The organism is Flavobacterium sp. ASV13, assembly GCF_000745775.1.
In the GTDB taxonomy this organism is placed as follows: domain Bacteria; phylum Bacteroidota; class Bacteroidia; order Flavobacteriales; family Flavobacteriaceae; genus Flavobacterium.
The window spans coordinates 807,403-865,073 of record NZ_JQJY01000001.1; the positions used below are offsets into that span (position 1 = coordinate 807,403).

55 protein-coding genes (2 of these 55 only partly in view) are annotated in these 57,671 nt (G+C 33.0%); 21 read left to right on the forward strand and 34 right to left on the reverse strand.

Features of this window, described 5'->3' with window-relative positions:
- The 4 genes from GQ47_RS03430 to aspA form a co-directional block, all read right to left on the reverse strand.
- Positions 1 to 27: the beginning of a sensor histidine kinase gene (locus GQ47_RS03430; protein WP_035645204.1), read on the reverse strand. It extends 1,377 nt beyond the left edge of the window; only the first 27 of its 1,404 coding nucleotides appear in the window; its start codon is at positions 25 to 27; its stop codon lies beyond the left edge, outside the window.
- Position 28: 1 nt separating this feature from the next.
- Positions 29 to 703 (reverse strand): response regulator transcription factor, encoded by a 675-nt coding sequence (locus GQ47_RS03435; protein ID WP_035644811.1) that lies wholly within the window; start codon positions 701 to 703, stop codon positions 29 to 31.
- Positions 704 to 960: 257 nt separating this feature from the next.
- Positions 961 to 2,232 carry a BamA/TamA family outer membrane protein gene (locus tag GQ47_RS03440; protein WP_035644814.1) on the reverse strand — a complete coding sequence of 424 codons (1,272 nt, stop codon included), beginning with the start codon at positions 2,230 to 2,232 and terminating at the stop codon, positions 961 to 963.
- A 149-nt stretch (positions 2,233 to 2,381) separates the two neighbouring features.
- The gene (gene aspA / locus GQ47_RS03445; RefSeq protein ID WP_035644817.1) at positions 2,382 to 3,791 is read right to left on the reverse strand and encodes an aspartate ammonia-lyase; all 1,410 of its coding nucleotides are present in this window, start codon (positions 3,789 to 3,791) and stop codon (positions 2,382 to 2,384) included.
- Positions 3,792 to 3,949: 158 nt separating this feature from the next.
- Between aspA and GQ47_RS03450 the strand changes: the two genes are divergently transcribed.
- Positions 3,950 to 4,528: a pentapeptide repeat-containing protein gene (locus GQ47_RS03450; RefSeq protein WP_035645207.1), complete on the forward strand. Its 579-nt coding sequence runs from the start codon at positions 3,950 to 3,952 to the stop codon at positions 4,526 to 4,528.
- A gap of 142 nt (positions 4,529 to 4,670) precedes the next feature.
- Here GQ47_RS03450 and GQ47_RS03455 read toward each other — a convergent pair whose 3' ends face one another.
- The 4 genes from GQ47_RS03455 to glyA all read right to left on the reverse strand — a co-directional run bounded on the left by GQ47_RS03455 (position 4,671) and on the right by glyA (position 8,454).
- Positions 4,671 to 5,168 (reverse strand): GNAT family N-acetyltransferase, encoded by a 498-nt coding sequence (locus GQ47_RS03455; protein WP_035644820.1) that lies wholly within the window; start codon positions 5,166 to 5,168, stop codon positions 4,671 to 4,673.
- Positions 5,169 to 5,170: 2 nt separating this feature from the next.
- A complete protein-coding gene (locus tag GQ47_RS03460) occupies positions 5,171 to 6,211 on the reverse strand; it encodes a GMP reductase (RefSeq protein WP_035644823.1) in 1,041 nt (346 codons plus the stop codon).
- Positions 6,212 to 6,447: 236 nt separating this feature from the next.
- The gene (locus tag GQ47_RS03465) at positions 6,448 to 7,041 is read right to left on the reverse strand and encodes a MiaE family protein (RefSeq protein WP_035644826.1); all 594 of its coding nucleotides are present in this window, start codon (positions 7,039 to 7,041) and stop codon (positions 6,448 to 6,450) included.
- A gap of 138 nt (positions 7,042 to 7,179) precedes the next feature.
- Complete coding sequence (glyA, locus tag GQ47_RS03470; RefSeq protein WP_035645209.1) at positions 7,180 to 8,454, reverse strand: serine hydroxymethyltransferase; 1,275 nt, start codon at positions 8,452 to 8,454, stop codon at positions 7,180 to 7,182.
- Between the two features lie 109 nt (positions 8,455 to 8,563).
- Between glyA and fahA the strand changes: the two genes are divergently transcribed.
- Positions 8,564 to 9,847, forward strand: a complete 1,284-nt coding sequence (gene fahA, locus GQ47_RS03475) for a fumarylacetoacetase (RefSeq protein ID WP_035644828.1) — start codon at positions 8,564 to 8,566, stop codon at positions 9,845 to 9,847.
- A 107-nt stretch (positions 9,848 to 9,954) separates the two neighbouring features.
- Here the strand turns inward: fahA and GQ47_RS03480 are convergent, their stop codons facing one another.
- On the reverse strand, positions 9,955 to 10,995 hold the full coding sequence (locus GQ47_RS03480; RefSeq protein WP_035644830.1) for an agmatine deiminase family protein: 1,041 nt from the start codon (positions 10,993 to 10,995) through the stop codon (positions 9,955 to 9,957).
- A gap of 187 nt (positions 10,996 to 11,182) precedes the next feature.
- On the opposite strand from GQ47_RS03480, the gene GQ47_RS03485 reads away from it, so the two are divergent.
- Together GQ47_RS03485 and GQ47_RS03490 are read left to right on the forward strand one after the other, a co-directional pair.
- Positions 11,183 to 12,700 (forward strand): choice-of-anchor I family protein, encoded by a 1,518-nt coding sequence (locus GQ47_RS03485; protein WP_035644832.1) that lies wholly within the window; start codon positions 11,183 to 11,185, stop codon positions 12,698 to 12,700.
- 202 nt (positions 12,701 to 12,902) lie between these two features.
- A complete protein-coding gene (locus tag GQ47_RS03490; RefSeq protein WP_035644833.1) occupies positions 12,903 to 14,168 on the forward strand; it encodes an OmpA family protein in 1,266 nt (421 codons plus the stop codon).
- Between the two features lie 121 nt (positions 14,169 to 14,289).
- Here the strand turns inward: GQ47_RS03490 and GQ47_RS03495 are convergent, their stop codons facing one another.
- The 4 genes from GQ47_RS03495 to clpB form a co-directional block, all read right to left on the reverse strand.
- The gene (locus GQ47_RS03495; RefSeq protein WP_035644835.1) at positions 14,290 to 15,180 is read right to left on the reverse strand and encodes a carbon-nitrogen hydrolase; all 891 of its coding nucleotides are present in this window, start codon (positions 15,178 to 15,180) and stop codon (positions 14,290 to 14,292) included.
- A gap of 182 nt (positions 15,181 to 15,362) precedes the next feature.
- Positions 15,363 to 15,776 (reverse strand): hypothetical protein, encoded by a 414-nt coding sequence (locus GQ47_RS03500; protein WP_035644837.1) that lies wholly within the window; start codon positions 15,774 to 15,776, stop codon positions 15,363 to 15,365.
- Positions 15,777 to 16,111: 335 nt separating this feature from the next.
- Complete coding sequence (locus GQ47_RS03510) at positions 16,112 to 17,002, reverse strand: DUF808 domain-containing protein (protein WP_035644841.1); 891 nt, start codon at positions 17,000 to 17,002, stop codon at positions 16,112 to 16,114.
- A gap of 347 nt (positions 17,003 to 17,349) precedes the next feature.
- The gene (gene clpB / locus GQ47_RS03520) at positions 17,350 to 19,953 is read right to left on the reverse strand and encodes an ATP-dependent chaperone ClpB (protein ID WP_035644845.1); all 2,604 of its coding nucleotides are present in this window, start codon (positions 19,951 to 19,953) and stop codon (positions 17,350 to 17,352) included.
- Between the two features lie 206 nt (positions 19,954 to 20,159).
- Between clpB and ytxJ the strand changes: the two genes are divergently transcribed.
- Positions 20,160 to 20,549, forward strand: a complete 390-nt coding sequence (gene ytxJ, locus GQ47_RS03525; RefSeq protein ID WP_035644847.1) for a bacillithiol system redox-active protein YtxJ — start codon at positions 20,160 to 20,162, stop codon at positions 20,547 to 20,549.
- A gap of 190 nt (positions 20,550 to 20,739) precedes the next feature.
- Here ytxJ and GQ47_RS03530 read toward each other — a convergent pair whose 3' ends face one another.
- The gene (locus GQ47_RS03530) at positions 20,740 to 21,903 is read right to left on the reverse strand and encodes a hypothetical protein (protein ID WP_035644849.1); all 1,164 of its coding nucleotides are present in this window, start codon (positions 21,901 to 21,903) and stop codon (positions 20,740 to 20,742) included.
- A complete protein-coding gene (locus GQ47_RS03535; RefSeq protein ID WP_035644852.1) occupies positions 21,900 to 22,901 on the reverse strand; it encodes a DUF2157 domain-containing protein in 1,002 nt (333 codons plus the stop codon). Before GQ47_RS03535 ends, GQ47_RS03530 begins: the two co-directional genes overlap by 4 nt.
- A 249-nt stretch (positions 22,902 to 23,150) precedes the next feature.
- Between GQ47_RS03535 and GQ47_RS03540 the strand changes: the two genes are divergently transcribed.
- On the forward strand, positions 23,151 to 24,464 hold the full coding sequence (locus GQ47_RS03540; protein ID WP_035645210.1) for a pectate lyase family protein: 1,314 nt from the start codon (positions 23,151 to 23,153) through the stop codon (positions 24,462 to 24,464).
- Positions 24,465 to 24,539: 75 nt separating this feature from the next.
- On the opposite strand, the gene argH is transcribed toward GQ47_RS03540, so the two are convergent.
- From argH to GQ47_RS03595, 11 genes are all read right to left on the reverse strand, one after another.
- Positions 24,540 to 25,820 (reverse strand): argininosuccinate lyase, encoded by a 1,281-nt coding sequence (gene argH / locus GQ47_RS03545; protein WP_035644854.1) that lies wholly within the window; start codon positions 25,818 to 25,820, stop codon positions 24,540 to 24,542.
- Between the two features lie 142 nt (positions 25,821 to 25,962).
- Positions 25,963 to 27,033 carry a M20 family metallo-hydrolase gene (locus GQ47_RS03550; RefSeq protein WP_035644856.1) on the reverse strand — a complete coding sequence of 357 codons (1,071 nt, stop codon included), beginning with the start codon at positions 27,031 to 27,033 and terminating at the stop codon, positions 25,963 to 25,965.
- A 272-nt stretch (positions 27,034 to 27,305) separates the two neighbouring features.
- Complete coding sequence (argB, locus tag GQ47_RS03555; RefSeq protein ID WP_035644859.1) at positions 27,306 to 28,079, reverse strand: acetylglutamate kinase; 774 nt, start codon at positions 28,077 to 28,079, stop codon at positions 27,306 to 27,308.
- Positions 28,080 to 28,177: 98 nt separating this feature from the next.
- Positions 28,178 to 29,125 (reverse strand): N-acetylornithine carbamoyltransferase, encoded by a 948-nt coding sequence (locus GQ47_RS03560; protein ID WP_035644862.1) that lies wholly within the window; start codon positions 29,123 to 29,125, stop codon positions 28,178 to 28,180.
- 87 nt (positions 29,126 to 29,212) lie between these two features.
- Complete coding sequence (gene proB, locus GQ47_RS03565) at positions 29,213 to 29,974, reverse strand: glutamate 5-kinase (RefSeq protein WP_035644865.1); 762 nt, start codon at positions 29,972 to 29,974, stop codon at positions 29,213 to 29,215.
- A 98-nt stretch (positions 29,975 to 30,072) separates the two neighbouring features.
- Complete coding sequence (locus tag GQ47_RS03570) at positions 30,073 to 31,266, reverse strand: glutamate-5-semialdehyde dehydrogenase (RefSeq protein ID WP_035644868.1); 1,194 nt, start codon at positions 31,264 to 31,266, stop codon at positions 30,073 to 30,075.
- 85 nt (positions 31,267 to 31,351) lie between these two features.
- Positions 31,352 to 32,491 carry an aspartate aminotransferase family protein gene (locus tag GQ47_RS03575; protein ID WP_035644871.1) on the reverse strand — a complete coding sequence of 380 codons (1,140 nt, stop codon included), beginning with the start codon at positions 32,489 to 32,491 and terminating at the stop codon, positions 31,352 to 31,354.
- A 78-nt stretch (positions 32,492 to 32,569) separates the two neighbouring features.
- Positions 32,570 to 33,547, reverse strand: coding sequence for an N-acetyl-gamma-glutamyl-phosphate reductase (gene argC / locus GQ47_RS03580; protein ID WP_035644874.1), 978 nt, complete (start codon positions 33,545 to 33,547; stop codon positions 32,570 to 32,572).
- The gene (locus tag GQ47_RS03585) at positions 33,540 to 34,733 is read right to left on the reverse strand and encodes an argininosuccinate synthase (RefSeq protein ID WP_035644876.1); all 1,194 of its coding nucleotides are present in this window, start codon (positions 34,731 to 34,733) and stop codon (positions 33,540 to 33,542) included. The genes argC and GQ47_RS03585 overlap by 8 nt, the downstream gene beginning before the upstream one ends.
- Positions 34,734 to 34,787: 54 nt before the next feature.
- On the reverse strand, positions 34,788 to 35,435 hold the full coding sequence (locus GQ47_RS03590) for a GNAT family N-acetyltransferase (protein ID WP_035644879.1): 648 nt from the start codon (positions 35,433 to 35,435) through the stop codon (positions 34,788 to 34,790).
- A gap of 479 nt (positions 35,436 to 35,914) precedes the next feature.
- Complete coding sequence (locus GQ47_RS03595) at positions 35,915 to 38,182, reverse strand: M1 family metallopeptidase (protein WP_035644882.1); 2,268 nt, start codon at positions 38,180 to 38,182, stop codon at positions 35,915 to 35,917.
- 186 nt (positions 38,183 to 38,368) lie between these two features.
- On the opposite strand from GQ47_RS03595, the gene GQ47_RS03600 reads away from it, so the two are divergent.
- The 3 genes from GQ47_RS03600 (at position 38,369) to GQ47_RS03610 (ending at position 40,463) form a co-directional block, all read left to right on the forward strand.
- On the forward strand, positions 38,369 to 39,220 hold the full coding sequence (locus GQ47_RS03600) for an aldose 1-epimerase family protein (RefSeq protein WP_035644884.1): 852 nt from the start codon (positions 38,369 to 38,371) through the stop codon (positions 39,218 to 39,220).
- A 5-nt stretch (positions 39,221 to 39,225) separates the two neighbouring features.
- Positions 39,226 to 39,774, forward strand: coding sequence for a GNAT family N-acetyltransferase (locus GQ47_RS03605; RefSeq protein WP_035644887.1), 549 nt, complete (start codon positions 39,226 to 39,228; stop codon positions 39,772 to 39,774).
- A 128-nt stretch (positions 39,775 to 39,902) separates the two neighbouring features.
- Positions 39,903 to 40,463: a DUF3575 domain-containing protein gene (locus GQ47_RS03610; protein WP_035644889.1), complete on the forward strand. Its 561-nt coding sequence runs from the start codon at positions 39,903 to 39,905 to the stop codon at positions 40,461 to 40,463.
- Here the strand turns inward: GQ47_RS03610 and GQ47_RS03615 are convergent.
- Both GQ47_RS03615 and GQ47_RS03620 read right to left on the reverse strand, forming a co-directional pair.
- Entirely contained in the window at positions 40,458 to 40,688 is a 231-nt protein-coding gene (locus tag GQ47_RS03615; protein WP_035644891.1) for a VF530 family protein, read from the reverse strand. The genes GQ47_RS03610 and GQ47_RS03615 overlap by 6 nt on opposite strands.
- A 108-nt stretch (positions 40,689 to 40,796) precedes the next feature.
- On the reverse strand, positions 40,797 to 41,453 hold the full coding sequence (locus GQ47_RS03620) for a porin family protein (RefSeq protein WP_035644894.1): 657 nt from the start codon (positions 41,451 to 41,453) through the stop codon (positions 40,797 to 40,799).
- A 140-nt stretch (positions 41,454 to 41,593) separates the two neighbouring features.
- On the opposite strand from GQ47_RS03620, the gene smpB reads away from it, so the two are divergent.
- The 3 genes from smpB to GQ47_RS03635 all read left to right on the forward strand — a co-directional run bounded on the left by smpB (position 41,594) and on the right by GQ47_RS03635 (position 43,860).
- Positions 41,594 to 42,049: an SsrA-binding protein SmpB gene (gene smpB, locus GQ47_RS03625; RefSeq protein ID WP_035644897.1), complete on the forward strand. Its 456-nt coding sequence runs from the start codon at positions 41,594 to 41,596 to the stop codon at positions 42,047 to 42,049.
- Positions 42,050 to 42,128: 79 nt separating this feature from the next.
- The gene (locus tag GQ47_RS03630) at positions 42,129 to 42,767 is read left to right on the forward strand and encodes a hypothetical protein (protein WP_035644899.1); all 639 of its coding nucleotides are present in this window, start codon (positions 42,129 to 42,131) and stop codon (positions 42,765 to 42,767) included.
- Between the two features lie 85 nt (positions 42,768 to 42,852).
- Positions 42,853 to 43,860, forward strand: coding sequence for a helix-turn-helix domain-containing protein (locus GQ47_RS03635; RefSeq protein WP_035644901.1), 1,008 nt, complete (start codon positions 42,853 to 42,855; stop codon positions 43,858 to 43,860).
- Between the two features lie 34 nt (positions 43,861 to 43,894).
- Here the strand turns inward: GQ47_RS03635 and GQ47_RS03640 are convergent, their stop codons facing one another.
- A complete protein-coding gene (locus tag GQ47_RS03640; protein WP_035644903.1) occupies positions 43,895 to 44,536 on the reverse strand; it encodes a protein-L-isoaspartate(D-aspartate) O-methyltransferase in 642 nt (213 codons plus the stop codon).
- Positions 44,537 to 44,726: 190 nt separating this feature from the next.
- On the opposite strand from GQ47_RS03640, the gene GQ47_RS03645 reads away from it, so the two are divergent.
- The 9 genes from GQ47_RS03645 (at position 44,727) to GQ47_RS03685 (ending at position 52,837) form a co-directional block, all read left to right on the forward strand.
- Positions 44,727 to 45,692, forward strand: a complete 966-nt coding sequence (locus tag GQ47_RS03645; RefSeq protein ID WP_035644905.1) for a Gfo/Idh/MocA family protein — start codon at positions 44,727 to 44,729, stop codon at positions 45,690 to 45,692.
- 91 nt (positions 45,693 to 45,783) lie between these two features.
- Positions 45,784 to 46,671, forward strand: a complete 888-nt coding sequence (locus tag GQ47_RS03650) for a 3-hydroxyacyl-CoA dehydrogenase family protein (protein WP_035644908.1) — start codon at positions 45,784 to 45,786, stop codon at positions 46,669 to 46,671.
- Between the two features lie 12 nt (positions 46,672 to 46,683).
- Entirely contained in the window at positions 46,684 to 47,343 is a 660-nt protein-coding gene (locus GQ47_RS03655; RefSeq protein ID WP_035644910.1) for a YggS family pyridoxal phosphate-dependent enzyme, read from the forward strand.
- Between the two features lie 60 nt (positions 47,344 to 47,403).
- Positions 47,404 to 48,765, forward strand: coding sequence for an exonuclease domain-containing protein (locus tag GQ47_RS03660; RefSeq protein WP_035644912.1), 1,362 nt, complete (start codon positions 47,404 to 47,406; stop codon positions 48,763 to 48,765).
- Positions 48,766 to 48,795: 30 nt separating this feature from the next.
- Positions 48,796 to 49,635, forward strand: a complete 840-nt coding sequence (locus tag GQ47_RS03665; protein WP_035644914.1) for an ion transporter — start codon at positions 48,796 to 48,798, stop codon at positions 49,633 to 49,635.
- A 153-nt stretch (positions 49,636 to 49,788) separates the two neighbouring features.
- Positions 49,789 to 50,712: a tRNA (adenosine(37)-N6)-dimethylallyltransferase MiaA gene (gene miaA, locus GQ47_RS03670; RefSeq protein ID WP_035644917.1), complete on the forward strand. Its 924-nt coding sequence runs from the start codon at positions 49,789 to 49,791 to the stop codon at positions 50,710 to 50,712.
- Positions 50,713 to 50,762: 50 nt separating this feature from the next.
- A complete protein-coding gene (locus GQ47_RS03675; protein WP_035644920.1) occupies positions 50,763 to 51,452 on the forward strand; it encodes a peptidase associated/transthyretin-like domain-containing protein in 690 nt (229 codons plus the stop codon).
- A gap of 2 nt (positions 51,453 to 51,454) precedes the next feature.
- A complete protein-coding gene (locus tag GQ47_RS03680) occupies positions 51,455 to 52,048 on the forward strand; it encodes a porin family protein (RefSeq protein ID WP_035644923.1) in 594 nt (197 codons plus the stop codon).
- Between the two features lie 42 nt (positions 52,049 to 52,090).
- Positions 52,091 to 52,837, forward strand: coding sequence for an acyl-[acyl-carrier-protein] thioesterase (locus GQ47_RS03685; RefSeq protein ID WP_035644926.1), 747 nt, complete (start codon positions 52,091 to 52,093; stop codon positions 52,835 to 52,837).
- Between the two features lie 76 nt (positions 52,838 to 52,913).
- On the opposite strand, the gene GQ47_RS03690 is transcribed toward GQ47_RS03685, so the two are convergent.
- The 5 genes from GQ47_RS03690 to GQ47_RS03710 form a co-directional block, all read right to left on the reverse strand.
- The gene (locus tag GQ47_RS03690) at positions 52,914 to 53,438 is read right to left on the reverse strand and encodes a tetratricopeptide repeat protein (RefSeq protein WP_035644929.1); all 525 of its coding nucleotides are present in this window, start codon (positions 53,436 to 53,438) and stop codon (positions 52,914 to 52,916) included.
- A complete protein-coding gene (prfH, locus tag GQ47_RS03695) occupies positions 53,425 to 54,114 on the reverse strand; it encodes a peptide chain release factor H (protein ID WP_035644932.1) in 690 nt (229 codons plus the stop codon). Before prfH ends, GQ47_RS03690 begins: the two co-directional genes overlap by 14 nt.
- Positions 54,115 to 54,127: 13 nt before the next feature.
- On the reverse strand, positions 54,128 to 55,519 hold the full coding sequence (locus GQ47_RS03700; RefSeq protein ID WP_035644934.1) for an RtcB family protein: 1,392 nt from the start codon (positions 55,517 to 55,519) through the stop codon (positions 54,128 to 54,130).
- Between the two features lie 544 nt (positions 55,520 to 56,063).
- A complete protein-coding gene (locus tag GQ47_RS03705) occupies positions 56,064 to 56,780 on the reverse strand; it encodes a response regulator transcription factor (protein ID WP_035644935.1) in 717 nt (238 codons plus the stop codon).
- A gap of 3 nt (positions 56,781 to 56,783) precedes the next feature.
- Positions 56,784 to 57,671 carry the 3' portion of a sensor histidine kinase gene (locus GQ47_RS03710; protein ID WP_035644937.1) on the reverse strand. It continues 699 nt past the right edge of the window, so only the last 888 of its 1,587 coding nucleotides appear in the window; its start codon lies beyond the right edge, outside the window — the gene reads right to left on this strand; the stop codon is at positions 56,784 to 56,786.

A 57,671-nucleotide genomic window follows, 5' to 3' on the forward strand; every position in this document is an offset into this window, starting at 1 on the left:
GAACGTAATTTTTTTTCTTATATCCATTTTATAGCTGTATAACATAACCTAAACCTTTCATAGTATGAATCAGTTTGATTTTATAAGGTTTATCAATTTTCTTTCGTAAATAATTGATATAAACATCTACAACATTTGTGTTCATATCAAAATTAATATCCCAGACATTATCCAGAATTTGATCACGAGAAACAATTCTGCCGGCATTTCTGGCTAAATAATACAATAATTTAAACTCTTTAGCAGTCAAAACAATTGCTTCTCCATCTCTTTTTACAGATTTGGCTTTTCCGTCAATTTCTAAATCACCAATTATGATTTTATCGATTCTTTCTGTATCCTGATTTGCTCTTCTATGCAAAGCATTTACTCGGGCATCGAGTTCACCAAATTTAAAAGGCTTTACAAGATAATCATCTGCACCTGCATTTAGTCCTGTAACAATGTTTTCTGAAGTTCCTAAGGCCGTCAAAAGCAAAATTGGCACAAAATTTTTGCTGGCACGAAGTCTTCTGCAAATTTCGATTCCGTTAATATCCGGAAGCATTACATCTAAAACGATAACATCGAAATGGTAATTGTGAATCATTTCGATAGCCGTTTTGCCATCGAGTGCCACACTTACTTCGTTATTGTTTTCCGCAAATCCTTTTCGTAAAATCGATAAAAGATTTGGTTCGTCTTCGACTATTAGTAACTTCATTTAAATTTGGATATACAACAAAAATAGGGATTGACATTAAAAATGTAAATCAGAATAGTTAAAAATTATGATTTATTTATGAACAGGAACTTTATGCTTTTACTTGAACTGCTTTGGAAAATGGGACACAGATGACACAGATTTAAACCGATGGAAACGGATTCTTATATTGATACCAGTGAAAATCTGTCCAATCCGCGTCATCTGTGTGCTTTATAAAGTTATTGGCCCTCAAAGCCTGACAGTCCAGAAAATTACTAGAAAGTTTCGCCTGCATTCAAATAAAAGCCTTTTGAATTGTTTCCCCAAGCCAAATCAGCAATAAGATTGGTTCTTGTTGCTTTGTCAATTAAAATTCGAAGTCCGAAACCAAAAGCGGGCTGTACGTATTCAAAAAGCTTGGTATTGGTATCCGGATTGCTTGTTGTTACGAAGTTTGTAAAAACAGTGCCGCTGAACATTTGATTACAAGTAATCGGAAACCTAAATTCGGTTGCCAGATAAACCAAATTTGTTCCTCTAAATAATCCCTGCGTATACCCTTCTCCGCTTCGGCTGCGCTGATCCCAGCCAATTGCAGGTAAATTCAAATACGGAACTTTTCCTTTCGTAACAAATTGTCCATATGTCCAAAGTGCCAAAATGTATCTTTTATCTTTTTGAGATACCGGAATAAAGTTTCGATACTCAGCATACAAAACATTACTTACTTCCTGATTATCAAACAAAACAGGATTAAAACGGTAATTGATATTAGCAAACCATCCATGACTTGCATTTACCTGATTATCTCTTGAATCATAAACCAAATTAAGACTCATTCCGTTCAAAAAATATTCTTTATCATTAAATCCGTATTGTTGGCTGTAATTATAGTGATAAGTCAAATTTCCATTTGCAACATCAAGATTTTTATCAACAATACTAGAATACCAATCGATATTAATACCGCCACCAACATAAAAATTTGGTCGAACCTGAAAAGAAACGGATTGATGAAATTTGAAATAATTATAATCCATTGGTTGTGCAATAGAATCTATGCTGAAACCCGATTCCTGATTTCGTCGAGGCGGAATAATATTGGTTCCTAAACCATAATTGGGCTGCGAAAATATATATAACCGATAATCGCCACTCAAGAATATCTTGTTGTTTTTCAGCAAAATATTGTTTTTGACATTTACCAGCCATTGTTTTTTTGTGGTATACGTTATTCCAACATTTGCGATAGAATATTTATCTGCTTTTTCTTTCCCTTTAAAAGTATATTGTGCCACCGCGCCATAAAAAAATCCCGTTGCAGGCTGAGAACCAATTGCCGGAATGACTAGAAAAAAACTGTTTTTTATAGGTTTAACAACATAAACTGAATCCTTTTTTTTGAAGATTTCTAATATTGTTTTGGGAGGACAAATCTTTGAACTGTCGATTTTAGTTTGAGCATTCAAATTAAATTGAATGAAAAAGAGCAACCATAAGATTTTAAATTTATTCTGAAAATAATTATTTTTTAAAAATTTTACCATGTGAAAGTTTTAATTTTTTGAAGCAATAATCAATTCATATGTAAATATATAGCTTATTTTCAACATTTTAAGATAATATATCAACAAAAATAAAATAAAAAAAGCCATCAGATAAATGACGGCTTGTGATGATATTTTTTATAACAAATCTATTTTGTGATAAATTTTGGATGGATCAAATTTTCTAGCGAATAGATTTCATCCCACTTTTCCTGTGTAATCAGCTTTCTTTCTAAAACAGCAATTTGATGTACACTTTTATTTGTTTTTAAAGCTTCTCCGGCAATACTAGCACTTTCTTCGTAACCTATAATTGGATTTAATTGCGTTACAATTCCGATGCTATTCATTACCATATTATAACAATGATCCACGTTTGCAGTAATTCCGTTTATACATTTATCGATTAAAGTCTGGATTGCATTTGAAAGATAGTCAAGCGAAGTAAACATTGCAAAAGCAATAACTGGTTCCATAACATTCAATTGTAATTGTCCCGCTTCTGCCGCCATAGTAACCGTTAAATCCTGACCAATTACATAAAAACAAGTCTGATTTACAACTTCTGGAATTACAGGATTCACTTTTCCTGGCATAATCGATGAACCTGGCTGGCGTGCTGGAAGATTGATTTCATTTAAACCAGTTCTTGGTCCAGAACTCAATAATCTTAAGTCGTTACAAATTTTCGAAATCTTAACCGCAGAACGCTTTAAAGTTCCCATAATTTGAACATAAGCGCCTGTATCAACTGTAGCTTCAATTAAATCAGGTGAAAGCGTTAACGGAATTCCTACTTCCTCTGCCAAATATTTTACACAAATTTCAGGATAACCTTCAGGAGCATTTACTTTTGTTCCAATGGCAGTTGCGCCCATATTGATTTCCAAAAGTAATTCCTGAGCATTTTTCAAGCGTTGAATATCTTCGCCAATTGTCGTCGCATAAGCTTTGAACTCCTGTCCTAAAGTCATCGGAACAGCATCTTGTAATTGCGTTCTTCCCATTTTTAAAACTTCTTTGAACTCCTCGCCTTTTTTGGCAAAAGCAACTTCTAAACCCGCAAGAGTTTTAATAAAGGTTTCCATTTTTAAATACAACGCGATTCTAAAAGCTGATGGATAAGCATCGTTCGTTGACTGAGAACAATTTACATGATTATTTGGATGAAGGAAATTATATTCTCCTTTTTTGTGACCTAAATATTCCAATCCGATGTTTGCTATTACTTCATTGGCATTCATATTTACAGAAGTTCCTGCTCCGCCTTGAATTAAATCGCTTACAAATTCTTTATCAAATTTACCCGAAATTACCTGATCACTTCCGTAGCAAATCGCTTCGGCAATTTTAGAGTCAATTGCATTACAGTCCTTGTTTGCCAATGCCGCAGCTTTTTTTACATAACCCAAAGCTTTTATAAACAAAGGTTCTTTTGAGATTGGAATTCCGGTAATATTGAAATTTTCTACCGCTCTAAAAGTTTGGATTCCGTAGTATAAATGATTAGGAATTTCTAATTCTCCTAAAAAATCATGCTCTTTTCTTGTTGCTTCCATATAATAAAATTGATATGTTTTATCTTAAAAAAATAAGTGTAAAGCTACATTATTTTTACGCGAAAGCAGATAGGTTTTTAAAATGTTTTATGATTTTAAACCGAATATTTTGCCACAAATTATTACCTTTTCAGCCTCAAATAATTATCGAAAAAGAGTTGAAAAAAGAAAGCGAATATTTTCTTGACAAAGAATACAATACGATTATTTACGCCAAAGATGATCTCAATTTCAAGGATTTTGAATGTTGCGTTTTTAATAATTGTAATTTTTCGGCTTGTACTTTTTTAGCGGTTACTTTTATTGATTGTGTTTTTAACGACTGCATTTTCAGCGAAGCCAAGATAAATTATGTTGCTTTCAGAACAGCAAGATTTAACCGTTGCGAAATTAAGGAAGTAAATTTTGCGATGTGTGACAAATTAATTTTTGAAATCGAATTTAATGATTGCATTTTGGATTTTTCGAAATTTTACACTTTAAAACTAAAAGGAACATTTTTTACCAATTGTAGTTTGATAGCCGTAGATTTTATGGCCGCAGATCTTACGAATGTAGTTTTCTACAATTGTGATTTATACCGCTCAGAATTCGACAAAGCCATCGCCAACAAAACTGATTTCAAAACGAGTTATAATTATACTATTGATCCTTCTAAAACGAAACTAAAGAAAGCTGTTTTTTCTTTGAATGAAGTAAAAGGTTTATTGTTTAAACATGATTTGATTGTGAATTAACAGAGAAAATACGTATAGTTTGTCATTCCGAGGAACGAGGAATCTCTACAAGTAGCTCCGCATGGAATGTCATCAATCTTTGTCAAGTTACTTGTGGAGATTCCTCGTTCCTCGGAATGACAAAAATACTTAAAAATTACTTTTAAAGTTTCTTCCCCATCACAAAATCTTGCATCAAATACCCATTCCCGATTTCAATATCAACCGTTTCCTTAATCTCAAAACCTAATTTTTTATAGAAATTTAAAGCTGTATTAAAACGGTTTACGTTTAGTAAAAGTTCATTGGAATGGTTTTCTGCAGCCATTTTTGCAATTTCTTCAAACACTATTTTACCATAACCTTTTCCTTGCGTTTCTGGCAAAAGATAGATTTTATGTATTTTAGTTATAGCTTCGTTTTTATAATTGTGTTCAATTCCGATAAATCCAATTACAGATTCTGAATCTGAAATTAAATAAAACAGCTGTTCTTTATTCTGGATTTGTCTTGATAACGCTTCATCAGAATAAATTAGATCTAACATATAATCTAATTGTTCTGCGGTTAGAATTTCGCCATAAGTAATTGGCCATGTTATGTGTGCGATTTCTTGAATTTTAGCAATATCTTCAACAAATGCTTCGGTAATCTTAATCATATTTATTTTTTAAAAACTTGATTTTCTTGTTCGTTTACGCGAATGAAAGTCGTTCGTTTAGTCAATTCTTTTAATCTTGAGGCTCCTACATAAGTACAAGTACTTCTAATGCCACCTAAAATATCTAAAACAGTGTGAATCACGTCTCCTTTAAACGGAACTTGCACTGTTTTTCCTTCACTGGCTCGATATTCTGCAACACCGCCAGAATGTTTATCCATCGCGGTTTTGGAACTCATTCCGTAAAATTGTTTGAATTTTTCGCCTTTTACTTCAATTAGTTCACCTCCGCTTTCTGAGTGACCTGCAAGCATTCCGCCCAACATCACGAAATCAGCGCCAGCACCAAAAGCTTTGGCCACATCGCCCGGAGTCGTACAGCCTCCATCGCTGATAATATGACCACCTAAACCGTGTGCTGCATCGGCGCACTCAATAATTGCGGATAATTGCGGATAACCTACGCCTGTTTTTACACGAGTTGTACAAACAGAGCCAGGACCAATTCCGACTTTTACAATATCTGCGCCAGCTAATAGAAGTTCTTCTGTCATTTCTCCTGTAACTACATTTCCGGCAATAATGATTTTATCGGGATATTGTTTTCTGGTTTTCTTTAAAAACTGAACGAAATGCTCTGAGTAACCATTTGCAACATCTATGCAGATAAATTTTAATAACGGATTTGCCGAAATAATTTGGCCAATTTTCTCAAAATCTTCTTTTCCTGTTCCTGTACTAACTGCAATATAATCGTAGAAATCTGGAGTTGCATTTTGCAGAAAACTATTCCATTCTTCTAAAGTATAATGTTTATGAATGGCCGTAAAAAGCTTTTCCTTAGCCAAAACCTGAGCCATTTCAAAAGTCCCAACCGTATCCATATTGGCACCCATAATTGGAATTCCTGTCCAAGAAGCCGTGCTGTGCAAAAATTTAAAGTTTTGTTCTAGAGAAACTTCCGATCTGCTTTTGAGCGTTGATCGTTTTGGTCTAAACATTACATCTTTAAACCCTAATTTTAAGTCCATTTCTATTCTCATCGTTCGAGATTTTGGTTACTCTCAAAGATAGGAATTTTAGATTGCTGATTTTAGATTTTAGATTAACAAAGACATGAACTTGTGAACAATTATAGTATTGATTCTCTTTCGCGAAAGCCCTCCTCAAAATTGCTTTTTTTAGTTTCACAAAGTTTCTAATTGGAACGCGTTTCGACTTCGCTCAACGTGACAAACTTGAAACCTGAAACCTGAAACAAAACAAACAAAGTCAAAAACTATCCGTGAATCGTTTCTCCTTTTCCGTAATTGGTAATGATAGATTCTTCAAATTCTAACCATTCTCTCCAGCGTTTTTCAACATCGATTCCTTTGCCGTATTTTCTAGCGTAAGTAATGAATGTTGTATAATGTCCAGCTTCACTTTCCATTAATTCTCTGTAGAAAACCGCCAATTCTTCATCTTTAATGTTTTCAGAAAGAACCTTAAAACGTTCACAGCTTCTTGCTTCAATCATTGCTGAAAACAATAATCTTTCTACAAGACCAGAAACACGGCTTCCGTCACCGCTTTTCTTCATGTATTGATATAGTTCGTTTACATAATCATCTTTACGCTCACGGCCTAATTTTAATCCGCGTTTGATGATGATATTGTGAACTTGCTCAAAATGATCGATTTCTTCTTTGGCTAAAGCCAATAAATCTTTCACTAAATCCTGATGTTCAGAATTGTTTGTAATAATTGTAATCGCATTTGTTGCTGCTTTCTGCTCGCACCAAGCGTGATCTGTCAAGATTTCTTCGATGTTTTTCTCAACAATATTTACCCATCTTGGGTCGGTTGGCAATTGTAATCTTAGTACGCCCATATTCTTTTGTTTATTTTGTTTCAGGTTTCAGGTTTAAGGTTTAAGGTTCTTTTAGGAACGAAAAAAGTTTAAAGTTCTAAACTGTCTTTTGAACGGTCCAAAACTTTAAACTTGAAACTTTAAACTTGAAACTATTTTTTAGTAAGCAAAAATCGGTCTTTCGCTCATTAATTCGTTTACTTCTTCAGCAACTTCTTCAATAACGTCCTCATTTGTATGATCTGTAAGAACTTTATCAATTAAAGCTACGATAGTTTCCATATCTTTTTCAACTAAACCACGAGTTGTGATTGCAGCTGTTCCAACACGAATTCCAGACGTGATAAATGGTGATTTATCGTCAAAAGGAACCATGTTTTTGTTTACAGTAATTTCAGCTTTTACTAATGCATTTTCAGCTTCTTTACCAGAAATATTTTTATTTCTTAAGTCAATAAGCATCATGTGGTTGTCAGTTCCGCCAGAGATAATGTTGTAACCTCTTTTTACGAAAGCATCAGCCATTGCAGTTGCATTTTTTTGTAATTGCATTGCATAAGTAAAGAACTCATCTTTAAGCGCTTCACCAAAAGCTACTGCTTTAGCTGCAATAATGTGCATTAATGGTCCACCTTGATTTCCTGGGAAAACAGCTAAATCTAATAATGAAGACATCATTCTGATTTCTCCTTTTGGAGTTTTTAAACCTTGTGGGTTTTCGAAATCTTTACCCATTAAGATCAAACCTCCACGTGGTCCTCTTAATGTTTTGTGCGTTGTTGTAGAAACAATATGACAATGTGGAATTGGATCATTCAATAAACCTTTTGCAATAAGACCAGCCGGGTGAGAAATATCAGCAAATAAGATTGCTCCTACACTATCAGCAATTTGTCTGAAACGCTCAAAATCCATATCACGAGAATAAGCAGAAGCTCCAGCAATGATTAATTTTGGTTGTTCTTTAGTTGCAATTTCCTGAATTTTATCATAATCTAAACGTCCAGTTTCAGCATCTACACCGTAAAAAACTGGACGGTATAAACGTCCTGAAAAGTTTACAGGAGAACCGTGTGTCAAGTGACCACCGTGAGATAAATCAAAACCTAAAATAGTATCACCAGGATTCAAACAAGCGTGGTAAACAGCTGTATTTGCCTGAGAACCTGAGTGAGGCTGTACGTTTGCATACTCAGCACCAAATAATTCTTTAGCTCTGTCAATTGCAATTTGCTCAATAACGTCAACTACTTCGCAGCCTCCGTAATATCTTTTGCCAGGATAACCTTCAGCATATTTATTCGTTAAAACAGAACCTGCTGCCTGCATTACTTCATCACTTACAAAGTTTTCAGAAGCGATAAGCTCTAGTCCGTGAATTTGTCTTTCTTTTTCCTCTTGGATAAGATCAAAAATTTGTTCGTCGCGTTGCATTTTTTCGTTTTTCGTTAATTTGATGCAAAAATACAAAAAAACGTTTGTCATACAGTTAGATTATGATATATTTGACATGTAATTTTTCAACAAATAATTAACATCTAACATGCCAATAACCGCCAACGATACCAAAAGAAAATCATGGTTAGAAGTACCAGATAATAGCGACTTCCCTATTCAAAATATTCCTTTCGGTGTATTTCTTACTAAAGAAAATGTCGTTACAGTAGGAACAAGAATTGGTGATTTTGCTATAGATTTAGGGGCTTTACAACAGTTAAACTATTTTGAGGGAATAGATTTAACCGATGATATGTTTATGCAGGACACGCTAAATGATTTTATTTCTGACGGAAAAAAAACATGGCGTTTGGTTCGAAATCGTATCGCTGATATTTTCGACGAAACCAATCCACAGCTTAGAGATTCAACAAAAGATCGCGATATTGTTATTTTTAATATCGACGATGTCGAGATGCAATTGCCAGTTTTGATTGGTGATTATACCGATTTTTATTCAAGCAAAGAACACGCTACAAACGTAGGTAAAATGTTCCGCGATCCAGAAAATGCTTTACTACCTAACTGGCTTCATATACCAGTTGGATATCATGGAAGAAGTTCTACAATTGTTCCGTCTGGAATTCCGGTTCACCGACCAATGGGACAAACAATGCCCGCTGGCGGCGATTATCCTGTTTTTGGGCCTTCTCGTTTGGTAGATTTTGAGCTTGAAACCGCTTTTATTACTACTGATGTAAATATTATGGGAGAAAATATCCCAACGTATGAAGCAGAAGATTATATTTTCGGAATGGTTTTACTAAATGACTGGAGTGCGCGTGATATTCAGAAATGGGAATATGTGCCACTTGGACCATTTTTAGCTAAAAACTTTGCAACTTCAATTTCTCCGTGGATTGTAACGATGGATGCTTTGGAGCCTTTTAGAACTAAAGGACCAAAACAAGATCCTTCTCCGCTTCCTTATTTACAGACAAAAGGAAAAAAAGCTTTTGATATTCATTTAGAAGTTTCGATAAAACCTGAAGAGGCTGAAGAAACTATTGTTTCGCAATCCAATTTCAAATATCTATACTGGTCAATGGCACAGCAATTAGCACATCATACTTCAAACGGATGTCGTGTAAATTCTGGTGACATGATGGGCTCAGGAACTATTTCAGGGCCAACTCCTGATAGTTTTGGCTCTATGTTAGAATTGACTTGGGGAGGAAAAAATCCGCTTACATTAAAAGATGGAAGTGAACGCAAATTTATTGAAGATAATGATACGGTAATCATAAGAGGTTTCTGTGAAAATGCTGAAGTAAGAATTGGTTTTGGAGAAGTTTCAAGTCAATTATTACCTCCATTTATCAGACAATGAAGAGAAGATAAATCTGAAGAGATATAGAAAAATAAAAACCTTGGCTTTCACCAAGGTTTTTTTTATATTCATTTTTGTATGAATCTTGCAAAGTCAAAGAGTTATTTTTAAGCTGGAATCTGTTGGCTTAAACAATGTAAAGTTCCGAAGCCCCAGATGAAATCAATACAACTTATTCCGATTACTTCTCTGTCTGGAAAACATTCTGACAAAATATTTAAGGCAACTCTATCATTACTGTCGTTGAATGTTGGTACTAAAACACAATTATTCAAAATTAAGAAATTCGCATAACTTGCCGGTAATCTTAAATCTTCAAAATCAACACGTTTTGGCATTGGCAATGCTACAATTACTGGAGATTTTCCGTTTTCTAATTTTGCGTTTTGAAGACGTTTCAAATTATCTTGCAAAGGCTTGTAATTTGAATCATTTTTATCCGTTTCTACAATGGTTACGATTGTATCTTCATTTACAAATCGGCATAAATCGTCAATATGACCATGTGTATCATCACCTTCTATTCCATCTCCAAGCCAGATTACGTTTGTAACTCCAAGATATTCTTTAAAAACAGCTTCGTAGTCTTCTTTTGTAAAACCTTGGTTTCTAACCTGAATTGTCGGGTGCATTAAACACTCTTCTGAAGTTAGCAAAGTTCCTTTTCCGTTTACATCAATTGCGCCGCCTTCAACAATTACAGGTTTTCCTTTATACATTACCTGTGTTAACGGAACATCAATAAAATCTGCAATTTTTCCGGGAACAAATTTATCTAACTGATAGTTTTTATATTTTGCCCAACCATTGAAATTGAAATTAAGCGCTTCTCTTTTAGAACCATTTTTTACAACAATTGGCCCTGAATCACGCATCCAGCTTCTGTTTGTTTTATGAATAATAAAAGAAATGTTTTTGATGTTAACACGAGCTCTTTCAAGCATATCGGCAACTTTTTCTTTCAGTTTTTCATCGGCTACGACCAAAAAAACGGTTTCAAAAGTGGCTACTTTTTTTATAAATTCTACAAAAGCCCATTGAACAGCTTCATATTTTCCTGGCCAATCGTTGCCATTATGCGGAAAACACAATACTATTCCTTGCTGTTTTTCCCATTCTGCTGGAAATCTTCTATTATTTGTTGACATAAAAAAGGTTCTAATTTAGAAAATGCAAAGATAAGCATTCGTTAGGACTATAAAACATTTGATTGAAATTCGTGCTTAATTTCACAAATAATATCCTGCAAAAATTAAGTTAAAGATTAAATAATGAAGGCTTAATATTTGGCAGAAATCATGGAATTACATTTGCGAAACTAAAAACTAATAAAAAATGAAAAAATTAACTATCTCATTATTAACAGCAATGCTTATTATGACAAGCTGTAATAATGATGAAAATTCTAACAACGAACCAGAAGTTGTTGTAAACGAAAATCCGGGAACTTTTAAAGAAATTGGTTCTATTACTATTGGAGGTGAAGCTGCGGCCGAAATTTCAGCTTATTGCGAAAAAACAAAAAGACTTTTCACTGTAAACAACAGTGGTACAAATCAAATTGATGTTATCGATATTTCTGATCCTACAAAACCAGTAAAAATTGGAAAAATTGATTTGACCGCTTACGAAGGTGCTTCAAATAGCGTTTCCGTTTTTGATGGAAAACTTGCTGTTGCTCTAGAATCAACTGTAAACAAACAAGGAAATGGAAAAGTTGTTGTTTTCAATACATCAGATTATAGTTTAATCAAACAAGTTACTGTTGGTACTTTGCCCGATATGATTACTTTTTCTCCTGACGGAAAATATATCATGACAGCTAATGAAGGCGAACCAAATACAGATTATTCGCAAGATCCTAACGGAACAATTTCTATCATAGAAACAAGCACATATAATGTTACAACACTTGATTTTGCTTCATTTGCTGGTCAAGCGGCAACATTAGCAAAAGACGGGTTCAGAATTTCAAAATTTGCAAAAAGTTTTGCTCAGGATATTGAACCAGAATACATTACAATTTCAGATGATTCTAAAACGGCTTGGGTAACTTTACAAGAAAATAATGGTGTTGCTAAAGTTGATTTAACTTCTAAAACAATTACAGCAATTTATCCTTTAGGTTTAAAAGATTACAATACAGCTGAAAATGCTATTGATGTTAGTGATCTTGATGATAAAATCGCTTTTAATCCGTGGAAAGTAAAAGGAATGTATATGCCAGATGCTATTAGTCATTTCTCTGCTAACAATGTACCTTATTTTGTCACTGCAAATGAAGGAGATGCAAGAGAATATACAGCTAATACTGACATCAAACGTATGAAAAGCTTAAAACTTGATGCTACAGTTTTCCCTGATGCAGCTACTTTAAAACTAGATGCGAATTTAGGAAGATTAAATCTTGTTGCTGATATGGGCGATACAGATGGCGATGGAGATTTAGACGAAATGGTAAGTTTTGGCGCAAGATCATTCTCAATCTGGAATGGAAACACTGGAAAAATTGTTTTTGACAGTAAAAATGATGTGGACAAAAAAACCAACGAATTAGGAACGTACGACGATAAAAGAAGTGACGATAAAGGTTCTGAACCAGAAGCTGTTGTTGCAGCAAAAATGGGAAATCAAAACATTTTATTTGTTGGCCTAGAAAGATCTGATGCTTTTATGGTTTATGACGCTACAAACCCAACATCTCCGCAATATTTGCAAACTGTCAAAACTGGAGATGCACCAGAAGGAATTCTTTTTATTCCGGCTTCAAAAAGCCCAACCAAAAGAAGCTTACTAGTAGTGAGCAGTGAAGGCGATGGAACTGTAAAAATATACCAACCAGACTTAAAATAAATCTTTTTTATATAAAGCATCAAAAGGGCAAAATATAAATTCTGTCCTTTTTTTATACCCTAAATTTCGATTTTATTAACGATTTTACATAATGAAAAGCCAAAAAGTGGAAATTATGTAAGACCAAATAGAACACATTCTAAAGCTGAGCCTATAATTTTGTCATGAGTTTAAAACAAAAACCAAACTAAAATTGAATATCATGAAAAAGAAATTATGCTCTCTGTCCTTTTTAATATTAGCGTTTTCTGCAAGCGCACAAAATATGACGACCACTACTACTCCAACTGTTGATCAATCACAATACAACAAATGGTCTATAGAATTAAATGGCGGGGTAAACAAACCTATGCGAGCAATGACTCCAGGTTACTCTACTGCAACTTTAAATCCGTTTCACGCTGATTTAGGAGTTAGATACATGTTTAGTCCAAAGTTTGGGGTGAAATTAGACGTTGGATACGATCAATTTAAAGAACGAGATAACACGCCAGATTTTGAAAGCCGTTATGTAAGAGCCAGCGTACAAGGTGTTGTAAACATTGGACGAGCTTTAAATTTTGAAACCTGGACAAATACAATTGGTATTTTAGCACACGGAGGTTTTGGAGTTTCGCAAATTAGTACGGAAACTGGATTTGGAGGTCAAGATTATATGGGACACGGAATTCTAGGTTTAACAGGGCAAATCAAATTAAGCAATAGAGTGGCGCTGACTGGTGACCTTACCGGAATTGTAAACGGAAGACAAAACTGGAACTTTGACGGAATGGGGACTGCTAAACCAGCTACATTAGATGGTGTTTTATTAAATGCCTCTGTAGGTCTAACATTTTACTTAGGTAAAAATGAAAAGCATGCTGACTGGGTTGGAGAAGAAGACAGAATCAGCGAATTGGAAAAAAGAGTTGATTTAGTAGAAACTGGACTTTTAGATACTGATAAAGATGGCGTTGCTGATTTATACGATTTAGAACCAAATAGTATTGCAGGAGTTGCAGTAAACACAAAAGGTCAATCTATTGATACCAATCAAAACGGTGTACCTGATGAGCTAGAAAGTTATTTAGACAAAACTTACGAAAAGAAAGGCGCTGGAAGTGGAAGTCTTACGAACAATACAGTTGAAGAATTAATTAACGGAGGTTACGTAAATGTTTATTTCGACTTCAATTCTTCTAAACCTACAAATGCTTCTTTGTCTGGGGTTGATTTCTTAGTGAAATATTTGAAAAACAATCCAGGAAAATCAGCTGATATTATAGGTTATGCTGACGAAATTGGAAGCTCAAACTACAATACTGAATTATCAAGAAAAAGAGCTGAAGCTGTGAAAAAAGTAGCTATAAATGCTGGAATCGATGCTTCAAGATTGAATGTAGTTGCTAACGGAGAAGATACTTCAGTTAACAAAAACTCTAAAGAAGCGAGACAAATAGTTAGAAGAGTTACTTTCCAAGTGAAATAAATCTTAGTTATATATTTTTCAAAAAGCGGTTTCAATTATGAAACCGCTTTTTTTATTCTCTTAAACAAAAAAAAGGACAAAATATAAATTTTGTCCTTTTCATATATCAAGATAAATCTAATTATTTATCAATTGCTCTTTTTGTAATATCTCCAAAAGCATCAATTCTTCTGTCTCTAAAGAATGGCCAGTTTTGGCGAACATTTTCCTGTAAATCCAAATCAACTTCTGCAATTAAGATTTCTTCTTTATCGTGTGAAGCCTGAGCTAAAATTTCACCTTGTGGTCCAGCAATAAATGATGCTCCCCAAAATTGAATTCCTTCAGTTCCTTCAAGATATTTTTCAAGACCAATTCGGTTGGCTGCTGCTACGAAAACTCCGTTTGCTACTGCATGACCTTTCATTACGTTCATCCAAGCGCCGTATTGATTTTCGCCGTATTGCTCTTTTTCTTTTGGATGCCATCCAATTGCTGTTGGATAAAATAAAACTTCTGCACCTTTTAATGCTGTAATACGCGCCGCTTCCGGGTACCATTGATCCCAACAGATTAAAGTTCCAACAGTTCCTTTTTTAGTTTCTATTGCCTGAAAACCTAAATCACCTGGCGTAAAATAGAATTTTTCATAAAAATGAGGATCATCTGGAATATGCATTTTACGGTATAAACCTGCTTCTGTACCATCTGTATCAATGATATAAGCACTATTATGGTAAATTCCAGCCATTCTTTTTTCGAAGAAAGGAACAATGATTACAACTCCTAATTCTTTTGCCAATTCACTGAAAGCAATAAATGAAGTACTGTAAAGTGGTTCAGCTAATGCAAAATTATCGACATCTTCGCTTTGGCAGAAATAATGACTGCTATATAATTCAGGAAGTAGGATTACCTCTGCACCTTGACTTGCAGCATCTCTTACCCAGCTGATACATTTTTTAAGATTATTTTCAGCAACATCATTCAGATTCAACTGAATTACTGATATTTTATATTTTCTTTTCGGCATGACATAAAATTTAGAGTGCAAAAATAATACTTTTTAAAGGATTGGCAAAGTCTATAACTTTTATATAACATATAAGAAAGCAATGCAATGAATCAAAAACAAAAAACCATTTCACATCAGTTTCAAACAAAAACATCTGCAAAATGGCTTTCAACCTAAAAAAATATCAACTAAGAAAGTTGTTATTCGATTACGACTTTTTGAGTCAGGAATTCAGTTTCTGATTTTCTGAATTTGATTTCGATAGTTCCTTTTGCAGTTGCTTTGATTTTATAAACTGTCTTTTTAGGATCTGGAACCTGCTGCGTACAAACTCCATCTACTGGATATTTTGCCACAACTTGTAATCCTTTTGCTTCACCAATTGTAGTTTCAGCAATTTTATCGAATTCTCCGCAAGCATTATCTACTAAATAAGTAACATCATAACTCAATTCGTCGTTTACTTTTCCTGTTGCCGGACCTTCAATTTTAGTTACAAATGCTGTTTTTGTTTTAACTGCTGCCTCTGCGTTGTCATCGTCGTTGCTGCATGAAATTAATGCAGTTGATAAAAATAATACTACTAAAACTGATTTTAATCTAAACCTTTTCATATAAAATAATAATTAATTGTTAATTACTATGAAGATGCGGCATAACTGCAAAGGTTGCTTTGAGAAAATGTTAAATAGTTTAATTAAAAATTCAAATCATTATAAATCAGAAGTTTATTTTTTAATATTTTTTTTCAAAATGCCGATATTTCCTATGAAAATAAAAACTTCTCGTCTAGCCCCGATCGAAGCGGCATCCTTTTTCCTGCTTCTTTAGCAGGGAAAAGATATAGCGGAGAGCGGGACTAAATTTGAACTGAAAACTGATATTTCTGCTTCAAAAAAAAACACCAGCCTTTTGACTAGTGTTTTTTGTTATTTTTAAAATCAGTATTTTAAACTACTGGTTCTTTCTTTTTAAATATTTTTTTGAAAAGATTTACGATTAGCAGGACAATAAATCCAAAAACAAGCCCCACTACAAATTCTTTAATAATTGATGGAATCTTTATTTCTTCCGCTAAATGATGAATGTATGGGATATAATGCACAAACAAACCTCCGGCTACTAAAATAAGAGCAATTGTGCCAATAACAGTTAATGCTTTGATCACTTTTGGAAGTGCCTGAACCAAAATATTTCCGATAAATTTTAAAAGGCTTTTTTCTTTTTTACTGCGTTGAATCATTTTGAAACCAACTTCGTCCATACGAACGATAAGCGCTACAATTCCGTAAACTCCAATTGTTGCTATTAGCGCAATGATTGAAACTGTGATAATTTGTGACATTAAAGGCTTACCAATTACAGTTCCTAAAGCGATAATTACGATTTCTACAGAAAGAATAAAATCAGTAACAATGGCCGATTTTACTTTGTCTTTTTCGATTATTAAAATCTCTTCCTCAGTAAGTACTTCATCTGTAATTCCTTCAGATTCTTCATGCGCATGAGGAACTATAAATTCATAGATTTTTTCGGCTCCTTCATAAGCTAAAAACAATCCTCCCAAAACCAAAACTACCATGATAGCAACTGGAAAAAATGCACTTAATAAAAATGCAATTGGAAGAATAATGATTTTATTCAATAAAGAACCTTTGCTGATTGCCCATAAAACCGGAAGCTCTCTAGATGATGCGAAACCTGAAGCTTTTTCGGCGTTTACAGCCAAATCGTCTCCTAAAATTCCAGCTGTTTTTTTTGCTGCAACTTTACTCATTACTGCAACATCATCCATAATTGCTGCGATATCATCCAATAGAGCGAAAAAACCTGAACCCATTTTTTAATTAATTTTTAGTTGTGCGAATCTACCACTTTTATCCTAATTTCTTAACTGAATATTGGATTTAATTCCTAACTGCACTGTCCTAATAAAAGCCAGATAATTACAAAAACTAATATAGTTCCGAAACATCCTCCACCTAATTTTTTGGCGCCATATCCTGCGATCAATCCTCTAAATATATTATTCATAATGTATGTTTTTAAGTTATTGTAAATTTGAGAATTATACCTAAAACATCATTTATAATACTTTCAAAAAATGTTTCAATATTTAAACAAAAAAAAAACACCAAATCATTTCTGATTTGATGTTTTTTGAGAACATTAAAGTATTAAAAAAAATTATTCTACTGTTGATGTTTGATTTCTAAAAACCAATTTTCCGTCAAACGCATCAATTAAAATAATACTGTCTGTAGTAATATTTCCAGCTAGAATTTCTTTTGACAACTGATTTAAAACCTCTCTCTGAACCACACGTTTTACAGGTCTTGCTCCAAACTGAGGATCAAATCCTTTTTCAGATAAATAAGCGATTGCTTCTGGAGTTGCATCCATTGTAATACCTTGCAGAGCCAGCATTTTGGTAACACTCTTCAATTGTAAACTTACAATTCTTGAAATATTATCGACTGTAAGTGGGGTAAACATAACGATTTCATCGATACGGTTTATGAATTCAGGTCGTACTGTTTGTTTCAATAATCCTAAAACTTCTGTTTTTGCTGCTTCTGTAGCCGCTTCCACTCCACCTTTCAGATTTTCAAATTTCTCTTGTATAATCTGGCTTCCCATGTTGGAAGTCATGATGATAATCGTGTTTTTGAAATCAGCCAAGCGTCCTTTATTGTCTGTTAATCGGCCTTCATCTAAAACCTGCAATAAAATATTGAAAGTATCCGGATGCGCTTTTTCGATCTCGTCTAACAAAATTACAGAATAAGGTTTTCTACGAACAGCTTCTGTCAATTGACCACCTTCATCATAACCTACATATCCTGGAGGCGCACCAACCAAACGGCTCACACTATGACGTTCCTGATACTCACTCATATCGATACGTGTCATGGCATTTTCATCATCAAAAAGATATTCGGCCAAGGCTTTTGCTAATTCTGTTTTACCAACTCCGGTTGTTCCCAAGAATAAGAAAGTTCCAACTGGTTTTTTCATATCCTGTAAACCGGCACGGCTTCTGCGAACAGCATCGCTCACGGCTTCTATCGCTTCTTCCTGACCTACTACACGCTTATGCAATTCGTCTTCAAGATGCAATAGCTTTTCTCTTTCCGTTTGAAGCATTTTCATTACTGGAATTCCTGTCCATTTTGCTACTACTTCTGCAATATCTTCTCTGGTAACTTCTTCTTTAATTAATGAAGTTCCCGATTGAAATTCCTGTAATTGTTTTTGCAAATTTTCTTGGCGTTCCTGCGCTTCTTTTATTTTTCCGTAACGAATTTCGGCTACTTTTCCGTAATCACCATCACGTTCTGCGCGTTCTGCTTCATATTTAAAGTCTTCAATTTCTAGTTTTACAGCCTGAATTCCGTCAACAATATCTTTTTCCTGTTTCCATTTTGCAAAAATTTCATTTCGCTCTTCTTTTAGATTGGCCAATTCCATACCTAAAATCTTAAGTTTGCTTTCTTCTTTCTCTCGTTTAATGGCTTCAATTTCGATTTCCAACTGCATGATTTTACGATCCAAAACATCTAATTCTTCTGGTTTTGAATTGATTTCCATACGCAACTTAGAAGCAGCCTCGTCCATCAAATCGATTGCTTTATCTGGCAAGAAACGATTTGTAATATATCTTTGTGAAAGTTCTACAGCCGCAATAATAGCTTCGTCTTTAATTTGAACTTTATGATGCGTCTCATATTTTTCTTTAATTCCACGAAGAATTGAAATGGCACTTTCAGTATCTGGTTCATCAATTAAAACCTTTTGGAAACGTCTTTCAAGCGCTTTATCTTTTTCAAAATATTTTTGATATTCATCTAAAGTCGTAGCACCGATTGCTCTAAGTTCTCCACGCGCTAAAGCTGGTTTCAGGATATTAGCCGCATCCATTGCACCTTCACCTCCACCCGCGCCTACAAGCGTATGAATTTCATCAATAAACAAAACGATATCTCCTTCTGCCGAAGTAACTTCTTTTACAACCGATTTTAGACGTTCTTCAAATTCTCCTTTGTACTTTGCTCCAGCAATTAGAGCTCCCATATCTAATGAGAAAACAATTTTTTCTTTTAGATTTTCAGGAACGTCGCCATCCACAATTCTATGGGCCAACCCTTCTGCAATGGCGGTTTTACCAACTCCAGGTTCTCCAATTAACATTGGGTTGTTTTTTGTTCTACGCGTCAGAATCTGCAAGACACGACGTATTTCTTCATCACGACCAATAACTGGATCTAGTTTTCCTGTCCTCGCTAATTCGTTTAAATTTTTTGCGTATTTATTTAACGAATTATAAGTTTCTTCTGCCGAAGCTGATGTTACCCTTTCTCCTTTTCTCAATTCTTCGATAGCCGCTTTTAAACCTTTTCCGGTAACTCCCTGATCTTTTAAAATCTGAGAAACTTTACTTTTGGAATCAAAAATAGCTAGAATTAAATGCTCGATCGAAACGTATTCGTCGTTCATTTTTTGTGCAATAATTTCAGCTTCATTCAAAGCTTTATTGGCGTCTCTTGAAAGCATAATTTCACCTCCGGAAACTTTTGGAAAACTCTGAATTGTACTGTCTAAAATTTGTAAAAACAGAGGCACATTTACATTTAGTTTTTTCAAAATAAATGGCGCTACGTTTTCATCAACTTCAAAAATAGCTTTGAAAATGTGTTCATTTTCAATTTGCTGCTGGCCATTTCGTTGCGCTAATTGCTGTGACAACTGAATGGCTTCCTGCGATTTAATAGTAAACTTGTTAATATTCATATTTTTATGATTTGACTGATTTTTAATTTTCTGATATTCAATAACATTAAAGTTACGATTTATAGAGATACATTTTTAATTCAAATAATCTAACTTTGTATTCGAATAGACAAATTATATTCCACAGTAAAAATAAAGACAAAATGACATTGAAAACATGATTTCTATCATTTTAAAATGTCAAAAAGTCATAAAACAAGCCAAATATGAGTTTTTTTAATTCAATCTTCGGAAGTTCTGAAAACTCAGAAACTCCAAAAAGTAAAGTAAACTGGACAGAATTAACCGATATTCTTCAATTAATGGAGATTGAAGCAATATCAAACGAAAAGCCAGTTGTAATTTTTAAACACAGCACAAGATGCAGCATCAGCCGAATGGCGTTGAAACAATTTGAAAGAGAGTTTGATCTTGAAGATGTTGTTGATGCTTATTTCCTTGATTTGATTGCGCATCGTGATATCTCAAATGAAATCGCAAATAGATTTGGCGTTTATCATGAATCACCACAATTGATATTAATCAAAAACGGAAAAGCTGTTTACGATGTTTCGCATAGCGATATTGATGCCGATGCATTGAAAAGCAAGATCTAAACTAGTAGTTATAAATTATGAGTTATGAGTTATGATTTGTGAGTTATTACTCAACTCTTAGACTACAACAAAATTAAAAGCCTGAAATTATTTGTATAATTTCAGGCTTTTAATTTTGTTACGTCAAATCTAATTTTAATTCAAATTAGCGTTCAACTCATAATTCACAACTCATAATTCATAATTAAACTTAAAAGCTTCCTCCAGAACCACCTCCGCTAAAGCCTCCATCTCCAAATTCCATCGGAGAATCTACCTTAACTTCTGGTTTCATTCCGAAAGTTGAAGCTACAACTAAAGCTTCGGCGTTTAAGAAATTATCTGAATGATTGATTCGGTCTGGTTTAAAAGTCAAACCACTTTCTTTTTCTCTTAATTTTTTAATTGAAAAAAAAGCAATTGCAAATAAAACTACTCCGCCAAGTGTAAGTGCAACTTCAATTGGCAAAACGGAATAATAAAATCGGATAGTGTAAATTGAAAATGCAATTGCCAAAAAACTGATCCATAGCATTATTCTGTCTTTTCCTTTTAAAGCTTGAATCAAATAAATTATTGGGACAATAATCGTAAATGCATAAAAGAAAAATGCAAACGGAATGTCTGTTCCTGGTTTTATTTCATTCTCTAATAATTCTGCTGAAAGTTCTCTAACTACTAAATAGTTGCAAGAAAGATAAAACAATATCAAGCAAAAACTATTGGCTAATAAAAGTCCGTTGTAATAATAACTTTCTTTTAGATTGAAGATTATTTTTTTAGTTACAAAATATAAAATTGCTGCAGAAATCATTGCTACAAAAGGCAAAATTGTTTTCCCTATCTCACCAAATTCAAACATTTCAAAAAACAAAAATCCCGATACCGCTATACAGAAAACTAACATTGATACTAAATGAAGATATCGTAAAAACATAAAAAGTGCTGCAATTGCAACAAAAAAAGCGATTACAGCTTCATAACCTTCTGTTGTGACCGCAATTGCAATTCCGATATTTAAAAGCGCACCTAAAATAAATGCATCATCTAAACCATGATTATGATAATTTTGTGTAGCCAATAATTCTGCTCCGACAAATCCAACTACAGCAAAAATATAGCAGCAAATTTGAAAAAAAACACGTTCGCCACTTAAACCAAATAAAGAAATTGCTCCACAAATTGAAAGATATAATAAACAACCCAGCAAAAAAAATCCAATTCTAACCAGAATATTGCTTTGACTTTTTAAAACCGGCAATTCCTTTTCTATAAATTTCTTTTGATCCTTGCTTATAAAACCTCCATTATATAAAGTATCTGCTTCATTAACTAAAGCTCCATTATCTAACATTTTTTTATCGTACACTATCATGCTTTAATTTCTTTGTTGAATTTTTTAATCAGTTTTATAAATAACACTATTGAGCCAATAAAATAAGCCGGTAAAAGAAATACAAATAGTTCCCATATATCAGAAAAATCAACATTCTCAAATATTCTGAACAAAATTATATTTCCGCCAATATAGCCGTACACAATCATAAAAACATATAAAGACATTGCTTTATTCTCATGACTAACTTTATAGAAATAAAATGTAGAGGCCACTAAAACAATAGCAAACAACATCCAATTAAGCGCATCATAGCTGGTTAAATTACTAATTGAAGCTATACTTATGATATGCAAAGCAAAAGTCAGAAAAATTAAACTAAAGTGTGTTTTTAAAGAAATTCTACGGCTATAAATCGTCCATAAAATTAATAAGACACCAAGCATTACAGCTGAATAACTCAAATTTTGACTTGCATACAAATTATTACTGTCATTAAAAATATCTTGTGGTGTTACCGAAAGTCCGATGTAAGCTGCCAAACCAGTAATTGCAATTGTCAAAACGCTTTTATTATCAAAATAATAAGCGCAAAAGAAACTCACTATTGTTGGGATTAAAGTTGCTAATCCGTAATGTTCGCCAAAGGGTTTGTACTGAAACTGCAGATAACCAATAAAAATACAGGTCAGAATATTGGCCGCAAGCACCAAATATTCTAAAACCGGATGCTCAAAAACGGTTTCTGATTTTTGGAAACCTTTTGAATTTTTAAAACAATAATAAAAACAAACTACAATGACTATAAGTAAAATGGAAAGAATGGCAATGTGACCAATTGTATCAATATTTTCATAAATCAAGATTCCAATTCCCGAAGTAAAAAGTAAAACAGACAAATACAAAAACAGTTTTAATTCTGCATTTAATGAAAAAATTCCCAAATTACGATAAGCTACAATTTCCTTGTATTGATTTTCTGTAATTAGATTTTTATCCCGAAGCGATTCTGTAAACTTATCATCGAACTTATTCATATTTTGTATTTATATAGTACAATCAAAAATAGTTTTTTTTTAATGCAATTGATTTTTATTTGTAAATAAATTCGGCTTTATTCTTGTAAAACAGAACTTAGTACAGTTTTGAAATCCAAATTCTTTATAAAAACAAAGTACTAGAATGCAAAAAAATCATAAATATTATTGACTTTAAAATTAATTAATTACATTCGTGTAATCGATTACATTAAATTGATATCAAAACCACTTAAACCAAATATTAAAATGAAAAAGAATTTGTTTTTACTTCTTTTCCTCTTGAGTCTGTCTGTTTCTGCACAAAATTATGTGATGACGTCTCCAGAAGGATTTGGCGCATCTGCTACTGGAGGTGGCACCACAACTCCCGTTACCGTTACCACTTATGCCGATTTAACAGCGAAACTAAAACTGACAACGCCACAAGTTATTTTAGTTTCCGGAACAATCAACTGCAGTTACACTAGTTTGCTGGTCACAAACAAAACTGTTATTGGACTTCCGGGAGCACGATTAGTAAACACTGATCAAACTGCGGCGGGTTCAGGAATTTTAAGCTTAAAATCTGGATCAGACAATATTATTATCCGAAATCTAATTTTTGAAGGTCCTGGCGCTTATGATGTAGACGGACATGATAATCTTACTTCTGAAGCTACAAATGTTTGGGTAGATCATTGTGAATTTCAGGATGGAATGGATGGTAATTTTGATAATAAAGGAGCCGCAGACAATGTGACCATTTCATGGACAAAGTTTACATACTTAAAAACACCAAAAGCCGGTGGTTCTGGCGGGGCCGATGATCATCGATTTACCAATCTTGTAGGTTCAAATAAAAGTGATGCTCCTGTTGATGGTCACTTTAGCATTACTTTTAAAAACTGTTATTGGGCAGATGGATGCAAGGAAAGAATGCCAAGAGGTAGAAATACTGAACTACATATTTTGAATTGCTATTACAATACGTCAGTTTCAGGTTCTTTGGCAATTGGTTTAGGCGGAGGCGATAAAAATTCGACTTGTTATGTTGAAGGAACAGATTTTGCTAAAATTGGGACTGCTTTTAAAAATTACATCAGTACAGATGGCGGAACTGTTGGAATTACATTTTCTAACTGCCTAAAAGCCGGAGCAGATTATGGCGACCCAGTTTCAAAACCTTCATACAACTATACGGCTCTTGCAATAAATGATGTTGCTGGATATATAACTAATGCTTCGTGTGGTGCAGGTGCAACACTTCAAGTTTCTACTGATGGAAAAATAGCATCAAGTTGCAACGGTCTAGGTATAAAAGAAAACAAAAATGATTTAGAACTTAAATATTATCCAACCAAAATCAATCGCCTTTTAAACATTGAGTTTTCAGGAATTGACAACGGATTAGCTTATGTTAATTTGTTTTCTTCCAGTGGCGCTAAAGTATATTCGGAATCAAAAAATATTGTTTCTGATGAAAAACTAGAACTGAATGTTGGAAATCTTGCAAAAGGTATTTACATCTGTAAAGTTCAGATTGAAAACCGAAGTAAAACTTTTAAACTTTTGAAAATTTAAATTATTTCTATAAAAAAGGTCATTGAAATAAATCAATGACCTTTTTACATTTTATTTTTTACATCTTTCCAGAAATTAAAAAGCAGCTTTCATTTTATCTTTAATTGCATCTAAACATAAATTATTTATACTGCCTTCGTGCGTATGTTTTGTTTCTTTTGGAGATTTATATGTTCCTGCTTCCAATTGTTCTGCAACAGCTTTGTATGCATCTCTAAACGGCATTCCTTCCACAACCATTTCATTTAAAGTATCCACTGTAAACAAATAATCGTATTTTTTATCTTCTAAAATATGATCTTTAACTGTAATATCTTTTATTGAAAATATTGCAATATCTAAACAAGATTTTAAAGTCTGAATTGCTGGAAATAAACCTTCCTTCAAAAGCTGTAAATCTCTATGATATCCACTTGGAAGATTATTTGTAATCAAAGTGATTTCGTATGGAAGCGCCTGAATCTTATTGCATTTTCCTCTGATTAATTCGAAAACATCCGGATTCTTTTTATGAGGCATAATACTTGAACCTGTTGTAAGATGCGCAGGTAAACCAATAAAATCAAAGTTCTGGCTCATATACAAACAAACGTCCATGGCAAATTTTGATAACGTTCCTGCAACACTTGTCATCGCAAAAGCAACAGTTTTTTCTGCTTTTCCACGGCTCATTTGTGCAGCAACGGCATTGTATTTTAAGGTTTCGAAACCTAATTCTTTTGTGGTAAATGTTCTGTTGATTGGAAATGAACTTCCGTAACCTGCAGCTGATCCTAACGGATTTTGATCTACAATTTTTGAAGCTGCGTTCAACATTGTAACATCATCGATTAAACTTTCGGCGTAAGCAGAAAACCACATTCCGAATGACGATGGCATGGCGATTTGTAAATGTGTATAACCTGGTAATAATACATTTTGATGCTTTTCAGCCGATTCCATTAACAAGTCAAACAATGTTTTTACTTGTTCTTTTATCGCTTTTAATTCGTCTTTTAAATACAAATGAACATCTACCAAAACCTGATCGTTACGAGAACGTGCGGTGTGGATTTTTTTTCCAGCATCGCCTAGTTTTATGGTTAGAAGATATTCGATTTTTGAATGTACGTCTTCGAAACTATCTTCGATTTCGAAATTTCCAACTACGATATCAGCAATGATTTCTTTTAAGGCATCAACTAAAGAAGTTGTTTCTTCTGAAGTTAATAAACCAATCTGTCCCAACATTTTAGCGTGAGCGATTGAACCTAAAGCATCGTATTTTGCTAAAACTAAATCTAGTTCACGATCGTTTCCAACGGTGAATTGCTCGATTTGTTTATCTGTTGGTATTCCTTTTTCCCAAAGTTTCATAGGTCATGTTTTTTTTCGCCACGAATTCACGAATTATTTTTTCAAATCTTTGCGATTATTTTTTTTTCGAATTAAATCGAATTAATATTTCGTTTAGTATAGTAAAAAAATAATTCGTGAATTCGTGGCGGTTTTTCTTTTCTTATAATTTAAAGAAATCAGTTAGTATTTTGATATACAGGTCGACTCCTTCTTCAATTTCATTTACAAAAATAAATTCGTCTGCTGAATGCGAACGCAACGTTTCTCCTGGCCCAAGTTTCAAAGACTGACAGCTTAAAACGGATTGATCTGAAAGCGTTGGCGAGCCATAGGTTGTTCTTCCTAAAGCAATTCCGGCCTGCACCAAACCATGTGCAACTGGAATAGACGATGCGTTTAAATGCATTGATCTTGGTGTTACTTCGGCATTTACATTGGCTTTCACTACTTCCAAAATTTCAGCATTTGTATAACGGTCTGTTACCCGAATGTCTACAACTAAATCACATTCTGAAGGCACAACATTATGTTGTTTTCCTGCATTAATCTGCGTCACGGTCATTTTTACAGGACCTAAAACATCAGAGATTTTGTCGAATTTATAGTTTTTAAACCATTCCATTACCGGAATTGATTTGTATAATGCATTATCGTCGTTTTGATGTGCAGCGTGGCTTGCGGTTCCTTTTACTTTTACGTCCAAAACTAATAAACCTTTTTCTGCAACTGCTAATTGCATCAAAGTTGGTTCTCCAACAATGGCGCAATCTAATTCTGGCAGGCTTTTTAAAACGCTGTTTAAACCATTTTTCCCGCTGCTTTCTTCTTCGGCGGAAGCCACAATAACGATATTATGCGATAGGTTTTGATTTTCGTAAAAATGAACAAATGTTGCCAATAACGAAACCAGACATCCGCCTGCGTCATTACTTCCTAAACCAAATAATTTACCGTCTTTTTCAATCGCTTTAAAAGGATCGTTTGTATACGCCTGATTAGGTCTTACGGTATCATGATGTGAGTTTAGTAAAAGTGTTGGTTTGTTTTCGTCGAAATATTTGTTGAAAGCCCACACATTGTTATTTTCTCTCTTGAAAGGAATTTCATTTTGATTGAACCAATTTTCGATTAAAAGAGCCGTTTGGTCTTCTTCACTTGAAAATGAAGGGGTTTCGATTAGGCTTTTTAATAAACTAATTGCTTCTTGGGTAAGCGTATCTATATTTTTCATTTTTGCTAGGTTCTGAGGTGCTAAGATTCTGAGATTCTAAGTTTTTAAATAATGACTTTATCAAATCTTAACCAGAAAATTAATTTGCGCAAATTTCTTAAATTAATATTTAAAAGCACTGCGCAGTTCTGTTTTTTTGCCACTAATTACACGTATTTTCACAAATTATTTTTTTATCACAGATTTAAAATCAAAATAAACTTTTTAATACACGTCTAAAATTATTTTCTCTTTTAACAGAGAAAGTTAGTGTCAATTCGTGGCAACATTTTTTATAATGTAATCGTTGTATGCGGAATATCTGGATTTTGAAGCATTTTATGATGTCCAATTTTGATTTTCTGAACGCCTCTTGATAAACTATTGAAACAGTTATCCAATTTTGGAATCATTCCGGAATGGATTACTTTTTCTTCTTTTAGTTGATTGTATAAGGTTTCGTTGATTTCTGTTATCACCGATGAATCGTCTTCTGAATCTTGTAAAACGCCTTGTTTTTCAAAGCAATATGTTAGCGTAACATCAAAAACTTCCGATAATGCAATTGATAATTCGCTCGCAATTGTATCAGCATTTGTGTTTAACAATTGTCCGTTTTTGTCGTGCGTAATCGCGCAGAAAACAGGAACAACTCCTGCTTCTAATAAAGTTGCCAGTAATTTGGTGTTGACTTGCTTTACATCGCCTACAAATCCGTAATCGATTGTTGGGTGATTTCTTTTTGTTGACTGAATTAAATTTCCGTCAGCTCCTGAAAAACCAATTGCATTATTATCTTTTGCCTGCAATTGCGCTACAATATGTTTGTTGATTTGTCCTGCGTAGATCATTACTACAACGTCAAGCATTGGAGCATCTGTGATTCGTCGTCCGTCAATCATTTGCGGAACTAAACCAATACTCTGCGCCATTTTTGTAGCCGATTTTCCTCCGCCGTGAACTAAAACTTTATAGCCTTCAATTTTAGAAAAATCGGTTAAGAATTGTTCTAATTCTGCTGGATTGTCAATGATGTTTCCACCTATTTTTATTACTGATACTTGCATAAGATTCTAAGGTTCTGAGATTCTAAGATACTAAGTTTTTTTCTGCGCAAAGTTTCTTAGCATCTTAGTAGCTTAGAATCTTAGCAACTTTAAAAAAATTATATTTTTTTAAGAATCTTTTGTAAAACTAGTTGTGCTGAATACGTTCTGTTATTCGCTTGTTCGATTACGATTGAATTTTCTCCGTCAAGAACTTCGTCGCTTACAATTACGTTACGACGAACTGGAAGACAGTGCATAAATTTTCCGTTGTTGGTTAAAGCCATTTTTTCAGCAGTAACAGTCCAGTTTGGATCGCTGTTGGTTACTTTTCCGTAATCGTTGAAATTGCTCCAGTTTTTTACATAAACGAAATCGGCGTTTTCGAAAGCTTTATTTTGATCGTATTCGATTTTGCAGTCTTTTGTGATTTCTGGACTTAATTCATAACCTTCTGGATGTGTGATTACAAAATCCATATCTTTTTGCATCTGCATCATTTCTACGAATGAATTTGCAACTGCCTGAGGCAAAGCTTTTGGGTGCGGCGCCCAAGAAAGAACTACTTTTGGTTTGTGTTTTGTTTTGAATTCTTCCATCGTAATGGCATCTGCAAGAGATTGTAATGGGTGACGAACCGCACTTTCCATGTTTACGATTGGCACTGTAGCGTATTTCAGAAATCCTGAAATCACAGTTTCCTGATAATCTTTTTCTTTGTCTACCAAACCTGCAAAAGCACGAATTGCAATGATATCACAATATTGAGAAACTACTTCTGCCGCTTCTTTGATATGTTCTGATGCACCAGAATTCATAACCGCTCCATCTTCAAATTCTAATGTCCATCCTTCGTTGGTAAAATTCATTACCATAACGTTCATTCCTAAGTTTAAAGCAGCTTTTTGTGTACTCAAACGCGTTCTTAAACTCGGATTGAAGAATAACATTCCTAAGGTTTTATTCTTCCCTAATTTTTTATTTTTAAGCGGCTCTTTTTTGATCTTGATCGCGCTTTTTACCCATTTTGATAATGAGTCGATATCTTTTATTGAAATATAATTCATGTTTTTTTTTATTAATTTAGATAATGTGATAATTAGAAAATTTGATAATTGTGCATTATCTAATTAACTAATTTTCTAATTGACTCATTAGATTATTTTAGTAAACGGAATTTCGTCTTTTAATGCTTTTAGAATAAAATTATCATTTAATCCATTCACAATCCAGGTTTCTATGTTGGCTGCTTTTGCGATTGCGGCCGCTTCTATTTTAGACTGCATCCCTCCCGTTCCATGTGATGATTTTGATTCGCCGATTTCTTTTTCAAGCGTTTTTAAATCATTTACCAATTTGATCGTTTCCGGATTCTCATCGTGAATTGAATTTTTCGTGTAAATTCCGTTTGTATTAGTTGCAATTATCAGAATATCAACATTTAAAAGAACCGCCGTTAAAGCCGCTAATTTATCATTATCTCCAAACCGAATCTCATCAGTAGCAACGGTATCATTTTCATTAATAATCGGGATGTAATTGTTTTTGACTAGTACATTAATAGTATTTACAATGTTCTTTTTGGTCTGCTCTTTTTCAAAATCAGAATAAGAAAGTAAACACTGTGAAGTATTTAGTCCCAAATCCTTAAAATTTTCATTGTAAATCCGCATTAAATGTGGCTGTCCAATTGAAGCTAAAGCCTGTTTCACAAAAACATCTTTATCCTGATTATCCAGTTTTACAAATTGCTTCGCTGCAGCAATTGCTCCTGAACTTACTATGATAAACTCATATTCGTCGTTTAAAGCTGCAATCTGTATTCCGAGGTCTTCAATCTTTCCCCGCGAAATATGATTGGTTTCTTTGGTTAAAGTATTACTTCCTATTTTTAATAAAATCCTCTTTTTTGCCATTTCTTTTAAAGGTGCTAAGGTTCTAAGATGCTGAGATTCTAAGTTTTTTTTTAGAATTTTCTAATTATCTAATTGCCTCAATTTTCACATTATCCCAATTATCTGATTTGTCCTTCTCCGTACACGTACCATTTATTGGTCACGAGATGCTGAAGTCCGATTGGGCCACGTTGATGCAATTTATCGGTGCTTATTGCTAATTCTCCTCCTAAACCAAATTGTCCGCCGTCTGTGAATCTTGTTGATGCATTTTGATAAACTGCTGCTGCATCTATCGATTCCATAAACAGTTGTGCGACTTCGTTATCTCTGGTAATAATTGCTGCAGAATGTCCTCCGCAATATTTATTGATCATTTCGATCGCATTTTCCTGAGAATCTATTGTTCCAATTACGATTTTATAATCTAGAAATTCTTCATACCAAATATCTTCGTTCTGAAGCGTTTTGGTGTTTTCGAAATTCTCTAAGGACTTATCTACAATAACCTCCACTTTTGCTTCTATTAAAGCTTCAATCAACATTGCTGTGAAACCTTCAAAATTTGGCAGTTTAGAATCGATTAGAACTTTATCCAAAGCATTACAAGCCGAAATTTTAGCTGTTTTGGCATTCAAAATCACTTTTAAAGCTAAATCTGTATCTGCTTTTTCATGAACGTAAACAAAATTATTCCCACGTCCGCTTACGATTACGGGACAAGTTGCATGCGCTTTTACAAACTCAATTAATTTTTCGCCTCCTCTCGGAACAATTAAATCTACTTTTTGAGTTGGTTTTTCTAAAAATGCCTGAGTTTCTGTTCTGTTGTAATTCAGATATTCCACCCAGTCTTTTGAAACTCCGTTTTCTTCTAAAGCTTTGTGCCAGAGACTTACGATTTTCAAATTTGATTTTAAAGACTCTTTTCCGCCTTTTAATAAAATCTTATTCCCGGATTTAAAAGCAATTCCGCCTGCTTCGATTGTAACATCAGGACGAGATTCATAAATAATTAAAATCGTTCCGAAAGCAGCGGTTTTATTTATAACTTTTATTCCATTATCATGTGTAAAATGAAAACGCTCTACTCCAACAGGGTCTTCCTGTGAAGCCAATTGGTTTAATGATAAAATCATCTCGTCCACCTTTTTATCATCTACTTTTAAACGTTCTTCCATCGCTAAATCTGAGCCGTCGTAATCAGCGAGATCTTCCTGATTGGTCAAGATAATCTGATTCCGCTCCTGCTCGACCAGGTTTGCCATAGACCGCAAAACCAGATTGCGTTTTTCAATTGATAATGGATTCATAATTTATAGTTGGTTGGTTGGTTTTTGGTTGTTTCTTTTTTTAGAAACCTATATTTTAAACCTGGCGGGTTTAACGTAACTAAAATTAGTTTTTTAATTCTTCTAAACTTTCTTTTAAAGCTTTTACAAACGTATCGATATCTGCTTTTTTCACAGTTAGTGGCGGTAAAATTCTTAATAGATTTTTATTGTTTGCGCTTCCTGTAAAAATGTGTTTTTCGATGATTAATTTCTTTCTTAAAGCTGCAACATCAAAATCAAATTCTACTCCAAGCATCAAGCCTTTGCCTTTTACTTGTTTGATGCCTTCAACTTCTTTGATTTTTTCTAAGAAATATTCATAAACTTCGTTTACATTTTTCTGTAAATCCAGTTTTTCAATTACATCTAAAACGGCAATTCCTGCTGCACAAGATAAGTGGCTTCCGCCGAAAGTAGTTCCCAATAAACCAAAGCTAGCTTCGAATTTTGGAGAAATTAGAATAGCTCCAACCGGAAATCCGTTCCCCATTCCTTTTGCAACAGAGATAATATCAGCATTAATTCCGTGATGTTGGAAAGCGAAGAATTTTCCGCTTCTTCCGTATCCTGACTGTACTTCATCTAAAATTAAAACAACATCGTGTTTTTTACATGCTTTTTCTAAAGCCTGAAAAAATTCAGTTGTTCCTTGGTCTAAACCTCCAACTCCCTGAATTCCTTCGATAATTACTGCCGTAACATCGCCTTTAGCCAATTCAGCTTCAACCAATTCAATTTGGTTTAACGGTAAAAAAGTAACAACTTGCTGTGCATTTATTGGCGCTACAATTTTCTTATTGTCTGTAACCGCAACTGCTGCAGAAGTTCTTCCGTGGAAAGAATTATCAAAAGCTACAACTCTTGATTTTGCGTTATGGAAAGAAGCTAATTTCAAAGCATTTTCATTGGCTTCGGCACCAGAACTGCATAAAAACAATTCGTAATCTTCAAGACCGGAAAGTTTTCCTAATTTCTGTGCCAATTCAACTTGTAAAGGATTCTGAATCGCATTCGAATAAAATCCTAAATTATCTAATTGATTCTTCAATTTTGTTACATAATCCGGCTGTGTATGTCCAATAGAAATCACACCATGTCCGCTGTATAAATCTAAATATTCTACTCCTTTGTCGTCTGTAATTGTACAATCAATTGCTTTTACTGGAGTTATGTCGTATAATGGGTAAACGTTGAATAAGTTCATTTTTGTTTTGTTTATTTTGTTTCAGCTTTCAGGTTTCAAGTTAACTTGCAACATGAAACTTTAAACTTGAAACTATTATTAAAATCCGCTTGGTTTCAAATGTAAACCAGTGGTTTCTTCTAATCCGAACATTAAATTCATGTTTTGAATCGCTTGTCCCGAAGCACCTTTGGTTAAGTTATCTATAATTGATGTTATCAAAACCCGGTTTCCTTTTTTCAATAAACTAATGATACATTTGTTCGTTTGCACCACTTGCTTCATGTTGATATTTGTCGTGGTAACGGTTACGAAAGGTTGATCTTTATAGAAATCTTCGTATTTAGCAACCAATTGCTCCAAACTATCATCGCATAATGTATATAAGGTTGCAAAAATTCCTCTTGGAAAATCTCCTCTATTTGGAATAAAAAGCAATTCACTTTCAAAATCATCTTGCAATTGAACTAAGCTTTCTCCGATTTCTCCCAAATGCTGGTGTTCAAAAGCTTTGTAATGTGACATATTGTTATTTCTCCAACTGAAATGAGAAGTTTCTGAAAGACTTACTCCTGCTCCTGTGCTTCCGGTTGTTGCATTAATATGAACATCATTATTCAATAAATTATGTTCTGCTAAAGGCAATAAAGCCAATTGAATAGCTGTAGCAAAACAACCTGGATTTGCGATATAATTTGCTTTTTTGATTTCGGCTTTATTGATTTCAGGCAATCCGTAAACAAAATCTTTTCCTTCGAAATGAGCGTCTTTATTCAATCTGAAATCATTTCCTAAATCGATGATCTTAGTATGACTTGCAAACTGATTTTCTTTCAAAAATGAAATCGATTTTCCGTGACCTAAACACAAGAAAACAACATTTACATCAGGATTTATCACATCAGTAAAATTCATTTCGATATCTCCCATCAAATCTTGGTGCGCTATTGAAAGCGGTTTTCCAGCATTTGTAGTACTGTAAACAAAATCAATGTTTACTTTTGGGTGATACATTAAAATTCTGATGAGTTCTCCGGCTGTGTAGCCTGAACCACCAATAATTCCGACATTAATCATGATCTAATTGATTTACAGATGAAAATATGTTTTGTGCATTTCCAAGAATTTTGATAAATCCTTTTGCATCATCAGATGTCCATGCATTGTTCATTTCTCCATATTGACCAAAACCTGTGTTCATCAAATCGTTTTTAGATTCGATTCCGTCAAGTGAGAAATGGTATGGTTTTAATGAAACTGTTACCGTTCCATTTACTGTTTTTTGTGTGTCTTGCAAGAAAGTTTCAATATTTCTCATAACAGGATCTAAAAACTGACCTTCATGAAATAACATTCCGTACCAGTTTCCTAGTTGCTCTTTCCAATATTGTTGCCATTTTCCTAGAGTATGTTTCTCTAATAAATGGTGCGCTTTGATGATAATTAATGGTGCAGCCGCTTCAAAACCAACTCTTCCTTTGATTCCGATAATAGTATCACCAACATGAATATCTCTACCAATTGCGTAAGCATTAGCCAATTTTTCAAGTTTTACGATATTTTTTTCAGGAACATCTTTCTTTCCGTTTAATGCAACCAATTCTCCTTGCTCAAAATGAAGTGTTACTTTTTCTTCTCCTTCTTTTTGCAATTGCGAAGGATAAGCTTCGCTTGGTAACGGTTGACTTGAAGTTAACGTTTCTTTTCCTCCAACACTTGTTCCCCAAAGTCCTTTATTGATAGAATATTGTGCTTTTTCCCAAGAATAGTGAACTCCGTTTTGAGCCAAATAATCAACTTCTTCTTGTCTTGAAAGTTTTAAATCTCTAATTGGCGTAATAATTTCGATTTCCGGAGCGATGGTTTGGAAAATCAAATCAAAACGAATTTGGTCATTTCCTGCACCTGTACTTCCGTGTGCGATTGCGCTTGCTCCCACTTTTTTAGCATATTTAATTGCTTCAATTGCCTGAAAAACACGCTCTGCACTTACTGATAACGGATAAGTATTGTTTTTTAATACATTTCCGAAAATCAAATATTTTATAGCTTTATCATAATATTTGTCTACGATGGTAAGATTTGCGTGTTGTGCACTTCCCAATTCGTAAGCTCTTTTTTCAATTGCTGATAATTCTTCAGCGTCGAATCCTCCTGTGTCAACAAGCACAGTGTGAACTTCGTATCCTTTTTCATTTTTTAAATATTTCAAACAATACGAGGTATCTAATCCTCCGCTATAAGCTAATACTACTTTTTTCATTTTTTATAATTTTGGCTAATACTTTCGTATTTAGCAGTTTGAGATTTCTTTTAATTAAATTTTGAATAAAAAAACAAACGACAATAATTTGTTTAGAAATAAAGCCTGTTTAATTTTTTTAAGTCTGCTTAAAACAGCCTCGTTAAAAGGATGTCTAGGCGGTGTTTTTTGTTTTTCTTTTGGATCGTACAACATTCCGGTACAAAGGCACATTTTGTTTTCTTTGCTTTGTAAAATAGGAAAGTTAGTGCAGGTTTTACAACCAGCCCAGAAACTTGGATCGGTTGTCAATTCTGAGAAAGGAACTGGTTTGTAACCTAAATCAGAATTGATTTTCATTACAGCCAAACCAGTTGTAATTCCAAATATTTTAGCATCTGGATATCTCTGTAAAGAATAATCAAAAACTTTAGATTTTATTTTTTTTGCCAATCCTAAACTTCTATAGTCAGGATGTACAATTAACCCCGAATGTGCCACGAATTTTCCGTGCTGCCAGCTTTCGATATAACAAAAACCTGCAAATTTCCCGTCTGCCAGAGCAATCATCGCATCACCATTCGACATTTTTTTCTGAATATACTCAGGAGTTCTTTTAGCAATCCCCGTACCTCTTAACAAGGCAGATGATTCTATCGTATCGCAGATTTCTTGTGCGAATTTGAAGTGTTCTTCCTGGGTAACAACAATAGAGATCTTCATTTCAATAATTGAAGTTAGAGTTAAAAATTAAAGCATATTGTTTAGCTTGAAATCCAGAATTGAATCCAATAAAATTAAGCAAAATAGAAGTAACATTCTCAAAATCAAAAGCTTGATCAAGAAAATTTACAAAATAATAAATACTTTTAGGATATGTTTGTCCAATGGACAAATTATGTGATTTCAAAATGAAAAATGGATATGAATAAATATACGGCTATAAAACTCAGTGAACACTATAGAGATAGCGTCCGTACTTCGGGAGAAGTAATCGGTGAGTTTGTCCGTGACAAAGAAGTTATATGTAAACTTATTTTATTCATCGGTGCAAAAGTACATTAATTTTTTATTTAGAAAACAAAAAATCAAAATTCTAACATTTTTTTTACGTTTTGTGAATATACAGAAAAACAAAACCCGATAGTTACTGATAACTATCGGGTTTTAAATAATTTAAAATATTTAAAATATTTACTTTTTTAATTTTTAGTAAAAGGAATTACTTTTCCATCAGATAAAATCATATCAACAGTAGTTTTAGCTTCGTTAAATTTAAACTTCACACCTGCTCTTTTTGATTCAAATGTATCTTTTTCTCCGGCTACAGCTTTCACAGAGAATTTCGGATAATTAGTCAACTCTGCATATAAAGCACTGTTTTTCTCTGTAAACTCAATTTTTATAGGCGCTTTAGATGTAGAATAATTTCCTAAATAACCATCTAAAATAACATCTTGTTCTACTTTGCCTTTTCCTGCAGTCCAAACATTATTTGATTCATTGAAATCAGGAAACGCATGATCCGGATCTAATGTAATACTCTCTATTTCTTCAGTAGAATTATGTTTGAAAGACCAGTCATTATTGCGTTGCCAAATTTCTACAGGCAAATTAACTCTGGTTACTTTGCCACTTTTTGTTTTAACATCTAAAACAATTGGCATTGGCATTTTTTCAAAATTTTCTACCGTAATAATTACACCTTTTGCAGGATCATTTTTTATGTATTTAATCGAATTTATACCTTGGTCAAATCTCCAATTATTTACGTACCAACTTCTCCAAAACCAACTTAAATCTTCACCTGCAACATTTTCCATTGACCTGAAAAAATCATCTGGCTGAGGATGTTTAAAAGCCCAACGTTGAATATAAGTTCTAAAAGCAGTATCAAAACGTTCTTTTCCTAAAACTTGCTCTCTTAAAAGAATCAAACCTGCACTTGGTTTAAAATAACACAACATACCAATATTTGCTTCCTTCATATTATCAGGAGAACTCATAATAGTTTCTAGATCCGGACGTGTAAAAGATTCTGCCTCTTCATGCAAATCTGTTGGTTTTTCTTTGTATTCGCCATTATTGAATGCTGCTGTACTCAATGAATTAATAAAAGTATTAAATCCTTCATCCATCCAAGCGAATAATCTCTCATTTGAACCAACAATCATTGGAAACCAAATATGACCAAATTCGTGGTCTGTAACTCCCCATAAATCTTGTCCTTTTGATTTCCATCCACAGAAAACAATTCCAGGATATTCCATTCCTCCTTCGTTTCCTGCCACATTTGTAGCAACTGGATAAGGATACTCAAACCATTGTTTTGAATAATGCTCAATTGCTCCTTTTACATATTCACTTGAGCGTCCGTAAGCATCATTTCCATTACTTTCAACAGGATAAGCTGATAATGCCAAAGCCTTTTTACCGCTTGGCAAATTGATTTTTGCTCCATCAAGAATAAAAGCTGGAGATGAAGCCCAAGAAAAATCACGAGCATTTTTGATTTTATAATGCCATGTTTTCTCTGTTCCTGCATTTGTTTTTGCTGTCGAATTTACTTCATCGGCAGTACGGATCATAACCGTTTTATCGCTTTGAGAAGCGTCTTTGTAACGTTTTAATTGTTCAACAGAAAAAACCTCCTGACCATTTATCAATTCACCAGAAGCGACAACATAATGATTTCCAGGAACGGTAAGTTTTACATCAAAATCTCCATATTCTAAATAAAACTCAGAAGCTCCTAAATATGGCGCTGTATTCCAGCCACGTACATCATCATACACACACATACGTGGGTACCACTGCGCGATTGTGAAGATTTTTCCGTTTTTAGTTTCTAAAACACCCATTCTGTCTGATCCTTCAAAAGGAGCAATGAAAGAGAATTCGATTTTGATTTTTACAGAACCTCCTTTTGCAGCCAATTCCTGAGGAAGAAAAATTTGCATTCTGGTATCTGTAACAATATATTTTGCCTCAACTTCTACCGCATTTTTTCCTGAAGAAACTACTTTTACAGATTTAATTTTATTTCCTCCTTCAAAAACCTGTCCTTGGGCTCCGTTACGGCTTCCAGACAAAGGCACAACAGCATTTCCTCTAGAATCTTCTTTAAATAAATTCTGATCTAAATTCAACCAAAGAAATCCTAATTTATCAGGACTATTGTTCGTATATGTAATTTGATCTGTACCTACAATTTCATTTGTTGTAGCATTTAATTTTGCCGTTATCTGGTAATCGGCTCTGTTTTGCCAATATTCTACGCCAGGCTGACCACTGGCTGTGCGTGTAGATGTTCCGTTTTTAGTGTAAAAATGCGGGGCAAAGGCATCATGGTAATTATAATTATTTACTGGATTTGTTGCTGTCCCTGAAGGTGTTTGTTGCGCCCAGGAACAAGAAATCCCAAAAAATAAAGCCGCGGTTAAAATGGCTTTTGCAGATTGCTTCTTCATATTTTTTAGCTGTTTATGTAGCAAATTAATGAAAAAAAAAGCTATTTACAGAGAAATAATCAAGCTTAAATTTAATTTTAGCAAAATTTTATAAATAAAATAAATTGAGCGATTTTCCTTAAAAAATAAAAATTATTCAAATACCTTTACATTTACATAAAAATCAATCTTTTCAATTCTACTATTTTGACGACAACTATATCAAATTCAATATTAACAGCTTCAATTAAGCATGCCGGAGCCGAATTATTTTCATTAAAAAACAATCAAAACAAGGAATATATCTGGGAAGGAAACCCTGATTTTTGGGGCAAACACTCACCTGTCCTTTTCCCTATTGTCGGCACCTTGAAAAACAACTCTTATACAATTAATGAAAATGAATATCATTTGCCAAGACATGGTTTTGCAAGAGATATGGAATTTGAATTAATTGAAAAAACAGGAAATAGTGCTGTTTTTTCTTTAAAATCAAATACTGATACCTTAGAAAAATATCCGTTTGAATTCGAATTACAGCTTATTTACACATTAGAAAACACTTCTCTAAAAATCGAATATATTGTAATTAATCAAGGAGATACCAAAATGCCTTTTTCAATCGGGGCTCATCCTGCAATTTCGCTTCCTGAAAATTTTGAAAACTATTCTTTTAAATTTGAAAAAGAAGAACCTTTAAAATATAATCTTCTTGAAAATGACTTGATTTCAAATAAAACCGAAAATTTAAAAACAACCGAAAATTTAGTACCGTTGAATTATAAACTTTTCGAAAATGATGCGCTTGTTTTTAAAACGCTAGAATCAAATTCGTTGACTATTCTTGAAAATTCGAAACCTTATATACAAGTAGATTTTGAAGATTTTCCAAGTTTAGGAATCTGGACCAAAGATCAAGCACCATTTGTATGCATTGAACCTTGGTTTGGCTACTCTGATACTGCAAATAATTCTGGCGATTTATTTAAAAAAGAAGGAATTATTGTTTTAGACGATGATCAAACTTTTCATTCTCAATTTAGTATTAAAATCTTATAAATAAAATGTTAGAATTTAACTTTCATCCATTTCCAATAATTGAAACCGATCGCTTGCTTTTGAGAAGAATAACAAACGATGATGTCAATGAAGTTTTTGAATTGCGTTCGAATCCAGAAACTATGAAATATATTCCTCGACCATTGGTTAAAAACAATGAAGACGCATTGGCACATATTGCCATGATTGATGAAAAAATCGAAACAAACATTGGCATAAATTGGGGAATTACATTAAAAGGAGACGCAAAACTTCTGGGAATTATTGGCTATTACAGAATGCAGCCTGAAAATTACCGTGCCGAGATTGGCTATATGCTTTTACCTGAATTTCATGGTAAAGGAATCATACCTGAAGCCGTAAATCGATTAATAGCTTACGGTTTTAACGATATGAAACTGCATTCAATTGAAGCAGTTATAGATCCTGAAAATCAAGCTTCAGAAAAAGTCCTGCAAAAATGCGGTTTTGTTAAAGAAGCGCATTTCAAAGAATCCGAATTTTATGAAGGGCGATTTTTAGACAAAGTAATTTACTCATTATTAGAGCGATAGAATTTGTTAATTTCTGACAAAAAAATAATATTTGTTAAAACATATATTATTAATGTCCAAAATGAGTTTATACGTTATATTTGCACGCGAAATTAACCACTTAATCTATTTCGCTCAAAAACATTTTTATGAAAAAATTATTAATATTCGCCATTTTCTTCTTTTCAATTCAATCACACAGTCAAACTTTTATCAAATTTAATGGAGCTACAGCACTTTTAGCTGTTCCAAATGTTGGTATCGAAACCAGTATTGGAGAAAAGACAACTTTTAGTTTTGATGTGATGGCATCTTTCTGGAAATCATTTAACGGACACAATCCAATGGAATTTTATACTTTCACTCCTGAAGTTCGTTATCATTTTAAAGAAAAATATAATGGGTTTTATGTTGGAGGTCATGCTGGACCAGATATTTATAGAATTCAAAAATGGAATTACTGGGATAGTAATTATTATGAAAAAGGTTTTGGGTATCGTTTAGGTGTTACTGTTGGTTACAATATCAAATTAAGTGATAAATTTTTACTCGATGTTTTTGTTGGTGGTGGATGGCATCAAGGCTTTTATCATGGTCTATACAATGACGGAACACCAGGTAGATATCCTGAAGACCATGCTACAGAATACAACAAAAGTGGAGAGTGGATGCCATATAGAGGAGGCATAATGATTTCTTACAAATTATAAATTTTCAAATTTATTTAAAGATTTCACATATAAATCTTCCACTTTTTTACGGGCCCAATCTGTCTTTCTCAAAAAAGTAAGCGATGATTTAATACTTGGATTTGAAATAAAACATTTTATCGGAATTAATTCTCCTAAAGTATCAAAACCATAAAAATCAACTAAAGTCTCGACAATTTTCTGAAGTGTAATTCCGTGTAAAGGATCTTTTGATTTATTTTCCATTTTTATACTTTTTAAATTATATAAAAAAGACCGTACTATAAAAAAGTACGGTCTTTCTTTTTTTGCAAAATTACAAAATAGAATTTGACATTAATCAAATAATGAATATTAGAATAAGAATTTAAATCCTACTGAAATTGGAGAAGTCAAATTTGGATTGCTGCCACCTAACGCAGTATTATAAAATGGATCTACATTAGCTACATGAGCTAAACCAAAATTTGTAACAGTCGTTTTTTCTCCTGTCTTAGGATCAAGTGTTGTAGAGGTAAAATTTGCTAAATCATAAGAAAACTCAACAGAGAAATTCTTTGTAACAAAATAATCAAATCCACCTGAAAGAGATAAACCAACCTGATTTACTTTTAATTCACTCTCCTTTTCTTTTCCTGTAATAACTGGCAAGGCTAATTGTCCAAAGAAATAAAGTGAGCCCGCAACATTCCAATACTTTCTTGCTAATGGCTGAATAACAATTAAATCTGTATTCCCTAATGTTTTAAAATCCGGACTGATATTATCATAACCTTCTGATTTAATGTTTATATAACCAATTCCCGCCCCAACTGCTACAGACGGGGTAACAAATGTTCCTACAATTGGAATTACAGATAGATTGGTACCTTTTACTTCTCCTGTTTTTGTTTGTTGATAGCCAAATTGAGAAGTTGCAAACCATGTACCTTTTAAACCTTGATTTGAATCTTGAGCTTGAACTGCAAATCCAAAAAATGCAATACTAACTAGTGTAAAAATCTTTTTCATTTTGAGTTTATTTTTAAATTATTAAACAAACTTAGCTGTAAGCTTTTTCTTTAATACTGATTAAAATCATAGATTAAAAAAAATCTTTAATTATCTTATATCGCATTAAAATTTTTCAATTTTGTTTTACATTTGCAGTTATGATAAAATCAGTTAACATACTAAATAAAAGAGCTCGATTTGATTATGAGATAATCGACACTTATACTGCAGGAATTGTTTTAACAGGTACCGAAATCAAATCTATACGTCTGGGCAAAGCAAATATTACAGAGAGTTTTTGTGAATTCAGCGCTATGGAGCTTTTTGCAATCAATACTTATATTGAAGAATACTCGTTTGGAAATCAATTCAATCATAAATCCAGAAGTGAAAGAAAATTACTTCTTAATAAAAAAGAATTAAAAACACTTCATAAAAGTGTTCAGGCAAAAGGACTTACTATTGTTCCGTTGAAATTGTTTACCAACGAAAAAGGATTAGCCAAACTACAAATTGGCCTTTGCAAAGGAAAGAAAAACTACGACAAACGTGAATCTTTAAAAGAACAGTATACAAAACGAGATTTAGACAGAATCAAAAAAGCTTACAATTAATCAGCTTTAATTTTCTGAAAATGATGAGTTTATAAATATTTTATCGTTATTTTTACTACAAACAATATAACCTTAAAATATGAAAAAGTACCTAGTTTTCTTAATCGCCGTACTGTCACTTTCTGGTTGTGGCAGTAATACTTCTATTGTAAACAGCTGGAGAGATCCAGACGTAACTGTTGCTCAGGAAGAATTTAAAAAAGTTTTAGTTGTTGCTTTGGTCAAGGACGAAGCTTCAAGAAGAATTACTGAAAACAGAATTGCAGCAAGCAATCTGATTTTTAAAACTTCATATCAATATCTTAATGCAACATCGCAGCTAACTCAGGAGCAAAAATTAAAAATATTACAGGATGAAAACTTTGATGGCGTTGTTACAATGCGTTTAGTAAGCAAAGAAAAAGAAACCAATTACGTACCTGGAACTTATACCGGAATGTATTACGGAGGATTTGACGGAATGTATACAGGAATGTACGGTTATGGCTTTGGCAACTGGTACGGAATGTATTCTCCAAATTTCTATGATCCCGGATATTATCAGGAAACAACATCGTATATGGTTGAAACCAATATTTTTTCATTAAAACAAAATAAACTAATTTGGACAGGAACTACAGAGTCGCAATACGTTACTGATTTAGGTCAAACTATTGATGCGATAATGCAAGCCGTAGTTAAGGAAATGAGAAAAGACGGTTCTTTACCTCCAAAATAAAATATCGAAAAGCAGCTAATTAAAGCTGCTTTTTTTTTCGCAAATAAAATTGACTAATTTTGTCAAGACCAAAATTTTCATTAAAATGAAATCTTTACTAAAAAACGCCAGAGAACAAAAAGGTTTAAAAACACGTGAATTGGCGCAACTTGCAGAAATCGACCAAGCTTTAATTAGTAAATTTGAATCTGGCACACGAAAACCAACAAAAGATCAAGTCACTAAATTGTCTCAGCTTTTAGAAATTGATTACGAAACTTTGATGGTTGCTTGGCTTAAAGAAAAAATTCTTTATGAAGTTAGAGATGAAGAATTTGCTTTGAAGGCTCTTTTGTTAGTTGAGCAAGAAATTCAAAATAATACAAAACAAATCAGTTCTGCTATATTATCTTCAATCCAGAATATTTTAGATGAAATTGAAGAATTAAAAAATACAGTTCAATCATTTGATCATTTTCAATTACGTCAAATTTCCAAAACTTTAGAACTAGATTTTATTTTTAAAAACATCATGCTAAACGGAAATTCTCTAACGTTAGAAGAAACAAAATCTGTTGTTAATGATGGAATTACTATTTCAGGAAAAAGCATACAGGAGCATCTTGAAGCGATTAATTTTCAAGAAGCGGCTATGTATATTAAAGATTTAAGCCTAAAGAAAACGGTTATAAATGAAAAAGAAATTCTTTCAATTCATAATTTGATTTTTAAAGGAATAAATTCAGAAAATTTAGGAAAGTATAAAAACGACCCTCTTATACCTCGAGAAATGAATTTATTTTTTAATTGGCATGAAGTCAACAAAAATAATCTTCACCCTATAATTCTTGCGTCTGAATCCTATTTAAAAATACTTGAAATTGCGCCTTTTGAAAAGGGAAATCTTCAAATAGCGAACTTAATATTAAACTGGATTTTACTTCAAAACAATTACGCATATGTAGTAATAAAAGAAGGGAGCAATAGTAAAAATGAATATTTTTCAATACTTGAAGAAAGTCAAGCCAAAAATGATAAATCCATTTTTATTAATTATATTCTACAAATTGAAAAAGACAGTCTAAATAAAGCAAGACAACTGGCTACAAAATAAAACAATAAAGTCCGCTTAAAAGCGGACTTTATTATTAATTTTTATCTTCTAATAAAGGAACAAATCGAAACTCTCCAAACTCATGTTTTTCAAATTGCGTTTCATTTTTCCTGATTAACAATGTCATAATCTGAACATCTTCTCCAAGCGGAATAACTAGCCTTCCTCCTATTTTTAGCTGAGCCATTAAAGGTTGTGGAATAAATGGAGCACCTGCAGTAACTATAATACTGTCAAACGGAGCAAAATTTGGTAATCCTTTATATCCATCTCCAAAAGTAACATGTTTTGGACGAATATTTAATTTCGGAAATAAATTTGATGTTGTCTTAAATAACTCATTTTGCCTTTCAACAGTATAAACTTTAGCACCAAGCATAAACAAAACGGCAGTCTGATAACCAGAACCAGTTCCAATCTCTAAAATTTTATGATCTTTTTTAACTTCAAGCAATTGCGACTGAAAAGCAACTGTATAAGGTTGTGAAATGGTCTGCCCTGCTCCAATTGGGAAAGCTTTATCCTGATAAGCAAAATCTTCAAAACTTGAATTCAAAAAAAGGTGTCTTGGAATTTTTTTTATCGCATCCAAAACCGCTCTGTCAGTAATTCCTTTTTGTTCCAAAGTGCTTACTAATTGATTACGAAGTCCTTGATGTTTGGCAGTGTCTTTCAAAATGGGTTGGTTTTATTTTGGCAAAAATAAGAAACAAAACAGGATTTCAAATATTGATTTTTAAATATTAAATTAATAAAGTCAAAAGCCACAACTGATAATTTAGAATTCACAACTAACAACTCACAATTAGCTAAATTCATTTTCACGTTAAACAAATAAATTATATTTTTGTTTAAAATACATTCTCATGTTAAAAGTAGGAGTTTTAGGTGCTGGTCATCTTGGTAAAATACATTTACGCTTATTGCAACAATCTGACAAATACGAATTAGTTGGATTTTACGACGAAAATCAAGAAAATGCCGAAAGAATCTCAAAAGAATTTGGCTATAAAAACTTCAGCACAATTGCAAAACTTATTCACGCTGTCGACGTGATTGATATTGTTACTCCAACCCTTTCACACTATAAATGTGCTAAGGTTGCAATCAAATCAGGAAAACATATCTTTATTGAAAAACCAATTGCTAATACTGTAGAAGAAGCCGAAGAAATTATTGCTTTAGCCAAAGAATACAATGTAAAAGGACAAGTTGGTCATGTTGAGCGTTTTAATCCCGCTTTTATTGCCACAAAAAATATGATCGAAAACCCGATGTTTATTGAAACACATCGTTTGGCTGAATTTAATCCGCGTGGGACTGATGTTCCTGTGGTTTTAGATTTAATGATTCATGATATTGATGCTATTTTAAGTGTTGTCAATTCAAAAGTAAAAGATATTCACGCCAGCGGTGTATCGGTAATTAGTGATACTCCGGATATTGCAAATGCCCGAATCGAATTTGAAAATGGCTGTGTTGCTAATTTAACTGCCAGCAGAATTTCGTTGAAAAACATGCGAAAATCACGTTTCTTTCAAAAAGACGCCTATATTTCGGTTGACTTTTTAGAGAAAAAATGTGAAGTTGTTCGCATGAAAGATGCGCCTGAAGTCCCTGGAGATTTTGATATGATTCTTCAAAATGCCGAAGGTGTAAAAAAACAAATCTATTTCACAAATCCGGATGTGGAACAAAACAACGCCATTCTGGATGAATTAGAATCTTTTGCAAATGCAATTAATACAGATACAACTCCGGTTGTAACGCTTGAGCAAGCAACAGATGCATTGCGTGTTGCTTATCAAATTATTGATTGTTTCAACAAATAATTTAAACGATTTTCAAACATAAATTAGCCACGCAATTCACACCAAATTAGTGAATTCGTGGCTAAAATCATAAATATAATATCACATTAAAATGAAAACAATAGCAGTAATTGGTGCAGGAACAATGGGTAATGGAATTGCACATACTTTTGCGCAAAGCGGATTTACCGTAAAATTAATCGACGTTTCTGAAAAATCATTAGATAAAGGAATGGCAACTATTGCGGCTAATTTAGATCGTATGTTATCTAAAGGAACGATTACACAAGACGATGTTGCCAAAACGATAACTAATATTATTACTTATACCGATATAAAAGATGGCGTTGTAGGCGCAGATTTAGTCGTTGAAGCAGCAACTGAAAATGTCGAATTAAAATTGAACATCTTCAAACAATTAAATGAATATTGTTCACACAATACAATTTTAGCAACAAATACTTCTTCGATTTCAATTACCCAAATTGGAGCTGTCGTAGCACATCCTGAGCGTGTTATCGGAATGCATTTTATGAATCCGGTGCCAATTATGAAATTAGTTGAAATCATCCGCGGATACAATACAAGCGATGAGGTAACTAAAATCATCATGAATTTATCTGAAAAATTAGGTAAAGTTCCAGTTGAGGTAAACGATTATCCTGGTTTTGTAGCAAACAGAATTTTAATGCCAATGCTAAACGAAGCAATCGAAACGTTATACAATAAAGTTGCTGGAGTTTATGAAATTGATACGGTAATGAAATTAGGAATGGGACATCCTATGGGACCGCTTCAATTAGCTGATTTTATTGGTCTTGATGTTTGTCTTGCCATTTTAAATGTAATGTACGACGGATTTAAAAATCCAAAATATGCTCCTTGTCCACTTTTAGTAAACATGGTAAGAGCCGGAAAACTTGGAGTAAAATCTGGTGAAGGTTTTTACGATTACAGCGAAAGTAAAAAAGCAGAAAAAATCTCGAAGCAGTTTTTATAAAAAAGAAATATCATGTCGATTCAATCGAATTTAAATACTATCAAAGCTAGTTTACCTGAACACGTAACTCTGGTTGCTGTTTCAAAAACAAAACCCGTTTCAGACTTATTACAAGCCTATGAAGCTGGACAACGCATTTTTGGAGAAAACAAAATCCAGGAAATGACGGAGAAATGGGAAGAAATGCCAAAAGACATTCAATGGCATATGATTGGTCATGTTCAGTCGAATAAAGTCAAATTTATGGCACCGTATGTGACTTTGATTCATGGTGTTGATAGTTTGAAATTATTACAGGAAATCAACAAACAAGCTTTAAAAAATAACAGAATTATTGATTGTCTTCTTCAAATTTACATTGCCGAAGAAGAAACTAAATTTGGTTTGGACGAAAAAGAACTAAATGAACTTTTAACTTCTGTTGAGTTTAAAGAGTTGAAAAATATTCGTATCTTGGGTTTAATGGGAATGGCAACTTTCACAGAAAACCAAAACCAGATTAAAAAAGAATTTACACATTTAAAATCTATTTTTGATTCGATTCAGACACTGAAAACTGAAAACTGCGAATTGAATACGATATCAATGGGAATGTCCGGAGATTATCAACTAGCCATTGAATGCGGAAGCACAATGGTTCGCATTGGAAGCAGCATTTTTGGAGGACGCTAATAATTGTAGATTAAAGATTGTAGATTTACTGAATACTAAAAACTGAACTGAATACTGAATTTGTACGCGATATTAGACATAGAAACCACTGGAGGACAATTTAATGAAGAAGGAATTACTGAAATCGCCATCTACAAATTTGACGGGCATGAAGTAGTTGACCAATTCATCAGCCTTGTCAATCCCGAAATTCCGATTCAGCCTTTTGTAGTAAAACTGACCGGAATCAATAATGCTATGTTGCAGTCTGCGCCAAAGTTTTACGAAGTTGCAAAACGTATTATTGAAATTACTTCAGATTGCGTAATTGTCGCTCATAACGCTTCTTTCGACTATAGAATCCTTCGCACAGAATTCAGACGTTTAGGCTATGATTTTGAAGCTAAAACGCTCTGTACAGTTGAATTGGCAAAAAAACTAATTCCAGAACAGCCTTCTTACAGCTTAGGAAAATTAGTCCGCGCATTAGGAATTCCTATGGCTGATAGACATCGTGCCAGCGGAGATGCTATGGCAACTACAAAGTTGTTCAAAATGCTTCTGGAAAAAGATATCGAAAAAACCATCGTAAAAGATTTTATAAAGTTAGAAATCGAGAAAGGAATTGCACCAAAATTTTTAGATCTCTTAAACCAAATGCCAACTAAAACAGGCGTTTATTATATTTATAATGAAGGCGGTACTTTGATTTACATCGGCAAAAGCCAAAACATCAAAAAAAGAATCAATCAGCATTTTACCGGAATCACAACTAAAAGCAAAAAAATTCAGGCTGAAGTTTTTACCATAACTTATGATGAAACCGGAAGCGAATTAATTGCGCTTTTAAAAGAAAGCGAGGAAATAAAAGTAAACAGACCTAGATACAACCGTGCTCAACGAAAAACAATTTTTCAGTATGCTCTTTATGCTGAAAAAGATGCAAACGGTTATCTTAACTTAAAACTTGAAAAAGCCGATGGCCGAAAAAAGGAAATTACTTCATATGCAAGTTTGCAAGAAGGAAAAAATGCACTTTTTAGATATACATCAAAATACCATTTGTGCCAAAAATTAACTGGCTTATACATCACTAAAAAGGAATGTTTTCAATACAAAATCAAAGAATGTGATGGCGCATGCATTGGCGAAGTAACTCCTGAAGTTTATAATTTGCGAGTGCAGCAATTCATTTCTGATAATAGTTTTGAAAATAAAAGCATGATTTTGATTGACCGTGGGCGAAATATAAACGAAAGAAGCGCTATTTTAATCGAAAATGGAATCTATAAAGGCTATGCTTATTATGATTTAAATTATCAAATCACCAATATTGATATTCTTAAAAACATTCTGATCCCAATGCAGCACAACCGAGATGTAAAAAATATTATTCAGAGCTACATCCGCAAAAGCAAGTCATTGAAAATAATGCATTTTTAAAAAATCAATACTTTCAGTATCTTTAAGGATATGAAAAAGCAAAAATCACAATACGAAATCTTTAGAGAAAAAATCAAAATTATCCTTTATGGCACAGATACCATTTTAGGAAGAATGTTCGATTTAATTCTTTTAGGTTTGATTTTGCTGAGTGTTCTTTTAATAATGCTCGATACCGTTCAAGGAATTAGTTCTAAATACCATGATCAATTGCTAATTTGCGAATGGATAATTACGGTATTTTTTACGATTGAATACATTCTTAGAATTATCTCCATTCAAAAACCAGTAAAATACATTATCAGCTTCTACGGAATCATTGATTTACTGGCTGTATTGCCAATGTATTTGTCTATATTTTTTCCTGGTGCAAGTATTTTATCAATCGTAAGAGCACTACGTTTTCTTCGATTATTCAAAATTTTACATATTCCACAAATCAACCATCAATCACTACAATTAAAAGAAGCCATTGATGCCAGCAAAGAAAAAATTCTGGTTTTTATTTACTTCGTTTTAATCAGCACCATAATTATTGGTTCTCTGATGTATTTGGTCGAAGGAAAAGAATCAGGATTTACAAGTATTCCAATGGGGATTTATTGGACAATTGTTACTTTGACCACTGTCGGTTATGGCGATATTTCTCCACAAACTCCTTTAGGACAATTCATTGCTGCATTTGTAATGATTTTAGGTTACGGAATAATTGCAGTTCCTACAGGAATTGTAACAGCTGAATTTGCAAAAAGCAGTCTAAAAAACAATGCAGTTAATAGCAAAAAAACATGCAAAAAATGTCAATCTCAAATCCATTTTGATAACGCAAAATATTGCTATCAATGCGGAACAGAGTTGCCTAACAATTAATTTATGAAGCCAATCCAGCTGTACATTACAACTCCTCCTTATATTTGTTGTTTTTTTAAGGCATAAAAGGAGCTTCCGTTGGTCGCTCTTTTACACCAAAAAAAACTAACAAATATAAGTCCGGGGTTTCCATTTCCATCTGGGCTAAAAAATATGAAATACCTAATTACCATTGTCGGACCAACAGCCATAGGCAAAACAGCCTTAAGTATTGCTTTGGCACAACATTTTAAATGCGAGATAATTTCTTGCGACAGTCGTCAGTTTTTTAAAGAAATGACGATTGGAACTGCAGTTCCTAGTCAAGAAGAATTAAATGCAGCAAAACATCATTTCATTCAAAACAAATCCATTTTTGAAAATTATACGGTTGGAGATTACGAAAAAGAAGCACTTTTAAAACTAGAAGAATTATATCAAAATAATGATTTTGCCATTCTAATTGGCGGATCAGGTTTGTATGTGGATGCCGTGTTGAAAGGCTTTGACGAGTTTCCTGAAATCGCTCCGGAAATTCGTGCCGAAGTAAATTCAAACTATGAAAAACTCGGAATTGAGTATCTTCAAAAACAACTTAAAAATTTAGATCCGGAATATTATCAAAAAATAACCGTCGAAAATCCGCAGACTTTACAAAACCCACAACGAATGATGCGTTTTGTAGAAGTTTGTATTGGTTCACAAAAACCCTATTCTTCATTCTTAAATATAAAGAAAAACAACAGAAACTTCACTCCTATTTTAATTGGTTTAGACGCCGATAGAGAAATCATTTACAGCAGGATAAATCAGCGAGTTGACATTATGATGGATATGGGATTATTGGAAGAAGCCAAAGCCCTTTACCCTAATAAAGAACTCAATGCGTTACAGACCGTAGGTTATAGAGAATTATTTAATTATTTCGACGGAGAATTCACTTTGCCATTCGCAATTGAAGAAATCAAAAAAAACACACGAAGATTTTCAAAAAGACAATTAACGTGGTTCAAACGAAACGAAGATACCAGATGGTTTGACTACAACACAGACAGACAAAAAATATTTGATTACATAAATTTAAAATTGAAACTATAATTTTCTTAAACAATTTTATATATATTTAGACTTACCTAAATCTGTTCTAAATGAGAAAAATTCTATTTCTATTTTTTATTCTTTTTACATGTTATTCTTGTGAAATTCAATATGATGGAGAAACAAGACTTGTAGTTCAGGGACAACTGGTTGATCGAAACAGTAATCCAATTCCGAATAAAAGAGTTGAAATAAATAATTTTTCCGATGGAACTTACACTCCAAGTGATTTAATAAGTTATACCAAAACTGATTCCGAAGGGAAATTTTTAATGATCTTTCCCACACCAAAGGGTGAGGATATCGAAATAATCACTACACTCAATGGTTATAATTTTGATGATGATTATGCTACTCTCAACTATGCTACTGGATTTCAAAATAAAAGCATAACGGCTCTGAAGAAAAATTTCAAAAATTATAAATTAGACCTCAATCAGGTAACTTTATACAAGAATGATGAAATCACGCAGCTTCAAATACAGTTAAACAAAACATCAACTAATAAAACAGTCACAGCGCTTGATGTTCAAGGAATTCTGTCAAAAGACTTTACCGATTTAAATTATAAAAATGAAAATCATTATCTTGAAACAAATTTTAATGTTGTTAAAAATCAGAATGTACGTTTAAGTTATACGATCGCAGATTACTCAGATCCTACAAAAGTGGTTACAACTAATCACGAAACTATTATTCCAATCAATTCTGAAAAAGTAATCCATCTTTTAACTTATTAATTATGAAATTAAAAGTTCTATTCTTTTTATTCCTTCTTCAATTATCATATAGCCAGGAAACTGAAAACAAAAATTTAGTAAAATTCAATCACGACATTCGCGTAAATCTTATAATTCCGTCAACTTTTGGCGATAATTTTCTAGCGAAAGCCAGTGACAGTCACTTGGGAATTGGAACAAATTTCAGTTTTTTAAGAATTCATAATTTTAAATTGGGAGCGGGTTACGATTTTATTCCTTATTCCACAACTGATATTTCCATGGCAGGAAATATTAAATCTTCTGAATTTCATATGCTTTACGGTGATGTTTCTTATGAAATCAAAATAACAGACAAACTCAACTTCGAACCTTATTTTGGTTATGGAGGTGCAAAACTCAAATTTAAATCTGATGGCAGAAGTTTTGGAAATCAAACTGGAAACAACATTCGAGTTGGATTAAATACGGATTATCAGCTAGCCAAAAGATTTTCGGTATATTTTGGTTTTTGCTATCTAAAATCAAACCTGGATATTAATACTTCTCCCGAATTTGTATCATTTTATGATAATACAGCGTTATTTCAATTTAATTTTGGAATAAAAATTCATTAATTTTGTATTTCTTTAAATACAAAATAAAAAGAATACCATCTCATGCCAATATCTCCAAATTTCACTTCAGTTTTAAGTAAAAACTGGGAAATCAATTTCACGCAATGTACACCAACTGGTTATTTAAAATATACCGATTTGTGTAATCTTTTGCAACTTACAGCTGCAGCACATTCAGAAGTTGGTGGAATCAGTTTTACTGATATGCAGGAATTTGATCAGGCTTGGGTTTTAAGCAGAATGCGTGTCGAAATTACAGCTTTACCAAAATGGCAAGATGTCGTTACAGTAAAAACATGGATTAATAGTCTTGAAAATTCAAGATCTGTTCGTGCGCTTGAAATGTATGTAAATGGAGAAAAAATTGTTGGAAGCGAAACGTATTGGGCCGTTTTTAATACAAAAGCACGTCGCCCGGAAGCTTTAGCTTTGCCTTATGAACATTTTGAGCTTTTCCCTGAAAACAGGGCAACTACCGAAGGTTTTTCTAAAATAAATATCAATCCTGAAAAAGAATCGGTTTTTGAAAAAACCGTTTATTTATCAGATTTAGATATTGTAAATCATGCTAATAATGTAAAATATTTAGAATGGTGTCTCGATCATGTTAATGCAAAAAGAATTCTAAAACAGGAAGTTAAAAGCTTTGAAATGAATTTCCTAAAAGAGCTTTCTCTAAATGATGAGGTTGTTATTCACGAAAGTGATAATGACGATCAATCTGCAACTACATTTAGCATTACAAAAGGAGATAAAAATTGTTTTGCTTTAGAATTGCATTGGAAATAAACAGCAACTCCATTCAAGAAATTGTAATTAATAAAAAAAAACGATGCAAATTGCATCGTTTTTCGTTTTATCAAAATCATTTCGATTTCTTTTTAGAATCTTTCTTAGATTTCTTTTTCTTTAGTAAATCTATTTTGTTTTCTATTCTTTTCTCAACGTCAGTTATATTACACTCAAAAGAGAATTGCAAAGTATGAAGTTTTGCATTTTTAATTTCTTTTAATCCCTTTTTAAACTCTTGCTGAGCTTCATAGATAATCGCTTTTTTTATATAAATATCAGATTTATTGATCCCTTTTATAGTCAAAGCAAAATCGATTAATTTTTGAGCTTCTTCATAATCTTCATTCAAAATTAAAGTCTGCAAATAATGCGGATATACTTCCAACGCGTGAATATTAATGGCTAAAGCTTGCTGAAAATAAGATTTCGCTTCTTCGTAATTCAATAATTGTTCTGCCTGAATTCTTCCGTACAAACACAAAACCATCGTGTTTTTATTATCATATGAAAAAGCATAATCTAAAGATTCAATTGTTTCTTCAAGCGAATACGGATAATTATCCAAAGCCTGAAAAAGGTATTTATCAATTGTTTTCATTTCGTAAATCGTTTTTTAGTTTCTGACGAATTCCTTTGTAGCTTTTCTCTACTTTATTTTTTTTAAAATCACTTCCGGTAAAAACTCTAACAGGATTTCCACGCTCAATATTAAGTTGATTTTCCCATTGTTTCCCCACATGATTTTTAAGATGAACAAGTTTTTCGTCTTCTAATTTCTTTAATAATCTTTCTGTTGCCAGTTTTTTGTTTTGATGCTGTGAACGGCTATCCATTGCTACAACAGCAATTCCTGTTGGAGTATGCGTCGCACGAATTGCAGAACTCACTTTGTTTACATGCTGACCACCGGCGCCAGAACTTCGCATAGCCTGATATTGAATATCATTTTCTGAAACTGAAGTATTTTTCTGCGCCTGGATTTCAAAAATCCCAATAAACCAGTTCTTGCGTTTATGCATTTTCCTAAACTGACTTTGACCAATCCATTGAATTGTTCCAATCCAGGAATTCACAAAACTGTCGGTATTTTTTCCTTTTACAGAAATCGATGCTGTTTCAATAGTTCCATTTTCTTGACCAGATTCTCGCTGCAACAAAACAGTTTCTAAATTTTGATCTTGCGCTTCTTCCAAAACTTTTTTAAGCACTTGGGCAACAACCCAAGTGCATTCTGCAGGTCCGCGACCCGCAGTTATTTGAATAATTCTTTCCATTTTAAATCTCTTTTTAGCGGTCCATTCTAACAATCTTCGGCGTAAAAGTTCCTAGAACTTCAACTAAATCGATTTGATTTGCCATCACTTTTGTTATGTCTTTGTACGCCATTGGAGCTTCATCAATATTACCTCCAATCAAAGTCACATCATTTGCTTTCAGAACCTTTTTAATTTCGCTTTGCGTAAAAGTACTTTTACATTTCGCCCTCGAAAACAAGCGTCCGGCACCATGCGAAGCTGAATTTAAACTTTCGGCATTTCCTTTACCTTTTACAATGTATCCCGGTGCCGTCATCGAACCTGGAATAATACCCAACTGACCTTCTCCTGCTGGAGTTGCACCTTTTCTGTGAACAATACATTCCTGACCGTTTACCGTTTCTTTCCAGGCAAAATTGTGATGGTTTTCAATCGTTACCACTACTCTCTTCCCAATCGCTTTTGCAATTCGTCTGTGAATATCATCATGGCAGGCTTTCGCATATTCTCCAGCTAAATTCATTGCCAGCCAATATTCCTGACCATCATGAGTATTTAAATCTAACCAAGCCAAATGCTGTACATTTTTTGGTAACGGACATTGTTTTGTTGCTAAATACGTGTAATGCTTTGCAATATTTGCTCCCAAACCACGAGATCCACTATGTGAAAGAACAGCAAAATATTCGCCTTTTTCCAATTTCCATTCATTCTCCGGATTTTCGATTTTTGCAATTCCGAATTCCACAAAATGATTTCCTCCGCCTGAACTTCCTAATTGTTTATAAGCTTTTGGCAAAAGATTCTTTAGCAACGGAATATCCTGAAACTCACTTTTATAAAATACCTCATGATCTACTCGTGAAGCGTGTGTTTCATACATTCCGAATTTTGTATTGTCCTTCAAAATTGCTTCTAATTGATGTTCTTTTCCTTTGAAATGAGAAGCCGGTAAATCAAAAATTGAAAGGCTCATTCGGCATCCAATATCAACTCCAACTCCGTATGGAATTACGGCATTGTCAGTAGCTAAAACACCACCTATTGGCAATCCGTAACCCGAATGCGCGTCTGGCATCAAAGCTCCGGCAACTGAAATCGGTAATTTCAAAGAATCATACAATTGAAATTTTGCCTGCTGATCAATTTCGTTTTCTCCAAAAATTGTAAAAGGCGCTCTGATTGTTTTAAGCTGATGCATTCTTACCTGAACTGGTTTAATCAAACCTTCCGCAACTTTTCCCCATGTTCCGTTTCCTTCGTATTTTTCAGGATGTAACAAAACATCTTTCGCCTCTGTTAGAATAGATTCCTTTTTTTCTCTTTTTCTATATCTGTTTATCTGCCCTAAAGCTATGTTTATTGAATTGTTCTTTGGAAAACCTAATTTAATCAGGTCTTTTCCAGATAATTTATTTCCCATAAATTTTTAAATAATTTTTATTTTGGGCACATCAATAAATATCATATTAAAATTCAAAATGAAATAATGATGCGCGGTAACTTCTATCCTATTAGGATAAATTTTTAAATCTTTTTTCGGGAAAATTTTGAAGTGTCTAGAATAAAAAAAGCCCGAAACTTATTGTCTTCGGGCTTTTTTATATATCTAAAAATGTATTTCTAAGATTGAAATAAGCCACGAAGAATTGCTGCACCAAATCCGTTTGGTGTGAAGCTTTGTGATGTCAATGTAAGTACAAACATTTTTCTTCGTTTTTAAAGGGTTATTATTTTTTTCGTGAGCAAAGATTCAGAATACTTTTTTGATTTTCCAAATTATTTTAAAGAAAATTCATCAAAATATTTTTTTATCATTTTTCAATTTCCAAAAACAAAAAGACAAATAATTAAATATCAGTAAATTCAAAACAAATATTCTTCAAAAAAAGCAAAATTAAGTTTTTCTCTTTTCAGCACAAAAAAAGCTCTGATTTCTCAGAGCTTATATATTTTTAGTGAATTTATTATTCAGTAACTTTGCTTTTTACAACTAATCTGAATCCTTCTCCGTGAATGTTTAAGATTTCAACATCTTCATCAGATTTAAGGTATTTTCTCAATTTAGCGATGTAAACATCCATACTTCTTGAAGTAAAGTAGTTGTCATCTCTCCAAATTTTAGTTAAAGCTAATTCTCTTGGCATTAAATCATTTTCATGAAGAATTAACATTTTAAGTAATTCATTTTCTTTTGGAGATAATTTGATTGGCTCTTCATCCTGGAAAGTCAAGAATCTAAGTTTTGAATTCAAATGGAATTTACCAATGTTAAATTCAAATTGTACTTGCTCCGCTTTATTATCAGCAGATTTTCTCTGAATGATTGCTTTAATTTTCATTAATAAAACCTCTGAATCAAAAGGTTTGTTTAAATAATCGTCAGCGCCAGCTTTATATCCTTTCAAAACATCCTCTTTCATAGACTTTGCTGTCAAGAAAATAATTGGCACTTCGCTGTTTTTCTCTCTAATTTCTTTGGCTAAAGTATAACCATCTTTATAAGGCATCATTACGTCAAGAATACATAAATCATATACATCTTTCTTGAATTTTTCGAAACCTTCCATACCGTTTTTAGCTAAAGTAACTTCAAAGTCATTTAACATTAGATAATCTTTAAGAACTGCCCCAAAATTTAGGTCATCTTCTACTAAAAGTATTCTTTTGTTATTATTTTCCATATTTTAATTTATTAATGGTATTTTTATTATAAAGGTGCTACCTTTTCCTTTTTCGCTTTCTACATATACTTGACCATTGTGATCTTCCACAATTCTTTTTACATAAGCAAGACCCAACCCGTGTCCTTTTACATTATGTAAGTCTCCTGTATGTTCTCTGTAAAATTTCTCAAAAACACGTTTTTGAGCTACCTTACTCATACCAAGACCATTATCTTTTACTTTTATCAGAATCATGTCTTTGACATTTTCTGTAAAAATTTCAATTTCAGGAATATCAGGCGAATACTTTATTGCGTTTTCTAAAATATTAACCAGAACATTTGTAAAATGAACTTCATTAACCAAACATGTTGTTCTAGAAGCATTTAAGTGTTTAACCACTGTTCCATTTCTGTCTTCTAAAATCAAATTTACATGCTCAATTGCATCATCGATAATATCATGAATTGCAGTTGGTTCTTTTGTAATATCTAATTCTCTTTTTTCTAGTTTAGAAATACGAAGAACGTTTTCAACCTGCGCATGCATTCTTTTATTTTCATCCCTAATCATTTGAAGATAGCGATACACTTTTTCTTTATCTTCAATAACCTTCGGGCTTTTTATTGCATCGAGTGCTAAATTTATAGTCGCAATCGGAGTTTTAAATTCATGCGTCATGTTATTTATAAAATCAGTTTTGATTTCAGAAATATGCTTTTGACGCAATAACTGATTCAATGCACTTGTGTAAGCAATTATTATAATAAGCGTAAAAACAATTGATAATATTGTAATACTTAATAATTCTGACAGCAAAAATTTCTTTTTATATGGAAAAGTCAGGAATAAGTCATATTTACTATTTCCTTCGTTATCTGTATATATTGGCACATGATAACTTAAATC

What these genes read in the sequence shown, in the direction of transcription:
- GQ47_RS03435 (WP_035644811.1), bottom strand. Translation starts at nt 703, where the DNA reads ATGAAGTTACTAATAGTCGAAGACGAACCAAATCTTTTATCGATTTTA.
- GQ47_RS03440 (WP_035644814.1), bottom strand. Translation starts at nt 2,232, where the DNA reads ATGGTAAAATTTTTAAAAAATAATTATTTTCAGAATAAATTTAAAATC.
- aspA (WP_035644817.1), bottom strand. Translation starts at nt 3,791, where the DNA reads ATGGAAGCAACAAGAAAAGAGCATGATTTTTTAGGAGAATTAGAAATT.
- GQ47_RS03455 (WP_035644820.1), bottom strand. Translation starts at nt 5,168, where the DNA reads ATGATTAAGATTACCGAAGCATTTGTTGAAGATATTGCTAAAATTCAA.
- GQ47_RS03460 (WP_035644823.1), bottom strand. Translation starts at nt 6,211, where the DNA reads ATGAGAATAGAAATGGACTTAAAATTAGGGTTTAAAGATGTAATGTTT.
- GQ47_RS03465 (WP_035644826.1), bottom strand. Translation starts at nt 7,041, where the DNA reads ATGGGCGTACTAAGATTACAATTGCCAACCGACCCAAGATGGGTAAAT.
- glyA (WP_035645209.1), bottom strand. Translation starts at nt 8,454, where the DNA reads ATGCAACGCGACGAACAAATTTTTGATCTTATCCAAGAGGAAAAAGAA.
- fahA (WP_035644828.1), top strand. Translation starts at nt 8,564, where the DNA reads ATGCCAATAACCGCCAACGATACCAAAAGAAAATCATGGTTAGAAGTA.
- GQ47_RS03480 (WP_035644830.1), bottom strand. Translation starts at nt 10,995, where the DNA reads ATGTCAACAAATAATAGAAGATTTCCAGCAGAATGGGAAAAACAGCAA.
- GQ47_RS03485 (WP_035644832.1), top strand. Translation starts at nt 11,183, where the DNA reads ATGAAAAAATTAACTATCTCATTATTAACAGCAATGCTTATTATGACA.
- GQ47_RS03490 (WP_035644833.1), top strand. Translation starts at nt 12,903, where the DNA reads ATGAAAAAGAAATTATGCTCTCTGTCCTTTTTAATATTAGCGTTTTCT.
- GQ47_RS03495 (WP_035644835.1), bottom strand. Translation starts at nt 15,180, where the DNA reads ATGCCGAAAAGAAAATATAAAATATCAGTAATTCAGTTGAATCTGAAT.
- GQ47_RS03500 (WP_035644837.1), bottom strand. Translation starts at nt 15,776, where the DNA reads ATGAAAAGGTTTAGATTAAAATCAGTTTTAGTAGTATTATTTTTATCA.
- GQ47_RS03510 (WP_035644841.1), bottom strand. Translation starts at nt 17,002, where the DNA reads ATGGGTTCAGGTTTTTTCGCTCTATTGGATGATATCGCAGCAATTATG.
- clpB (WP_035644845.1), bottom strand. Translation starts at nt 19,953, where the DNA reads ATGAATATTAACAAGTTTACTATTAAATCGCAGGAAGCCATTCAGTTG.
- ytxJ (WP_035644847.1), top strand. Translation starts at nt 20,160, where the DNA reads ATGAGTTTTTTTAATTCAATCTTCGGAAGTTCTGAAAACTCAGAAACT.
- GQ47_RS03530 (WP_035644849.1), bottom strand. Translation starts at nt 21,903, where the DNA reads ATGATAGTGTACGATAAAAAAATGTTAGATAATGGAGCTTTAGTTAAT.
- GQ47_RS03535 (WP_035644852.1), bottom strand. Translation starts at nt 22,901, where the DNA reads ATGAATAAGTTCGATGATAAGTTTACAGAATCGCTTCGGGATAAAAAT.
- GQ47_RS03540 (WP_035645210.1), top strand. Translation starts at nt 23,151, where the DNA reads ATGAAAAAGAATTTGTTTTTACTTCTTTTCCTCTTGAGTCTGTCTGTT.
- argH (WP_035644854.1), bottom strand. Translation starts at nt 25,820, where the DNA reads ATGAAACTTTGGGAAAAAGGAATACCAACAGATAAACAAATCGAGCAA.
- GQ47_RS03550 (WP_035644856.1), bottom strand. Translation starts at nt 27,033, where the DNA reads ATGAAAAATATAGATACGCTTACCCAAGAAGCAATTAGTTTATTAAAA.
- argB (WP_035644859.1), bottom strand. Translation starts at nt 28,079, where the DNA reads ATGCAAGTATCAGTAATAAAAATAGGTGGAAACATCATTGACAATCCA.
- GQ47_RS03560 (WP_035644862.1), bottom strand. Translation starts at nt 29,125, where the DNA reads ATGAATTATATTTCAATAAAAGATATCGACTCATTATCAAAATGGGTA.
- proB (WP_035644865.1), bottom strand. Translation starts at nt 29,974, where the DNA reads ATGGCAAAAAAGAGGATTTTATTAAAAATAGGAAGTAATACTTTAACC.
- GQ47_RS03570 (WP_035644868.1), bottom strand. Translation starts at nt 31,266, where the DNA reads ATGAATCCATTATCAATTGAAAAACGCAATCTGGTTTTGCGGTCTATG.
- GQ47_RS03575 (WP_035644871.1), bottom strand. Translation starts at nt 32,491, where the DNA reads ATGAACTTATTCAACGTTTACCCATTATACGACATAACTCCAGTAAAA.
- argC (WP_035644874.1), bottom strand. Translation starts at nt 33,547, where the DNA reads ATGATTAATGTCGGAATTATTGGTGGTTCAGGCTACACAGCCGGAGAA.
- GQ47_RS03585 (WP_035644876.1), bottom strand. Translation starts at nt 34,733, where the DNA reads ATGAAAAAAGTAGTATTAGCTTATAGCGGAGGATTAGATACCTCGTAT.
- GQ47_RS03590 (WP_035644879.1), bottom strand. Translation starts at nt 35,435, where the DNA reads ATGAAGATCTCTATTGTTGTTACCCAGGAAGAACACTTCAAATTCGCA.
- GQ47_RS03595 (WP_035644882.1), bottom strand. Translation starts at nt 38,182, where the DNA reads ATGAAGAAGCAATCTGCAAAAGCCATTTTAACCGCGGCTTTATTTTTT.
- GQ47_RS03605 (WP_035644887.1), top strand. Translation starts at nt 39,226, where the DNA reads ATGTTAGAATTTAACTTTCATCCATTTCCAATAATTGAAACCGATCGC.
- GQ47_RS03610 (WP_035644889.1), top strand. Translation starts at nt 39,903, where the DNA reads ATGAAAAAATTATTAATATTCGCCATTTTCTTCTTTTCAATTCAATCA.
- GQ47_RS03615 (WP_035644891.1), bottom strand. Translation starts at nt 40,688, where the DNA reads ATGGAAAATAAATCAAAAGATCCTTTACACGGAATTACACTTCAGAAA.
- GQ47_RS03620 (WP_035644894.1), bottom strand. Translation starts at nt 41,453, where the DNA reads ATGAAAAAGATTTTTACACTAGTTAGTATTGCATTTTTTGGATTTGCA.
- smpB (WP_035644897.1), top strand. Translation starts at nt 41,594, where the DNA reads ATGATAAAATCAGTTAACATACTAAATAAAAGAGCTCGATTTGATTAT.
- GQ47_RS03630 (WP_035644899.1), top strand. Translation starts at nt 42,129, where the DNA reads ATGAAAAAGTACCTAGTTTTCTTAATCGCCGTACTGTCACTTTCTGGT.
- GQ47_RS03635 (WP_035644901.1), top strand. Translation starts at nt 42,853, where the DNA reads ATGAAATCTTTACTAAAAAACGCCAGAGAACAAAAAGGTTTAAAAACA.
- GQ47_RS03645 (WP_035644905.1), top strand. Translation starts at nt 44,727, where the DNA reads ATGTTAAAAGTAGGAGTTTTAGGTGCTGGTCATCTTGGTAAAATACAT.
- GQ47_RS03650 (WP_035644908.1), top strand. Translation starts at nt 45,784, where the DNA reads ATGAAAACAATAGCAGTAATTGGTGCAGGAACAATGGGTAATGGAATT.
- GQ47_RS03655 (WP_035644910.1), top strand. Translation starts at nt 46,684, where the DNA reads ATGTCGATTCAATCGAATTTAAATACTATCAAAGCTAGTTTACCTGAA.
- GQ47_RS03665 (WP_035644914.1), top strand. Translation starts at nt 48,796, where the DNA reads ATGAAAAAGCAAAAATCACAATACGAAATCTTTAGAGAAAAAATCAAA.
- miaA (WP_035644917.1), top strand. Translation starts at nt 49,789, where the DNA reads ATGAAATACCTAATTACCATTGTCGGACCAACAGCCATAGGCAAAACA.
- GQ47_RS03675 (WP_035644920.1), top strand. Translation starts at nt 50,763, where the DNA reads ATGAGAAAAATTCTATTTCTATTTTTTATTCTTTTTACATGTTATTCT.
- GQ47_RS03680 (WP_035644923.1), top strand. Translation starts at nt 51,455, where the DNA reads ATGAAATTAAAAGTTCTATTCTTTTTATTCCTTCTTCAATTATCATAT.
- GQ47_RS03685 (WP_035644926.1), top strand. Translation starts at nt 52,091, where the DNA reads ATGCCAATATCTCCAAATTTCACTTCAGTTTTAAGTAAAAACTGGGAA.
- GQ47_RS03690 (WP_035644929.1), bottom strand. Translation starts at nt 53,438, where the DNA reads ATGAAAACAATTGATAAATACCTTTTTCAGGCTTTGGATAATTATCCG.
- prfH (WP_035644932.1), bottom strand. Translation starts at nt 54,114, where the DNA reads ATGGAAAGAATTATTCAAATAACTGCGGGTCGCGGACCTGCAGAATGC.
- GQ47_RS03700 (WP_035644934.1), bottom strand. Translation starts at nt 55,519, where the DNA reads ATGGGAAATAAATTATCTGGAAAAGACCTGATTAAATTAGGTTTTCCA.
- GQ47_RS03705 (WP_035644935.1), bottom strand. Translation starts at nt 56,780, where the DNA reads ATGGAAAATAATAACAAAAGAATACTTTTAGTAGAAGATGACCTAAAT.